Source organism: Kitasatospora sp. NPDC023120, assembly GCF_055560835.1.
Genome location: NZ_JBVHHY010000009.1, coordinates 1 through 46,449, shown reverse-complemented (window position 1 = coordinate 46,449; position 46,449 = coordinate 1). Strand labels below are relative to the sequence as shown.

Here is a 46,449-nt window from a genome sequence, read left to right as displayed (position 1 = left end):
CCCCGTTGTCCGCCCGGTAGAACAACAGCTCCCGACCGACCGGCACGATGTGCGTCCAGTGCGGGGACAGTTTTCCGTCCGCCAGGCCGGTGAAGATGCCGTTGGTGCCGAGTCTTCCTGTCGCGATCAGGCCGTCGTCGGCCCGGTAGAAGAGAAGTTCCCTGGACATGCGTCCTCCTCAGTCGCAGGGACCGGGGCCATCGCGTCCTTCGGGTGCGCGCGGCCGCCGTCGGGCCGGTCCCTCGCCGACCAGCCCCTTCCACGCTACGCGCACCAACCTCCGTGTGTCACCGGCTACTTCGGTGCCGCCCCGGCGATCACGGAGCGCATCGAGGGTGACTTCGCGTCACCGGCCCGGGCAGCCGGCCCGCACATCACGAGGTGCGGGCCGGCCGGCGCGGCGCCGTCGGTCAGGAGGAGGCCCACCAGGTCGAGGGCGTCGCGACCGTGTAACCCAGCGACTCGTACAGCGGCCTGCCGAGCTTCGAGGCGGTGAGGGTGGCGGGCAGCTCTGCCAGGTGGGCGAGGGCGCCGAGCATGACGGCCCGGCCCACGCCGCGCGAGCGGAACGCCGAGGACGTGCTGATCCAGTAGTGGCTGCCGACGCCGTCGGCCAGGACGCTGACGCCGGCGCCAGCGGTCTCGCCGTCGATCGAGGCGATGAAGACGTCCACGCCCGGCTGTTCGATCAGCGCCGGAGGGAAGAGCTCGCCGGGGCGGTAGGGCTGGAACCCGTCCAGTTCGAAGCCCTCGATCACGACCTGCTCGGCCGTCCGCAGGTCCTCGGGCCGCCGCACCCGGATCACGTCCAGGGCCGGTTCGGCGACGGGCCCGGGCAGGCGCAGCATGATCGGCATCTGCCAGTTGCGCAGGCCCAGGTGGCCCAGGTCGGTCGAGCTGAACGGATCCTCGACGTAGGCCGTCCCCGTGGCCCCGCGGACCAGCTCGCCCACCTCGGCCAGTTCGCCCGGGGCGAGGTCGGGTTCCTGGATCAGGATCCGCAGGCCCGCGCGCTCGTCACCGTCGACGGCGACGAACCCGCGGCGCCGGATCACCTCGTGCCCCCGGCTCCGGCCGGTCGCGGTCCAGAAGGCGGCGGAGTTGCGGGCCTGGCTCGTCGGTGCTTCGGCGAGGGACATGGGCTGGTCGGTCGAAGTGGCTCCTGTTGTCATTGTGCCTACGGTAGTACGGGATTGACCGACCATAGGGGCCGATTCCCCGCGAGCGGACTGGGCCACCGCAGGGGCCGCGGACGACGGCGGGCCCGGACACTCGGGTGTCCGGGCCCGTTCGACGGCGGTCCGTCAGTGCGCGGCGGCCTCCCAGTCGGGGCCGACGCCGACCGAGACATCCAGCGGGGCGCGCAGCGGGTAGGCGCCCGCCATCTGCTCCCGGACGACGGCCTCGACCTGCTCGCGCTCCCCCGGCGTCAGCTCCAGGACGATTTCGTCGTGGACCTGGAGCAGCATCCGGGAGGTGAGGCCGGCCGCGCGCAGCGCCTCGTCCACCCGGAGCATGGCGATCTTGACGATGTCGGCGGCGGAGCCCTGGATCGGGGCGTTGAGGGCCATCCGCTCGGCCATCTCGCGGCGCTGGCGGTTGTCGCTGTTGAGGTCCGGCAGGTAGCGGCGGCGGCCGAGCAGGGTCTCGGTGTACCCCGTCGCACGGGCCTCGTCGACGACCCGGCGCAGGTAGTCCCGCACCCCGCCGAAGCGCTCGAAGTAGGTGTCCATCAGGCCCTGCGCCTCGGCGGGCTTGATGCCGAGCTGCTGCGAGAGCCCGTACGCGGACAGCCCGTACGCCAGGCCGTAGGACATCGCCTTGATCTTGCGACGCATCTCGGCGTCGACCGCGGTGCCCGGGACCTCGAAGACCTGGGAGGCGACGGTGGTGTGCAGGTCCTCGCCGGAGGCGAAGGCCTCGATCAGCGCCTCGTCCTCGGACAGGTGCGCCATGATCCGCAGCTCGATCTGGGAGTAGTCGGCGGTGAGCAGCGACTCGTAGCCCTCGCCGACGACGAAGGCGCGGCGGATGGCGCGGCCCTCCTCGGTGCGGACCGGGATGTTCTGCAGGTTCGGGTCCTGCGAGGAGAGCCGGCCGGTGGCGGCGACCATCTGGTTGAAGGTGGTGTGGATCCGGCCCTTGGGCGAGACGGTCTTGAGCAGGCCCTCGACGGTGGTGCGCAGCTTGGCCTGGTCGCGGTGGCGCAGCAGGATGACCGGCAGCTCGTTGTCGGTCTGGCCGGCGAGCCAGGTGAGCGCGTCGGCGTCGGTGGTGTAGCCGGTCTTGATCTTCTTGGTCTTGGGGAGCGCGAGCTCGCCGAAGAGGATCTCCTGGAGCTGCTTGGGCGAGCCGAGGTTGAACTCGTGCCCGGCGGCGGCGTGCGCCTCCTCGACGCAGCGCTGGATCTCGGCGGCGAACTGCGTCTCCAGCGTGGTGAGCCAGGCGCGGTCGGCGGCGATGCCGTAGCGCTCCATGCGGGCGAGCAGGGCGGCGATGGGCAGTTCCATGTCGCGCAGCAGCTCGGTGGCGCCGACCTCGGCGAGGCGGGTGTCGAAGAGCGCGGCGAGGTCGAGCACGGCGCGGGCCTGCAGCATCAGCGACTGGGCGGCGGAGGTCTCGTCCTCGTCGGGTGCGTCGAAGGCGAGTTGGCCGCTCTCGGCGGCGGGGGCCGGGGTGAGCGAGCGGGCGAGGTACTCCTCGGCGAGCACCTCCAGGGTGAAGGTGCGGCGGCCGGGCTTCTCCAGGTAGGCGGCGAGCGCGGTGTCGGCGACGACGCCCTCGATGGTCCAGCCGCGCTCGGCGAAGGCGCGCATGACCTGCTTGGCGATGTGCAGGGCCTTGGGGGCGGCCGGGTCGGCGAGCCAGCCGGCGAAGGCGCGCTCGTCCTCCTCGGCGAGCAGCGCCGGGTCGAACCAGGCGGCGTTCTCCCCTGCGGCGAGGGCGACTTCGGTGACCTCGCCGGTGCCGAGCGCCCACTGGTAGACGGCGGCGAGGGCGACCGTGGTCTTGCCGTCGGAGGCGTGCTCGCGCAGCCAGGCGGCCAGGGTGCCCGGGTCGGTGAGCAGTTCGCCATCGACCTCGACGCCGGGGGCGAGCTCGGCCTCCGCCGCGGCCTCGCCGGCGGCCGGGTCGATGCCGTAGACGCGGTCGCGGAAGTTGGCGTTGCGGAACTCCAGCGACTCCATCAGGGTGCCGACGGCGGCCTTGTCGAACGCCGCGCGGGCCAGGTCGGCGACGCCGAGCGGGAGTTCGACGTCGCGGACCAGCTCGGTGAGGACGCGGTTGCGCTTGACCGAGTCGAGGTTGTCGCGCAGCTTCTCGCCGATCTTGCCCTTCACCTCGTCGGCGCGGGAGACGAGTTCGTCGAAGGAGCCGAACTGGTTGACCCACTTGGCGGCGGTCTTCTCGCCGACGCCGGGGATGCCGGGCAGGTTGTCGGACGGGTCGCCGCGCAGCGCGGCGAGGTCCGGGTACTGGCGCGGGGTGACGCCGTACTTCTCGGTGACCTTCTCCGGGGTGAAGCGGGTGAGCTCGGAGACGCCCTTGGTCGGGTAGAGGACGGTGACGTGGTCGGTGACCAGCTGGAGCGAGTCGCGGTCGCCGGTGACGATGTCGACGTCGTAGCCGGCCGCCTCGGCGGCGGTGGCCAGGGTGGCGATGATGTCGTCGGCCTCGAAGCCCTCGACCGTCAGCCGGGGGATGTTCATGGCGTCGAGCAGCTCGCCGATCAGGCCGACCTGGCTCTTGAACTCGTCCGGCGTCTTGGCGCGGTTGGCCTTGTAGTCGGGGAACTCGACGGAGCGGAACGTCTGCCGGGAGAGGTCGAAGGCGACGGCGAGGTGGGTGGGCTGCTCGTCACGGACGGTGTTGGCGAGCATCGACGCGAAGCCGTAGACCGCGTTGGTGGGCTGCCCGGTGGAGGTGTTGAAGTTCTCCACGGGCAGGGCGTAGAAGGCCCGGTAGGCCATCGAGTGCCCGTCGAGCAGCATCAGCCGGGGCCGCGGGCCGGCCCCGCCGCCACCCGTCGCGCCCTTGTCCGTACTCTGCGTAGCCACGTCAACGTCCCGTTCCTGCCGATTCCACTACCGGCCACCGATCCTATGGCCCGGCACTGACAAAAGGGACGCCGCGCCGGTTCGACCGCAGCTGCTACGCGCGAGTAGGACGGTCGTACGATCACAGGCAGCAGCACCGATCAGCAGCACCCGTGATCCCCCGAGCGGCAGGAGTTCCCCCATGGCCGATGCGGCCCCCGGCACCGCCCCCCTCCTCAACGTCCCGCAGGAGGTGCTGGACCACTTCGCCAAGCTCGGCGTCAGCCCGGAGACCTTCTCCGGCGGCCACCTCGGCGAGAAGCTCGGCATCCGGATCGTCGAGGCCTCCGGCGACCGCGTGGTCGGCACCATGCCGGTGGAGGGCAACCAGCAGCCGTACGGGCTGCTGCACGGCGGCGCGTCGGCGGCGCTGGCCGAGACGCTGGGCTCGATCGGGGCGATGCTGCACGCCGGCCCCGGCCGGTACGCGGTCGGCGTGGACCTCAACGCGACCCACCACCGCTCGGCGACCTCCGGCCTGGTCACCGGGGTGGCGACGGCCGTCTTCAAGGGGCGCACCGCCGCCACCTACGAGATCGCGATCACCGACGACACCGGAAAGCGGGTCACCAGCTGCCGGCTGACCTGCATGCTGCGCGACCTCTGACCCCGACGAGCCGGACCGCTCCGATGACCCGATGACCCCGATGCCCCCGACGACTCCGACGACTCCGACGGGAAGCACACCGCAGCCGTAACGTCCGTACCGCTGCGGGAAGTTCAGTCAAGACGACATCAAGTCCCTTTAGCGCCACCTTGTTTGACCATCCGCCACCCTGGGCAGGCGTTGGTCTGAACAAGGGGGCGTTTCGCATGTCCGGCGGGGGGTTGCCGCGACCCTCACGCCCGTAACGCTGCGTAACAAGCAGGAAATCCGAGCACATACCGGATCCGAGACCTGCCGCCCGCCCCGGGGCAGTTCGACCGCGCCCGCTTCGTCCGAAATCCGGACACTCAAGGCCGAAACCTGGGAATCGGACTTGACTGTCCGATTATCGGGGATGCCAGCTGCAACCCCTATTTCTGGCCCTTACATCGCTTTACCAGCGTGTAAACACCGGGAAGCACCGGATCGGTCGAGTCGAAAAGACCACATGCTGAGACAACTGCTACGTGTGCTCATAACAAGAGAATCACAGCCTGCTCTGAGCACTGCCGGAGCCCGCCCAACCACATCTAGAGTCACGGCCAGTCACCGCGCCATTCGATTGGGCCCGGCCCTCCGCGCACCCGGCTCCCGCCACTCCGGCGCGGGCGCCTCCTGAACCGAAGGGGACCCTCGTGCGTCACCGTTCTGCAATTGTCGTGAGCATTGCCGTGATCGGCGCCCTCAGCCTCAGCGCCTGTGGCTCCCGCGGTTCGAAGTCCGGCGACGGCGCCGGCGGCAAGGACAACAGCGCCTCCACCACCGTCGTCATCGGCGTCGACGCCCCGCTCACCGGCGACCTCTCCGCCCTCGGCCTCGGCATCCGCAACTCCGTGGACCTCGCCGTCAAGAAGGCCAACGAGAGCAACGAGGTCCCCGGCATCAAGTTCGAGGTCAAGGCCCTCGACGACACCGGCAAGCCCGCCCCCGGCCAGCAGAACGCCACCCAGCTGGTCGGCGATTCCAAGGTCCTCGGCGTCGTCGGCCCGCTCAACTCCAGCGTGGCACAGTCGATGCAGCAGATCTTCGACGACGCGAAGCTGGTCGAGGTCTCCCCCGCCAACACCGGCGTCGCCCTCAGCCAGGGCGAGAAGTGGGCCAGCGGCGAGAAGAAGCGCCCCTTTGCGTCCTACTTCCGCACCGCCACCACCGACGCCGTCCAGGGCCCGTTCGCCGCCCAGTTCCTCTACAGCGACGCGAAGAAGACCAAGGTCTTCCTCATCGACGACCAGAAGACCTACGGCGCCGGCCTCGCCGCCACCTTCAAGGGCGAGTTCACCAAGCTCGGCGGCACCATCGCCGGCGAGGAGCACGTCAACCCCGACGACCGCGACTTCGCCGCCATCGTCACCAAGGTCAAGGCCTCCGGCGCCGAAGCCGTCTACTACGGCGGCGAGTACCCCGCCGCCGGCCCGCTCTCCCTCCAGCTCAAGGACGCCGGCGTCACCATCCCGCTGATGGGCGGCGACGGCATGCAGAGCGGCGACTACATCAAGCTGAACCCGAAGAGCCCGGGCGACTTCGCCACCGCCGTCGGCCTGCCCGTCGAGACCCTCGACACCGCCAAGAAGTACATCGCCGACTACAAGGCGGCCGGCTACAAGGACGCCTACGAGACCTACGGCGGCTACTCCTACGACAGCGCCTGGGCCATCATCCAGGGCGTCAAGCAGGCCGCGAAGGACAGCAACGGCAAGGCCCCGACCCGCCAGGCCGTCCGCGACGCCGTCCAGAAGGTCTCCTTCGACGGCGTGACCGGCAAGGTCTCCTTCGACGACTTCGGCGACACCACCAACAAGCAGCTCACCGTCTACGTCGTCAAGGACGGCAAGTGGGCCGTGGAGAAGTCCGGCACCTACAAGGGCTGACAGCCCGCCCCAAGGGCCGGCACCCCTGCACCAGGGCCGACACCCCACCCCAGGGGCTGACGCCCCACCTCAGGGACTGACGCCCCGTCAACCCCGCCCCACCGGAACCACCACAGCGCGCGGGGGCGCCACGAGTGCCCCCGCGCGCCCCCACATCCACCACCCACGCGGACACCCCCGAACGCACTACGGAGGCCCAGCGGTGCACGACCTACCGCAGCAGCTGGCCAACGGCCTGATCCTCGGCGCCCTCTACGGACTCGTCGCGATCGGCTACACGATGGTCTACGGCATCGTCCAGCTCATCAACTTCGCCCACGGCGAGATCGTCATGGTCGGCGGCTTCGGCGCCCTGACCGCCTACCTCGCCCTCCCCGGCGGCATCACCCTCTGGCTGGCCCTACCGCTGATGCTGATCACCGGCATCCTGGTCTCCACCCTCACCGCCGTCGCCGCCGAGCGCTTCGCCTACCGCCCCCTGCGCAACGCGCCCCGGCTCGCCCCCCTGATCACCGCGATCGGGCTCTCCATCCTGCTCCAGCAGCTCGTCTTCTCCTTCTACCCCGACGCCAAGAAGGCCCGGGTCTTCCCCAAGATCCCCGGCGACCCCTTCAGCCTCGGCTCCGTCACCATCCAGCGCAGCGACCTCTTCCTGATCATCGCCGCCCCCCTGTGCATGCTCGCCCTCGGCTGGTTCGTCACCCGCACCCGCTCCGGCCGCGCCATGCAGGCCACCAGCCAGGACCCGGACACCGCCAAGCTGATGGGCATCGACACCGACCGCATCATCGTCATGGCCTTCGCCATCGGCGCCGCGTTCGCCGCCGTCGCCGCCGTCGCCTACGGCCTGCGCAGCGGACAGGTCGACTTCCGGATGGGCTTCATCCTCGGCCTCAAGGCCTTCACCGCCGCCGTCCTCGGCGGCATCGGCAACATCTACGGCGCCATGCTCGGCGGCCTCGCCCTCGGCCTCGCCGAAGCCCTCGCCACCGGCTACATCCAGCACCTGCCCGGCATGCACCTCTTCGGAGGCGGCGCCTGGAAGGACGTCTGGGCCTTCGTACTCCTCATCCTCGTGCTCCTCGTCCGGCCCCAAGGCCTGCTCGGCGAGCGCGTCGCGGACAGGGCGTGACCACCATGACCACCACGACCACCGAGACCACCCCGGTCATCCCCCTGCCGACCCGCGCCGCCGCGGCCCTCTGCGGCCTCGGTGCCCTCGCCACCGCCGCCTCCGCCGCCATGGCCTGGACCTGGACCGACGAGTTCCCCGGCGACCTCACCTACTACGGCTCCCCCGCCGGCCTCCAGTGGCTCGCCCTCACCGCCGGCATCCTCACCCTCCTCCTGCTGCTCGGCGCCCAGGGCGTCCCCGGCCTGCGCTGGGCCGTCCCCGCCCGCAACAACAACGCCGTCCTGTACGCCGCCACCGGCGCCCTCGCGATCGCCGCCTACTCCGTCACCTCGATCTCCGTCGAGCTCAACCCCGGCGGCCTCGTCAACCTCGAGCCCGGCGGCTGGGTCCTCGCCGCCGGCGGCCTGCTCAGCGTCCTCGGCGCCCTCGGCCTCCCGCTCGACCGCCGCACCGCCGTCCCCCTGCGCATCATCGACAAGCGCCTCTTCCTGCTCGTCCCCGCCGCCCCCCTGGTCTGGATCGGCGCCCACGCCGTCCCCGACGACAAGCCCGTCGCGCCCGTCCTGACCGCCCTCGCCGGTGGCGTCGCCATCGCGACCGGCGCCGTCCTGCTGCTCCAGCTCGGCCACCTCGCCAACACCTGGCTGCGCCTCGGCCGCACCGAGCGCCCGCTCGACGCGCCGCGCGCCCTCCCCTCCTGGGTCGAGGTCCTGATCATCGTCGTCGCCTTCGGGCTCGGCCTGTTCACGATCACCTTCGGCATCGACACCGAGTACGGCGAACTCTTCACCGGCTTCCTGCTGTTCGCCGGCCTCGCCGCCGCCGCGCTCGCCAAGGCCGGCCTGATCGCCCGACTGCGCGCCCTGACCGTCAAGCACCGCCCGGTCACCACCGGCGCGGCCTTCGCCGCCGCCGCCAGCTTCCCCTTCACCCAGAGCAGCGACCAGTACACCTCGGTCGCCACCAACATCCTGATCTTCGCCACCGTCGCCCTCGGCCTCAACATCGTCGTCGGCCTCGCCGGCCTGCTCGACCTCGGGTACGTCGCCTTCCTCGGCGTCGGCGCCTACGCCGCCGCCCTGGTCTCCGGCTCCCCCGCCTCGCCCATCCACGTCCAGTTCCCGTTCTGGGCCGCGATGCTCACCGGCGCCGCCGTCTCCATGGTCTTCGGCGTCCTGATCGGCGCCCCCACCCTGCGGCTGCGCGGCGACTACCTCGCCATCGTCACCCTCGGCTTCGGCGAGATCTTCCGCATCACCATGCTCAACCTCAACGGCACCACCGGCCCCAAGGTCACCAACGGCTCCAACGGCATCCCGCGGATCCCCGACCTGGAGATCCTCGGCTTCGACCTCGGCAAGACCCACACCGTCGCCGGCATCGAACTCGGCCGCTTCTCCAACTACTACCTGCTGATGCTCCTGGTCACCGCCCTGGTCGTGCTCGTCTTCGCCCGGGTCGGCAACTCCCGCATCGGCCGCGCCTGGGTCGCCATCCGCGAGGACGAGACCGCCGCCGAGGCCATGGGCATCAACGGCTTCCGCCTCAAGCTCCTCGCCTTCGCCCTCGGCGCCTGCCTCGCCGGCCTCGCCGGGACCGTCCAGGCCCACGTCAGCTACACCGTCACCCCCGACCAGTACACCTTCGCCGAGGCCCTCCCGCCCAACTCCGCCTTCCTGCTCGCCGCCGTCATCCTCGGCGGCATGGGCACCATCAGCGGCCCGCTGGCCGGCGCCACCCTCCTCTTCCTCATCCCGAAGAAGCTCGAGTTCCTCGCCGACTACCAGCTCCTCGCCTTCGGCATCGCCCTCATCGTCCTGATGCGCGTCCGCCCCGAGGGCCTCATCCCCAACCGCCGCCAACAGCTGGAGTTCCACGAGGCCGCCATCCCGGCCCAGCCCACCGGCGAGCCGACCGCACTCACCAAGGCAGGGGCGTGACCGACCCGATGACCACCACCGCCGCACCCCTGCTCGAAGTCACCGGCGTCACCATGCGCTTCGGCGGCCTCACCGCCGTCAACGACGTCTCCCTCACCGTCGGCGAGGGCGAGATCATCGGCCTCATCGGCCCCAACGGCGCCGGCAAGACCACCTTCTTCAACTGCCTCACCGGCCTGTACGTCCCCACCGAAGGCGCCGTCCGCTACCGCGACGTCCTCCTGCCCCCCAAGCCCCACCTGGTCACCCAGGCCGGCATCGCCCGCACCTTCCAGAACATCCGGCTCTTCGCCAACATGACCGTCCTCGAGAACGTCCTCGTCGGCCGGCACACCCGCACCAAGGAAGGCATCTTCTCCGCCATCCTCCGCGGCCCCGGCTACCACCGCGCGGAAGCCGAGAGCCGCGAGAAGGCCATGGAACTCCTGCAGTTCACCGGCCTCGCCGACAAGGCCGACCACCTCGCCCGCAACCTCCCGTACGGCGAGCAGCGCAAGCTGGAGATCGCCCGCGCGCTCGCCTCCGACCCCGGCCTGCTGCTCCTCGACGAGCCCACCGCCGGCATGAACCCCCAGGAGACCCGCGCCGCCGAGGAACTCGTCTTCGCCATCCGCGACAAGGGCATCTCCATCCTCGTCATCGAGCACGACATGCGCTTCATCTTCAACCTCTGCGACCGCACCGCCGTGCTCGTCCAGGGCCAGAAGATCGTCGAGGGCGACCGCGAGACCGTCCAGAACGACGAGCGCGTCATCACCGCCTACCTCGGCGCCCCGCTCGAAGGGACCGCCCCCGCAGCACCGGAGGACACCAAGTGACCGCGCTCCTCGAGGTCGAGGACCTCCGCGTCGCCTACGGCAAGATCGAAGCCGTCAAGGGCATCAGCTTCACCGTCGAACAGGGCGAGGTCACCACCCTCATCGGCACCAACGGCGCCGGCAAGACCACCACCCTGCGCACCCTGTCCGGCCTCCTCAAGCCCACCGCCGGACGCATCACCTTCGACGGCCAGGACCTGTCCACCGTCCCCGCCCACAAGATCGTCTCGCTCGGCCTCGCCCACTCCCCCGAAGGCCGGCACATCTTCCCCCGCATGACCATCGAGGAGAACCTCCTCCTCGGCGCCTTCCTGCGCACCGACACCGCCGGCATCGCCGCCGACGTCGAGCGGTCGTACTCGCTGTTCCCCATCCTCGGCGAACGCCGCAAGCAGGCCGCGGGAACGCTCTCCGGCGGCGAGCAGCAGATGCTCGCCATGGGCCGGGCACTGATGTCCCAGCCCAAACTGCTCATGCTGGACGAGCCCTCCATGGGCCTCTCCCCGCTGATGATGCAGAAGATCATGGCGACCATCATCGAGCTCAAGGCCTCCGGCACGACCATCCTGCTGGTCGAGCAGAACGCCCAGGCGGCGCTGTCGCTGTCCGACCGGGGCTACGTCATGGAGACCGGCCGCATCGTCCTCTCCGGGACGGGCGCCGACCTCCTCCACGACGAGTCCGTCCGCAAGGCCTACCTCGGCGAGGACTGAGCCCGTACGCACGAAGGGCCCGGCGGAAGAATCCGCCGGGCCCTTCGTCATGTCCCTACTACTCGGACTTGCCCTCTTCCGCCTTCTTGCGGTCCTGGGCCTCGCCCTCCTCGATGACCGCCTCGGCCACCGCGGCCATCGTCATCCGCCGGTCCATCGACGTCTTCTGGATCCACCGGAACGCGGCGGGCTCGTTCAGCCCGAACTTCGTCTGCAGCACGCCCTTCGCCCGGTCCACCAGCTTCCGGGTCTCCAGCCGCTGGGTGAGATCCCCGATCTCCTTCTCCAGCGCCCGCATCTCGGTGTACCGCGACACCGCCATCTCGATCGCCGGCACCAGGTCCGACTTCGAGAACGGCTTGACGATGTACGCCATCGCGCCCGCGTCCCGCGCCCGGTCCACCAGCTCCCGCTGCGAGAACGCCGTCAGCATCAGAACCGGAGCCAGGTGCTTCTCGTGGATCTGCTCGGCGGCGGACAGCCCGTCCAGGACCGGCATCTTCACGTCGAAGATCGCCAGATCCGGCTTCAGCTCCTCCACGAGCTTCACCGCCGTCTCCCCGTCCCCCGCTTCGCCGACGACGGTGTACCCCTCCTCCTCGAGCATCTCCTTGAGGTCGAGGCGGATCAGCGCCTCGTCCTCGGCGATCACGATCCGGGTGATCTGGGGCGTATCGGTCTCAAGCGGCTGTGCCTGCTCGTCGGCGGTGCTCACTGGGCTCCTCGTTCCGGCGGGGTACTGCATGCACGAGGGTACCTAGCTGCGCCGGACAGTGCTCACAGGGTATCCTTCACGGGCGCGAACTTGCCGGGTTGGTGGAAGGGCAGACACGATCGCCTCAAAAGCGATTGCCTGAAAGGGCGTGTGGGTTCGAATCCCACACTCGGCACCGAGGCTTTCCTCATATTCCCAGGTTTCGGGAAATTCACCTCTTCCAGTGGACTGTGCCCAAAGCGTCCACGCATGCCTTGACGCGCCTCACTCTGGCGCCCATGACCACTCTTTCTGTGCGCGAACAGGCTGTCCACCTCCTCCGACGAGGCCTCAGCAATGCCGAGGTGGCCCGCCGCCTTCGCGTCCCGAAGGGCACAGTCTCATGGTGGAAGCACCAAGACCTCGCCAAGCGCAACAAGCTCCCTGGCCGCAAGCGCTCCGCGTGCCTGCACTGCTACGGCGACGAGCTGAACCGCCCTGCCTACGCCTACCTCCTTGGCCTGTACCTCGGCGACGGCCACATCCTGCTTCCTAACGAGTACCGCAGGACCCAGAGTCTCCAGATCACCTGCGACGACAAGTGGCCAGGCGTCATGGATTCCGTCGAACAGGCCATACGCCAGGTCCTCCCCAACAACAAGCCTTGCCGGGTTCGGCGCACCGGATGCCACGACATAAAGGTCTATTCGAACCATCTGACCTGCCACTTCCCACAGCACGGCCCCGGCAAGAAGCACGAGCGCGCCATAGCCCTGGAGCCCTGGCAGCAGGAGATCGTCGACGCCCACCCGTGGGAGTTCTTGCGCGGCCTGATCCACTCCGACGGCTGCCGCATCACCAACTGGGCCACCCGTACCGTCGGTGGCGTCCAGAAGCGCTACGAGTACCCGCGGTACTTCTTCACCAACACCTCGACCGACATCATCGGCCTCTTCACGGCCACCCTTGATGCCGTCGGCGTCCGATGGAAGGCTGCTTCACGCGCTACCGGCGCCACCAACATCTCCATCGCCCGCAAGGACTCGGTCGCCCTCATGGACGCCCACATCGGCCCCAAGTACTGACAGCGGCGCGACCCCTCGGAGGGGCCGCGCCGCCGATGGGACCTCAGACGTCCAACGTCCCCACGTGGTGGACGCGGACGAGGTTGGTGGAGCCGGCGAGGCCGGGGGGTGAGCCGGCGGTGATGACGACGATGTCGCCCTTCTGGCAGCGGCCCAGGGACAGCAGGGCCGCGTCGACCTGTTCGACCATCTGGTCGGTGGTCGGGGCGAACGGGCCGAGGAAGGTCTCCACGCCCCAGGTGAGGGCGAGTTGGCTGCGCACGGCCGGTTCGTAGGTGAAGGCGAGCACGGGGATGGGTGAGCGGTAGCGGGTCAGACGGCGGGCGGTGTCGCCGGACTGGGTGAAGGCGATCAGGTACTTGGCGTGCAGGAAGTCGCCGATCTCGGCGGCCGCGCGGGCGACGGCGCCGCCCTGGGTGCGCGGCTTGCTGCCGGTGGTGAGCGGGGGGAGCCCGGCGGCGAGGATGTCGTTCTCAGCCGCCTCGATGATCCGGCTCATGGTCTTGACCGTCTCGACGGGGTACTTGCCCACCGAGGTCTCGCCGGAGAGCATCACGGCGTCCGTCCCGTCGAGGACGGCGTTGGCGACGTCGGAGGCTTCGGCCCGGGTGGGCCGGGAGGCGTTGATCATCGAGTCGAGCATCTGGGTCGCGACGATGACCGGTTTGGCGTTGCGGCGGGCGAGTTTGATGGCGCGCTTCTGGACCAGCGGGACCTGTTCGAGGGGCATCTCCACGCCCAGGTCGCCGCGGGCCACCATGATGCCGTCGAAGGCGTCCACGACGGAGTCGAGGTTCTCCACCGCCTGCGGCTTCTCGATCTTGGCGATGACCGGGACGTACCGCCCCTCCTCCGCCATGATCCGGTGGACGTCCTCGATGTCGCGTCCGCTCCGCACGAAGGAGAGCGCGACCAGGTCGGCTCCGGTGCGCAGCGCCCACCGCAGGTCGGCGACGTCCTTGTCGCTGAGTGCGGGGACGGAGACGGCGACGCCGGGGAGGTTGAGGCCCTTGTGGTCGGAGACCAGGCCGCCTTCGATGACGAGGCACCGCACCCGGGGGCCGTCGACGGCGACGACTTCGAGGGTGACCCGGCCGTCGTCGACGAGGATGCGTTCGCCGCGGCTGACGTCGCCGGCGAGTCCGGCGTAGGTGGTTCCGCAGAGGTCCTTGTCTCCCACGACGCCCTTGTCGGTGGAGATGGTGAACTCGTCGCCGCGTTCGAGAAGTACCGGCCCGTGGGCGAAGGTGTCGAGGCGGATCTTCGGGCCTTGAAGGTCGGCGAGGACGCCGACGCTCCGGCCGGTCTCGTCGGCGGCCTTGCGGACGCGGCGGTAGCGTTCTTCGTGCTCGGCGTGCGAGCCGTGGCTGAGGTTGAAGCGGGCGATGTCCATCCCGGCGTCGACCAGGGATTTGATCTGGTCGTACGAGTCGGTGGCGGGCCCGAGAGTGCAGACGATTTTTGCTCGGCGCATAGTGCTGAGAGTAGGCATTACCGGCGCGTAACCACGAGGCGGGTCCGGTCTGCGGGATGGCCTTTGGCGGAAGGCGAGTTGAACAATCTGACACATCCTCGGGCGGGTGTGCGAGCGCCGTCTTCCGAGGTCTTTCGGAAGTGCCCGCGACGGGTCGGTCGATGCGATTCCGTGAAGGGGTGTTCACCCGTCGTTCATCGTCGCTTCCGTTACCGCTCCCCGCCCGGCGGGACGCTCGTCACCCCCGGGTGACGCCCCGGGGGTTCCGGGTATCCACCCGGACGACGTAGACGACGCGGACGAAGTCGCGTACGAGGGGGAGGCGTTCGGCATGAGACGCGCTCTGGGGATGGTGGCGGCCCTGGCTCTGCTGGGCGGGGTGGCCTTTGCGCTGATCCCCGACGACAGGAAGGATCCCGACCCGGTCACCGTCAGTGGCCTGATCGGGTCCGAGAAGCGCGATTTCTTCGACAACCCGGACGTCAAGGCCGAGTTGAAGAAGCAGGGCCTGGTGGTGAAAGCGGAGCCGACCGGCTCGTGGACGATGGCCGAGCAGGCGAGGAACAGCCCGGACCTGGACTTCGCGTTCCCGGCGAGCAGCGCGCCCGCGCTGGACATCCAGCGGGACTGGAAGCTGAAGGACTCGCCGCGGGTGCAGTTCTACTCCCCGCTGGTGATCGTCACCCACGAGCCGGTGGCGCAGGTGCTGAAGGACGACCAGCTCGCCGACCGGAGCGACGCGGGCGTCTGGACGTTCCGGATGGACAAGTACGTGGCCGCGCTGAAGCAGGGCGGCCAGAGGTGGAAGGACCTGCCGGGCACGGCCGGGCATCCGGAGCTGGACGGCCTGATGTACGTGTCCACCACGGATCCGGACAGCTCGTCCTCGGGCGCCCTGTACCTGGCGATCCTGTCCTACCTGGCGAACGGCAACCAGGTGGTGTCGGACGACGCGGGCGTCAGCGCCGTCCGGGACGTCCTGTACACCGCGAACCGGGTGCAGGGCCTGCAGAAGGTCAGCAGCGACGGTCCGTTCCGCGAGTTCGGCGCGGGGGTCAACACGCTGGTCTTCGCGTACGAGTCGCAGGCCGCCGCGCTGCCGCTGCAGGGCAAGCCGACCGGCGACATGGTGGTGATGTACCCGACCACCACGATCAAGACGGACCACACCCTGGTGGCCCGGACGGACAACGGCCGCAAGCTCGCCGACGCGCTGGTGAACGACCCGGAGCTGCGCAGGCTGGAGGCCCGGTTCGGCCTGCGTCCGGACGCCGAGCCGGGACTCTTCTGGGACCTGGTGAAGGACCGGCAGCAGCCGCGCTTCGTCCCCGATGTGCGCAACGCGGGCCTGGCCCTGGCCCCGGTGCCCTCGCTGGACAACATGCAGAAGCTGATCCTCGCGGCGAAGGGCGGGAGCCCGAAGTGAACCTCCGTACGAAGCGCCGCGGCCGGCTCGCCGTGGCCCTGGTGGCCGCGCTCGCGGCGGTGACGGCCTGCACCTCCGCCGGTGACGACTCCGGCCCGAAGCCCACCGACCCGCCCGCCGAGACCGCCCGCCCCGGGGTGCTGCGCGTCCTGGCGGGCAGCGAACTGCAGGATCTGGCACCGGTGTTGGAGGATGCCCGGAAGGCCACCGGGGTGACGGTGCAGTTCTCCTGGACCGGCACCTTGGACGGCGCGGACGCGGTGTCCGCGGGCCGGACGGACGGCAAGTACGACGCGGTGTGGTTCCCGTCGAACCAGTACCTGCGGCTGGATCCGGTCGGGAAGTCGAAGGTGCTCTCCGAGACGCCGGTGGCGGTCTCGCCGGTGGCGATCGGGGTGCGCTCCTCGGTGCTCGGCGAGCTGGGCTGGGGCGACGGCTCGAAGGTCACCTGGGCGCAGGTCGGCGACGCCGCCGCGGCCGGCAAGCTGACGTACGGGATGGCCGATCCCTCGCGTTCCAACTCCGGCTTCTCCACGCTGGTGGCGGTCGCCTCGGCGTTCTCCGGGGCGGACGGGGCGCTGGCCGAGGCGGACGTGCAGAAGGCGACGCCGCAGCTGAAGCAGTTCTTCACCGGCCAGAAGCTGACCTCCGGCTCCTCCGGCTGGCTGGCGCAGGCGTACACCCGGGCCGAGTCGGGCGTGGTGGGCGCGCTGGTGAACTACGAGTCGGTGCTGCTGTCGCTGAACAAGACGCTGCCGCCGCAGCAGCAGCTGACGGTGGTGCGCCCGGTGGACGGCGTGGTGTCGGCGGACTACCCGCTGTCGCTGCTGTCCTCGGCCGCTCCGGACCAGCGCGACGCCTTCCAGCGGCTGACCTCGTACCTGCTCAAGGACGAGGTGCAGAAGCGCATCTCGGAGACGACGCTGCGTCGCCCCGCGACCTCGGGCGCGACCCCGGCCGCCGGGCTGCCGACGGACCGCCGCCGGGAGCTGCCGTTCCCGGGCACCCGGGTGGTCGCGGACGGTCTGCTGACCGCGTACCAGAACGACCTGCGCCGCCCGTCCCGGACGGTGTACGTGCTGGACACCTCGGGCTCGATGGAGGGTTCGCGGATCGCGGCGCTGAAGACCGCGCTGGGCCGGCTGACCGGGGCGGACGACACCCGCGGGGTGCGCCGCTTCCGCAACCGCGAGGAGGTCACGCTGCTGTCCTTCGCCTCCTCGGTGAAGTGGTCCAGGACGCACGTGGTGCCGGCCACCGGGAGCCGACCCGGGCCGCAGGAGGAGCTGGCGGCGATCAACGCGGACGTGCAGTCGCTGGCGGCCGCGGGCGGGACGGCGGTGTACGGCTCGCTGGAGGAGGCGTACCGGGTGATCGAGCGCCAGCAGGCGGCGGCGAACGACGACCGGTTCACCTCGATCGTGCTGATGACGGACGGGGAGAGCAACTCCGGTCCGACGGACTCCGATTTCAAGCGCTTCCACGACGCGCTGCCGGCCTGGGAGAAGTCCATCCCGGTGTTCCCGATCAAGTTCGGCGAGGCGGCGGTGAGCCAGCTGCAGGGGATCGCGGACGTCAGCGGCGGCAAGCTGTTCGACGGCTCGGGCTCGCTGGACGGGGCGTTCGAGGAGATCCGTGGCTACCAGTGACGGGCCCGGCGACGGGTTCGGCCGACGGGCGCTGTGCTACCTGGAGTCGGCCAGGAACCTGGCCGGCTGCGCGGGCGGTGCCGTCGGGCTGGGGCTGCACTTCGCCGGGCTCGGCGGGAGCCTGTGGCCGGGCGTGGTCGCCGGGCTGTACGGGGCGGGCGCGCTGCTGGCGCCCGCCCGCAAGCCCGACACGACCGGGCACCCGCCACCACCCCCGGAGCCGGACCCGGCCCCGGACCTGTCGGCACCGGACCCGCTGACACCGGATCCGCTGACACCGGATCCGCCGGCACCGGGCCCCGGAACGGGCTCGCGGTCCGCTGCGGTGTCGACGTCCGGAGCGGTGTCGGCATCCTCGCGGGTGTCGGTCTCCGGGCCCCCGCCGCCGCCCCCGCCCGACCCCGAGCTGGAGGAGCTGGCCGCCTACCTGGCCTCCGTCCCCCTGCCGCCCTCCGCCGGGGTGGACGGCCTGCTGGCCGCGCTGCGCGAGGCCGGTCCGGGCCCGGCGGCGGAGCGGATCGTCCGGCACCGGCTGCCGCTCGCGGTGGCGGGCTACCTGCGGGCGCTGACCTGGCAGCCGTGGGCGGGGCCGGACGCCCCGGACCCGGCGGCCGAGCTGAGCCGAGAGGTGGTCCTGCTGACCGCCGAGCTGGCCTGACCCGAGGTCCGGCCCGGGGTCTGACGCGGGGTCCGGACCCGGGTCAGGCCCCGCCCTGAGACCGGGGGTCAGGCCGGGTCAGCCCCAGGTCAGGCCCCGGGCCGGCCCCGATCCACCCCCCTACCACCTCCGTCCCCGCCCACCGCCGTCACGAACGAGTCGCCAAGATCTCACCTCTTGGACAGGTCCGGGGGCTATCCAGCGACCCCGCCCGCACGGCAGACTTCTACGCGCGTCCCTCTACGCGCGTCGACGCGTTGACGCACACTCACGCACGTACACAAGTTGACGGCCCATCCGTCGCCGCCCCACTCGGGAGAGTCATCCATGCCCCTGAACCGCCGTGACTTCGTCACCCGGTCCGCCGCCACCGCCGCCGGCGCCGCCCTGGCCGGCGGTGCCACCGTGGCCGCCGCCCCCTCCGCCGCGGCCGCCGAGCCGGACACGGCGGCCGCCAAGGGCCCGCGCAAGCCGCGCAAGCAGGCCTTCACCGTCATGGGCACCACCGACCTGCACGGCCGGGTGCTCAACTGGGACTACTTCACCGACGCCGAGTACGTCGACAAGGCGCACAACGCGGTCGGCCTCGCCAAGATCTCCACCCTGGCCAACCAGGTGCGCGAGGAGAAGGGCTGGAACCGCTGTCTGCTGATCGACTCCGGTGACATCATCCAGGGCACCCAGCTGACCTACTACTACGCCCGGATCGAGCCGATCGCCACCGAGGGCGACGCCGTGCCGGACCACCCGATGGCCGTCGCCATGAACCTCATGCAGTACGACGCCGCCGCGCTCGGCAACCACGAGTTCAACTACGGCATCCCGACCGTGAAGGCCTTCGAGGACCAGCTGGAGTTCCCGCTGCTGGGCGCCAACGCGCTGCACGCGAAGAGCGAGAAGCCGGCCTTCCCGCCGTTCGTGATCAAGGAGCTGCACCTCGGCGAGGGCAAGCCGCTGAAGGTCGGCATCCTCGGCCTCACCAACCCGGGCATCGCGATCTGGGACAAGGCCAACGTCAGCGGCAAGATGGTCTTCCCGGGCATCGTGGAGACCGCCGCCAAGTACGTGCCCCGGATGAAGGCGGCGGGTGCCGACGTCATCGTCGTCTCCGCGCACTCCGGCATCGACGAGGCGACCACCTACGGCGACCAGCTGCCCTGGCCCGAGGACGCCTCGGGCGAGATGGCGGCGACCGTCCCGGACATCGACGCGGTGCTGGTGGGCCACACCCACAAGGAGGTCCCGCAGCGCCTGATCGTCAACAAGAAGACCGGCAAGACGGTCGTGCTCTCCGAGCCGCTCTGCTGGGGCCAGCGCCTGAGCTGCTTCGACTTCGAGGTCGAGTTCGCCGGCGGCGCCTGGAAGGTCACCTCGGTCTCCTCGCGGGTGCTGAACTCCAACACCGTGCCGGAGAACCCGGAGATCACCAACGCGATCACCGACCAGCACAAGAAGGTCGTCGCGTACGTCAACCAGAACATCGGCACCAGCAAGATCGAGCTGTCGATCGCCGAGGCCCGCTTCAAGGCCACCCCGATCGTCGACCTGATCGGCAAGGTCCAGGCCGACGCCGTCAAGGCCGCGCTGGCGGGCGGGCAGTACGCCAACCTGCCGGTGCTCGCCCAGGCCGCCCCGTTCAACCGCACCGCCCTGATCCCGTCCGGCCAGGTCAAGCTGCGCGACGCCGCGGGCCTCTACATCTACGAGAACACCCTGGAGGCCCGCATCCTGACGGGCGCCCAGCTCAAGGACTACCTGGAGTTCTCGGCGAAGTACTACAACCAGCTCGCCCCGGGCGCCCCGGTCGACAAGGACGCCCTGACCGGCGTCGAGGCCACCCCGGACTACAACTACGACTCGCTCTACGGCCTGAGCTACGACATCGACATCGCCCAGCCGAAGGGCCAGCGGATCGTCAACCTGTCCTTCCAAGGCAAGCCGATCGACCCCGCCGCCCAGTTCGTCCTGGCGGTCAACAACTACCGCGCCAACGGCGGCGGCAACTTCCCGCACGTGGCCAAGGCGAAGCTGGTCTGGTCGAACTCCGACGAGATCCGCAACACCATGATCGCCTGGGTGAAGGCCAAGGGCGTCCTGGACCCCGCCGACTTCTTCACCAACTCCTGGCGCCTGGTCCGCGCCGGCCAGCCGGTCTTCTGACCCGCACTCCCCCTCCGAGGCGCCGCCGAGCCCGTCCGCCCGGCGGCGCCTCGCCATACCTGGTGATCGACCCGCGCGCCGGCGCCATCACGCTCCGCTCCGAACCCTCCCCCACTGGCTACCACCGCCAGTGGAATGGCAAGTTCGGCGACCGAGTGCCGATCCCGGCGCCCTTCGACTTCAAGCTCGGCTCCGACGGCCCCGTCCGCTATCCGGCCTGACTCACTCATCGATCGAGACGATCGGACATCCAGCGAAGACTGGAGGATATTCATCCGCTCGCCCGCCCTTCCTATCGTTGAGGCATCGAGAACGGCCCCACGGGGGGCCTGGGTTGACCGGAGTGGGAGTGAGTGCGATGCGTGCGGTGGTGCAGCGGGAGGTCGGCGGGCCCGAGGTGCTGGAGGTCGCCGAGGTGGCGCGCCCGGAGCTGCGGAGCGGCGAGGTGCTGGTGCGGGTGAAGGCGGCCGGGGTGAACCCGGTGGACGTGGCGGTGCGGGCGGGCTGGTTCCCGCTGCTGGGCGAGCCGCCGTTCACGGTGGGCTGGGACGTCTCCGGGGTGGTCGAGGAGGCCGCTCCCGGCGCCCGGTACCGGGTGGGCGAGGAGGTGTACGGGATGCCGTTCTTCCCGCGCGCCGCGAACGCCTACGCCGAGTACGTGGCCGCGCCGTCGCGCCAGCTGGCCCGCAAGCCCGCCTCGATCGACCACGTGCAGGCGGCCGCCCTGCCGCTGGCCGCGCTGACCGCCTGGCAGGGCCTGGTGGACGCGGCGAAGGTCGGCGAGGGGCAGCGGGTGCTGGTCCACCGGGCGGCGGGCGGCGTCGGCCACTTCGCCGTGCAGATCGCCAAGGCCCGTGGCGCGTACGTGATCGCGCTGGCGAGCGAGGCCAAGCACGCCTTCCTCAAGGAGATCGGCGCGGACGAGGTCATCGACTACCGCACCACGGACTACACCCGGGCGGTCAAGGACGTCGACGTCGTCTTCGACTCCTCCTCCGAGAACACCCGCGCACTGGAGGTGTTGAAGCCGGGCGGCTACCTGGTGAGCATCATGGAGCACCACGACCAGGAGCTCGCCGCCGCGGTCGAGGCCGCCGGACGGCACTTCGCCGGCATCTCGGTCGAGCCCGACTACGCCGCGCTGGAGGCGATCGCCACCCTGGTGGACGAGGGCCGGATCCGCCCGCACGTCACACGGGCCTTCCCGCTGGCCGAGGCCGGCCGGGCGCACGAGCTGGTGGCCTCCGGTACCGTCCAGGGCAAGGTCGTCCTGACCGTCGACTGAACTCAGCACGGCAAGCGGAAACACACAAGGGGGACGGGCGTTGGACATCCTGACCGAGGCACTGGGCTCGATGCGGACGGCGTACCCGTCCTCCGTCCGCACCGAGGGCCGCGCGCCCTGGGCCCTGCGCCTGCCCCCGGCGCTCGGCGCCGGCTTCCACGTGGTGCTGTACGGCACCTGCTGGCTGCTCCCGCTGGGCACCGGGCCCGGGGCTGAGCGGCACGAGCCGGTGCCGCTCAGCCCGGGCGACATCGTCTTCCTGCGCGACGGCGGCGGGCACGTCCTCGCCGACCACCCGGACACCCCGCCGGTGGACGCGCACTCCTGCCGGGTGGACGCCGGCTCGCCGCTCGGCACCCTCACCCTGGGCGGTGACGGCGCCCGTACCAGTCTGCTGTGCGGCAACTACCACCTGGACCAGGGCCGCCCGCACCCGATGGTCCGTCAGCTGCCGGCCCTGATCCACCTGCCGACCCGGCACGGCCGCCACCCCGAACTGGCAGCTGCCGTCCAGCTGTTGGGCACCGAGCTGGAGAACCCGCGGATCGGCTCGACCGGTATCGTCCCGGCGCTGATCGACTCGCTGCTGCTGTACATCCTGCGGGCCTGGTTCGAGGACCAGCCCGACGCGACGGCCGCCGGCTGGGCGGCGGCACTGCGGGACGCCGCCGTCGCCCCGGCGCTGACGGCGATCCACGAGGCACCGGCCACCCCGTGGACGGTGGAGTCGCTGGCGGACCGGGCGGGCCTGTCCCGGGCCGCCTTCGCCCGCCGCTTCACCACGATGGTGGGCGAGCCGCCGATGGCGTACCTGACCCGCTGGCGGATGACCACGGCGGCCCGGCTGCTGCGGGAGTCGGAGGCTCCGCTGACCTCGGTCGCGGCGCAGACCGGCTACGGCTCGGAGTACGCCTTCGCGAAGGCGTTCAAGCGGGAGTTCGGCCAGGCCCCCGGCGGCTACCGCCGGGAGGCCCGCGCCGCGTAGCCGTACGGTTCCAGAACGTTCTAGAACGGGAACGCGGCCCGTCCGCGCTGCACCGAGATCCACTTCATCGTGGTGAAGGCGTCCACCGTGGACTCCCCGTTGAGCCGCCCGACGCCGGAGTTCTTCTCCCCGCCGAACGGCACCCCGGGCTCGTCCGCGATGGTCCCGCCGTTGACGTGGATCATGCCGGTGTCGATCCGCTGGGCGACCCGCACGCCGCGCTCGAGGTCCGCGGTGTGCACCGCGCCGCTGAGCCCGAACGGCGTGTCGTTGGCGATCCGTACGGCCTCGTCCTCGCCGTCGAAGGGCACCACCAGCACGACCGGGCCGAACAGTTCGCGCTGCAGGATCGGCGCGTCCTCGGCGAGGCCGGTGAGCACGGTGGGCGACATCAGGCTGCCGATGGTGGTGCCGCGCAGCAGTGCGGTGGCGCCGGCGGCGACCGCCTGATCGACCTGGGCGGAGAGGGCGTCGGCCTGGACGGGGTTGATCAGCGGGCCGATGTGGGTGGCCGGGTCCTTCGGGTCGCCGACGGTGAGCGAGGCGACCTTGGCGACGAACTTCTCGGTGAACTCGGCCTCGACCCGGCGGTCCACCAGGACGCGGTTCGCGGACATGCAGACCTGGCCCTGGTGGACGAAGCGGCTGAACACGGCCGCGTCCACGGCGTAGTCGAGGTCGGCGTCGTCCAGCACGATCAGCGCGCTGTTGCCGCCGAGTTCGAGGACGGTCCGCTTGAAGTGCGCGGCGGCGACGGTGCCGACGTGCCGGCCGACCTTGTCGGAGCCGGTGAAGGAGATCACCTTGGGCACCGGGTGCTCGATGAAGCAGTCACCGATCTCGGCGATGTCGGTGATCACCACGTTGAGCAGGCCGGGCGGCAGGCCCGCGTCCTCGAAGATCTTCGCGATCAGGCCGCCGCCGACCACCGGGGTCTCCTGGTGCGGCTTGAGGACGACGCCGTTGCCGAGGGCGAGCGCCGGGGCGACGGCCTTGAGCGCCAGGAACAGCGGGAAGTTGAACGGGCTGATCACGCCGACCACGCCGACCGGCAGCCGGTAGAGCCGGTTCTCCTTGCCCGGGGCGGGCGAGGGCAGCAGCCGACCCTCGGCGGCCACGGACAGGTGCAGGCACTCCCGCAGCACGTCCTTGACCAGGGAGAGTTCGAAGCCCGCCTTCAGCCCGGTGCCGCCGAGCTCGGTCATGATCGCCGCGACGATCTCCGGCTCGCGCTCCTCGAACAGGCGCAGCGCCCGCTCGAAGACCAGCCGCCGCTGGTAGGGGTTGGTGGCGGCCCACTCCTTCTGGACGCGTTCGGCGGCGCGGTAGGCGCGGTCGACCTCGGCGACGGTGGCGACGGTGATGGAGGCGAGCTTGTCGCCGGTGTAGGGGTCGACGTCGACGATGTCCCAGGAGCCGTTGCCGCTGCACCACTCGCCGTCGATGTACTGCAGCGCCAACTCGGAGAAGTACGACATCTGTTCCCTCTCATACACCGACCTGATGGAACATCATCGTACTGACGGATTACAGCTCCTGGCGTATCCCGTACAACAAGTCCCGTGTGCGCGCGGGGTCCAGGCTGTCCGCGACCAGGTCCTCCATCGCCTGCCGGTACTCGGCGACCTCGGCGGGCTTGTCCAGGTAGAGCGCGGTGGTGAACTGCTCCAGGTAGACGACGTCGGAGAGCTCCCGCTCGGCGAAGCCCAGCACCGTGAAGGCACCGCTCTCGGCGGACAGCCCGGCGTTGCCGAAGGGCAGCACCTGCAGCCGGACGTTGGGCAGCTCGCCGAGCTCCAGCAGTCGGTCCAGCTGGCCGCGCATGAGCGCGGGCCCGCCCCAGGGCCGGCGCAGCGCGGCCTCGTCCAGCACGGCGACCAGCTGCGGCGCGCGCTCGCCGGTGAGCACCGCCTGGCGCTTGAGCCGTACGTCGACCCGGCGCTCGATCTCCTCGGCCCCGTGGTCCTTGCAGCCGGCGGTGACGACGGCGCGGGCGTAGTCGGCGGTCTGCAGCAGCCCGTGGACGAACTGGACCTCGTAGCTGCGGATCGTGGCGGCGGCCTCCTCCAGCCCGAGGTAGTTCTGGAACCAGCCGGGCAGCACGTCGCCGTACTCGTGCCACCAGGAGTTGGCGTTGGCGTCGCGGACCAGCCCGAGGACGGTGGCGCGCTCCTGCTCCGCCTCGACGCCGTAGAGGGTCAGCAGGTCGGCGACGTCCCGCTCCTTGAAGCCGACCCGGCCGAGTTCCATCCGGCTGATCTTGGACTCCGAGGCGCGGATCGAGTACCCGGCTTCCTCCCGGCTGACGCCTCTGGCCTCGCGGAGCTTGCGCAGCTGGGTGCCGAGCAGCAGACGCCGTACAGTCGCGCCTCCACCTGCCTGAGTCGTGCCCATCGAAGTCAACCTCCGCACTCGCGCAGCCCCCCGGCCGTCGGCGGCAGTCTGCCACCTGGCACCGACGAACAACAGCCCGTCCCGGGGCGGTTTCCGGCCGCTGTGAGAAGCCTGTGGTTCCGCTGTGAACCAACCCTCCGCATGCGGACGAACATCGGGCACCCGAGCGCGACACCCGCGCCGGACTCCACCCCCGAGAAAACGCGACGGCGCCCGCCCTCCAACTGGTCGGGGAAGAGGGCAGGCGCCAGGAGACCGCGTTGGCCCGGCGACGCTGGCGGGGGCAGCGGGTTGAGCTCCCGGCGATGCGGCGCCGGGGGTTCGGGGGGCCGGTCGGACCGTCAGACCACCAGGGGGCGGTCCGTGGGTCGGATCGGGGCGGGAAGCGGGGTCTTGCCGCCCAGGTACTTGTCCACCGCGGCAGCGGCCGAACGGCCTTCCGCGATGGCCCAGACGATCAGCGACTGGCCTCGGCCGGCGTCTCCGCAGACGTACACGCCATCGACATTGGTGGCGAACCGGCCGTCGCGGGCAATGTTACCCCGCGCGTCGAGGTCGACTCCCAACTGCTCGACCAGCCCGTTCTTCACGTCCGTCCCGGTGAAGCCCATCGCGAGGGTGACCAGCTGCGCCGGGATGGCCCGCTCGGTGCCCGGGACGGGCTCGAACCGGCCGTCCTTGAACTCCACCTCGACGAGGTGCAGTTCCTGGACGTTGCCGTCCTCGTCGCCGGTGAAGCGGGTGGTGTTGACGGAGTAGATCCGCTCACCGCCCTCCTCGTGGGCGGAGGTGACCTTGTACGTCATCGGCATGGTCGGCCACGGCTGGTGACCGGGCCGCTCCTCGCCGGGCCGCGGCATGATCTCCAGCTGGGTGACGGAGGCCGCCCCCTGCCGGTGGGCGGTGCCGACGCAGTCCGCGCCGGTGTCGCCGCCGCCGATGACCACGACGTGCTTGCCCTTGGCGCTGACCGGCGACTCGACGAAGTCGCCCTCCTGCACCTTGTTGGCCAGCGGCAGGTACTCCATGGCCTGGTAGACGCCCTTGAGCTCGCGCCCGGGCACCGGCAGGTCGCGGGCCGTCGTGGCGCCGGCCGCGACGACCACGGCGTCGAAGCGCTCGCGCAGCTGCTGCCCGGTGATGTCCTCGCCGACGTGCACGCCAGTGCGGAACCGGGTGCCCTCCGCGCGCATCTGCTCGATGCGGCGGTTGATGTGGCGCTTCTCCATCTTGAACTCGGGGATGCCGTAGCGCAGCAGTCCGCCGATGCGGTCGGCCCGCTCGTACACCACGACGGTGTGCCCGGCGCGGGTGAGCTGCTGGGCGGCGGCCAGGCCGGCCGGGCCGGAGCCCACCACCGCGACCGTCTTGCCGGACAGCCGCTCCGGGATCTGCGGGGTGACGCCGCCGCGGTCCCAGGCCTTGTCGATGATGGTGACCTCGACGTTCTTGATGGTCACCGCGTCCTGGTTGATGCCGAGGACGCACGCGGACTCGCACGGAGCCGGGCACAGGCGGCCCGTGAACTCCGGGAAGTTGTTGGTGGCGTGCAGCCGCTCGATCGCGCCGACGAAGTCGTCCCGGTAGGCGAGGTCGTTCCACTCGGGGATGAGGTTCCCGAGCGGGCAGCCGTTGTGGCAGAACGGGATGCCGCAGTCCATGCAGCGGCCGGCCTGCTTGGTGATGATCGGCAGGAGGCTGCGCTCGACGTAGACCTCGTTCCAGTCCCGGATCCGGACGTCCACGGGCCGGCGCTCGGCCAGCTGCTTGCCGGTGGTCAGGAAGCCCTTGGGGTCAGCCATTTGCCGCCTCCATCATCTTGCGAGTGGTCTCGGCCTCGGAGAGGCCATCGCGCTCAGCGGCGTCCTTGGCGGCGAGCACTGCCTTGTAGTCGGTCGGCATGATCTTGGAGAAGCGGGAGACCTCGCTGCCCCAGTCGGCCAGGAGCTCGGCGGCGACGGTGGAGCCGGTCTCCTCGTAGTGCTGCTGCACGGTCTCGCGCAGCCAGTCGCGGTCGGCGGCGGTGGGGGCCTCGATGCCCACCATCCCGTCGTTGACGTTGGCGGGGCGCAGGTCGAGGACGTACGCGATGCCGCCGGACATGCCCGCCGCGAGGTTGCGCCCGGTCTCGCCGAGGATGACGACCCGGCCGCCGGTCATGTACTCCAGGCCGTGGTCGCCGACGCCCTCGACGACGAGGGTGGCGCCGGAGTTGCGGACGGCGAAGCGCTCGCCGGCCTTGCCGCGCAGGTGGATCCGGCCCGAGGTGGCGCCGTAGCCGATGGTGTTGCCGGCGATGACGTGGTTCTGCGCGTCGTTGCCGATGGCCGCGGCCTCGCGGGCCGGGCGGACGATCACCACGCCGCCGGAGAGGCCCTTGCCGACGTAGTCGTTCGCGTCGCCCTCCAGCCGCAGTGTCACGCCGCGGGGCACGAAGGCGCCGAAGGACTGCCCGGCGGAGCCGGTGAAGGTGACGTCGATGGTCCCCTCCGGCAGGCCCTCGCCGCGGTACCGCTTGGTCACCTCGTGGCCGAGCATGGTGCCGACCGTGCGGTTGACGTTGCGGATCGGCAGCTGGATCCGCACCGTCTCGCCGTGCTCCAGGGCGTCCTGGGCCAGCTCGATCAGCTGGTTGTCCAGGGCCTTGTCGAGCGCGTGGTCCTGGGAGGTGGTGCGGTGGCGGGCCGCGCCCTCGGGCAGCTCGGGCACGTGGAAGAGCGGGGCCAGGTCGAGGCCGGCGGCCTTCCAGTGGTCGATCGCGGCCTGGGCGTTGATGTGCTCGGCGTGGCCGACCGCCTCCTCGATCGAGCGGAAGCCCAGCGAGGCCAGGATCTCCCGGACCTCCTCGGCGATGAACTCGAAGAAGTTGACGACGAATTCGGGCTTGCCGGTGAACCGCTCGCGCAGCACCGGGTTCTGGGTGGCGACGCCGACCGGGCAGGTGTCCAGGTGGCAGACGCGCATCATGATGCAGCCGGAGACGACCAGCGGGGCGGTCGCGAAGCCGAACTCCTCGGCGCCGAGCAGCGCGGCGATGACGACGTCGCGGCCGGTCTTCAGCTGGCCGTCCGTCTGGACGACGATCCGGTCGCGCAGCCCGTTGAGCAGCAGGGTCTGCTGGGTCTCGGCGAGGCCGAGCTCCCAGGGCCCGCCGGCGTGCTTCAGCGAGGTGAGCGGCGAGGCACCGGTACCACCGTCGTGCCCCGACACCAGGACCACGTCCGCGTGCGCCTTGGACACGCCCGCCGCGACCGTCCCGACGCCGACCTCGGAGACCAGCTTCACGTGGATGCGGGCCGCCGGGTTGGCGTTCTTGAGGTCGTGGATCAGCTGGGCCAGGTCCTCGATCGAGTAGATGTCGTGGTGCGGCGGCGGCGAGATCAGGCCGACGCCCGGGGTGGAGTGCCGGGTCTTGGCGACCCACGGGTACACCTTGTGGCCGGGCAGCTGGCCGCCCTCGCCGGGCTTGGCGCCCTGGGCCATCTTGATCTGGATGTCGTCCGCGTTGACCAGGTACTCGGAGGTGACGCCGAAGCGGCCGGAGGCGACCTGCTTGATCGCCGAGCGGCGCTCCGGGTCGTACAGGCGCTCCGGGTCCTCGCCGCCCTCACCGGTGTTGGACTTGCCGCCGAGGCGGTTCATCGCGATGGCGAGGGTCTCGTGCGCCTCGAGCGAGATGGAGCCGTACGACATGGCGCCGGTGGAGAAGCGCTTGACGATCTCGGAGACCGGCTCGACCTCCTCGACCGGGATCGGCTCGCGGCCGAGGCCGTCCAGCTGGAAGAGGCCGCGCAGCGTCATCAGGCGGGCGGACTGCTCGTTCACCCGGTCCGTGTACTGCTTGAAGATGTCGTACCGGCGGTTGCGGGTGGAGTGCTGCAGCCGGAAGACGGTGTCCGGGTCGAACAGGTGCGGCTCGCCCTCGCGGCGCCACTGGTACTCGCCGCCGATCTCCAGCGCGCGGTGCGCGGCGGGGATGCCGGAGGCCGGGTACGCCTTGGCGTGCCGGGCGGCGGTCTCCTTGGCGATCTCGTCCAGGCCGATGCCGCCGAGCTTGCTGGTGGTGCCGGCGAAGTAGCCGTCGACCAGCGTCTGGGAGAGGCCGATGGCCTCGAAGACCTGGGCGCCGCGGTAGGAGGCGACGGTGGAGATGCCCATCTTGGACATGACCTTGAGCACGCCCTTGCCGAGCGCCTTGATCAGGTTCTTGATGGCCTTCTCGGGCTCGACGCCCTGGATGAAGACCCCCTGCGCGACGAGGTCCTCGACGGACTCCATGGCCAGGTACGGGTTGACCGCGCCGGCGCCGTAGCCGATCAGCAGCGCGACGTGGTGCACCTCGCGGACGTCGCCCGCCTCGACCAGCAGCGACACCTGGGTGCGCTGCTTGGTGCGGATGAGGTGGTGGTGGACCGCGGAGGTGAGCAGCAGCGAGGGGATCGGGGCGTGCTCGGCGTCGGAGTGCCGGTCGGAGAGCACGATGATCCGGGCGCCGTCGGCGATCGCGGCGTCCGTCTCGGCGGCGATCTCCGCGAGCCGGGAGGCCAGGCCCTCGCCGCCGGAGGCGACCTTGTACAGGCCGGAGAGGGTGACGGCCTTCAGCCCGGGCTGGTCGCCGTCGGCGTTGATGTGGACCAGCTTGGCCAGTTCGTCGTTGTCGATCACCGGGAAGGTGATGCCGACCGAGCGGCAGGAGGCGGCCTCGGCGGTCAGCAGGTTGCCCTCGGGGCCGAGGTTGGACAGCAGCGAGGTGACGAGCTCCTCGCGGATGGCGTCCAGCGGCGGGTTGGTGACCTGCGCGAAGAGCTGCACGAAGTAGTCGAACAGCAGGCGCGGCTTCTCGCTGAGCGCGGCGATCGGCGAGTCGGTGCCCATCGAGCCGAGCGCTTCGGCGCCGGTGCGCGCCATCGGCGCGAGGATGACCCGCAGCTCCTCCTCGGTGTAGCCGAAGGTCTGCTGGCGGCGGGTGACGGAGGCGTGGGTGTGCGCGATGTGCTCGCGCTCGGGCAGCTTGGCGAGCTGGATCTGTCCGGCGCCGACCCACTCCTCGTAGGGGTGCTCGGCGGCGAGGGTGGACTTGATCTCCTCGTCCTCGACGATGCGGCCCTCGGCGGTGTCGATCAGGAACATCCGGCCGGGCTGCAGGCGGCCCTTCTTGGCGATCTTCTCCTGGTCGATGTCGAGCACGCCGACCTCGGAGGAGAGGACGACCAGGCCGTCCTCGGTGACCCAGTACCGGGCCGGGCGCAGGCCGTTGCGGTCGAGCACGGCGCCGACCAGGGTGCCGTCGCTGAAGGCGATGCAGGCCGGGCCGTCCCAGGGCTCCATCAGGTTGGAGTGGTACTGGTAGAACGCGCGGCGGGCCGGGTCCATGGTGGCGTGGTTCTCCCACGCCTCCGGGATCATCATCAGCACCGAGTGCGGCAGCGAGCGGCCGCCGAGGTGGAGCAGCTCCAGCACCTCGTCGAACGAGGCCGAGTCGGAGTGGTCCGGGGTGCAGATCGGGAAGATCCGCGACAGGTCGCCCGGAATCAGGTCGGTGGCGAGCTGGGACTCGCGGGCCCGCATCCAGTTCCGGTTGCCCTGGACGGTGTTGATCTCGCCGTTGTGCGCGACGAAGCGGTACGGGTGGGCGAGCGGCCAGCTCGGGAAGGTGTTGGTGGAGAACCGCGAGTGCACCAGGCCGACCACGGACGCGTAGCTGCGGTCCGACAGGTCGGGGAAGAAGGGCTCCAGCTGGCCGGTGGTCAGCATGCCCTTGTAGACGATGGTGCGCGCGGACAGCGACGGGAAGTAGACCCCGGCCTCGCGCTCGGCCCGCTTGCGGACCACGAAGGCGACCCGGTCCAGCTCGATGCCGGCCTTCTCGCCACCGCTCAGGAAGAGCTGCCGGAACCGCGGCATCACCGAACGCGCCGTGGCGCCGAGCAGGTCCGGGGTGACCGGGACGTCGCGCCAGCCGAGGACCGTCAGGCCCTCCTCGGCGGCGATCGCCTCGACCTGCGCGACGGCGGCGGCGTCAGCGCCGTCCTCGTCCGGCAGGAAGGCGATGCCGACCGCGTAGGAGCCGACCGCCGGGAGCTCGAACCCGACCTTCCCGCGCAGGAAGGCGTCCGGGATCTGGGTCAGGATGCCCGCGCCGTCACCGGTGTCCGGCTCGGCGCCGGTGGCGCCGCGGTGCTCCAGGTTGCGCAGGACGCTCAGCGCCTGCTCGACGATGGTGTGGTCAGCGATGCCAGTCAGCGTGGCGACGAAGCCGACGCCACAGGCGTCGTGCTCGTTTCGCGGGTCGTACAGGCCCTGAGCAGCAGGTCGTGCATCCGGCACGAGCGCGTACGGCCGGCGGGCGGCCTGCGGCTCGTTGGCGGAGTGCATGGATGCAGACAGCATCGGCTCTCCCGTCGTCGTCTTTCGGCAAGTTGGTGCAAGTAGGGACGACGTTGGCCCTGATGCGATGGTGCGGTGTCGTGCAAGTTACATGATGCCCAGGATCCCGAGAAGCGGAATATCCCGTCCACATGGCGGGACGAGTCGCAGGTCAGGGGGCGTGAGAAGAAGGACGCGCCACAGTGCACGTCCCGACGATTGTGCCCAACGCTCTGCCGCCTGAAACAGGGGCGAAACCGGATCGCCACAGAAGCCGATCACGGCCGCCTGCGAATCCATCCCGGGAGCCCGCCGACGGATGGGAATCCGCGGCTTCGGGGCCCGGATGATGAGACTAGGCCAGGCACTACGCGACGCCCATGTGTGAAACGTCACGCACTGCCCGGCATAATCATGCAAAGGTCTGGGTCATCCCACATGCCCGCCGATGAGCCAGCCGAGCAGGTACGTGACCCCGGCCGCGGTCCCGCCGAGCACCAGCTGCCGCAGCCCGCTGAACCACCAGCTGCGCGCCGTCACCCGGGACACCACCGCGCCGCACAGGAACAGCCCGGCCGCCGCCAGCACCAGCGCGGGCAGCAGCGACGTCGCGCCCAGCAGGTACGGCAGCAGCGGCAGCAGCGCGCCGAGCGCGAAGCACAGGAACGACGACCCGGCCGCCACCAGCGGCGAGGGCAGGTCGGTGGGGTCGACGCCCAACTCCTCGCGGGCGTGCACCTCCAGGGCCAGCTCCGGGTCCGCGGACAGCTGCCGGGCCACCTCGTGCGCGAGCTCCGGGTCCACCCCCCGCGAGACGTACAGCTGGGCCAGCTCGGCCAGCTCGCCGTGCGGGTTGCGGCTCAGCTCCAGCCGCTCGGCCTCGATCTCGGCCTGCACCAGCTCCCGCTGCGAGGCCACCGAGGTGTACTCCCCCGCCGCCATCGAGCAGGCCCCGGCCGCCAGGCCCGCCAGCCCGGTCAGGATCACCGTGCCGTTGGACACCGCACCGCCGACCACACCGGTCATCAGCGCGAAGTTGGACACCAGCCCGTCCACCGCGCCGAACACGGCGGGGCGCAGCCAGCCGCCGTTGACGTCCCGGTGGTGGCCAGCCGCGGGTATCCGGGGCTGGTGTCCGGCCTCGGGCTCCAAGGTGGTCGCGCTCATCGTCTCTTCCCCTCCGTCGTCGTTCGTCCGCCTTGAACGTAGCCCGCGTGACCTGGGCATTTCCAGCAAAGTAAGGCTGTCCGAACACCACTGAGGCCACCCTTCGCAAGCCTCGCGAAGGGTGGCCTCAGCCAGGGAAAGCCCCAGGTCAGATCGGGTTCTCGGCGTCCCCGCCGCTCTTGTCGGCGGCCACGGCGGCCGGTTCAGCGGCCGGCTTCGCGTCCACGGACCGGGACGGCTTCTTCCCGTCCGAGCCCTTGTCGCCCTCGCCGTCCACCTTCTTCTCGGCCTTGGCGTCGGCCTTGGCATCGACCTTGGAACCGGTCTTGGCGTCGGTCCTGGCGGCAGCCTTCGCGTCCGCCTTGCCCTCGCCGTCGGCCTCCAGGTGCGCGGCCGGGTCGATGCTCGCCGGGTCCTCCCGGCCGGGGCGCGTCTTGCCGACGATCACCAGGTACGCCACCGCGCCCAGGAACACCGCGATCGACACCCAGTCGTTCAGGCGCAGCCCGAAGTAGACGTGCGCCTCGTCGATCCGCAGCCACTCGGTCCAGAACCGGCCCACCGTGTACGCGGCGACGTACAGCGCGAACGCCCGCCCGTGGCCCAGCGTGAACCGGCGGTCCGCCCAGATCACCAGCAGCGCGACGCCGACGCACCAGAGCGACTCGTACAGGAAGGTCGGGTGGTAGACGCCGTCCACGACGGTGCCGTCCGGCAGCACCTTGTGGATCTTCAGGCCCCACGGCAGCGTGGTCTCCCGGCCGTACAGCTCCTGGTTGAAGTAGTTGCCCCAGCGGCCCAGCGCCTGCGCCAGCGCAATGCCCGGCGCGATGGCGTCGGCGTAGGCGGGCAGCGGCACGCCCCGGCGGCGGGCGCCGATCCAGGCGCCGACCGCGCCCAGCGCGATCGCGCCCCAGATACCGAGGCCGCCCTCCCAGATCTTGAGGGCGTTCCAGGGGTTCTTCCCCTCGGCGAAGTACAGTCGGCCGCCGTCGGTGATCACGTGGTAGAGGCGGCCGCCGACCAGGCCGAACGGCACCGCCCAGACGGCGATGTCACCGACCGTGTGCTTGGCACCGCCCCGGGCGACCCAGCGCTTGCTGCCGAGCCAGACGGCGACGACGACACCGAGGATGATGCAGAAGGCGTAGGCGCGCAGCGGGACCGGTCCGAGGTACAGGACGCCCCGCGACGGGCTGGGAATGTAGGCGATATCCATGGCAGCTCCGACGCTACAGGGTCGACGGGCCCGGTCGGACACCCCAGGGGTCACAGAAACCGAACAACAGCGGCCGCCGCCCCCTCCGGACGGAGAAGGGGCGGCGGCCGGGTACGGGGCTCAGCCGGCGTTCGGCGACGGGTTGTTCGCCTCCGAAGCTGCGCTGGTCGGCGCAGGCGTCTGCCCGTGCGAGCCCGCCGTGCCGAGCTGCTTGCCCTGGTTCGCGGCGTCCACCCACTTCACCAGGTTCTCCGGGGTGATCTCGTCGTTGCCGTTCTTCGGGTAGATCGGCTGGCCGTTGAGCAGCACGGTCGGGGTGGACTTGTAGCTGGACTTGTCGAAGTCCTGCTGCACCGAGGACACCCATCCGCCGTACTTGTTGTCGTTGACGCAGGCCTGGAACTCGGGCGTGTCCAGCCCGTCGACCTGCTTCGCCAGGTTGAGCAGCACGGCCTTGTTGCCGAAGGCGTCGTTGGTCTCCTCCGGCTGGTTGCGGTACAGCACGTCGTGGAAGTCCCGGAAGTGCCCGGCGTCCTGGGCGCAGGCCAGCGCGTTGGCGCCGGTCTTGGAGCCCTTGCCCGGCACGGCCCGGTCGATGAACGACACGAGGTGGTAGTTGGTGTAGATCTTCCCGGCGTCTTCCAGCTGGTCGACGGTCGCGGAGAACTCCCGCTCGAAGGTGCCGCAGGCAGGGCAGCGCGGGTCCTCGTAGACGGTCAGGACGGAGGGCGCGTTGCCCGCGCCGACCGGGATGACCAGGTTCTTGTCGCCGATCGTCCCGGCCGGGGCGGCGGTCGGGGTCTCCGGCTTGGAGCGCTCGTTCTGCACCACGACGCCGGTGACCACGGCGGCGGCGATCACCGCGAGCACGGCGCCGCCCACGATCAGCTTCTTCCTGCGCCGGGAGGAGGCCTCCTCGGCCGCCCGCTGCTCCCGCATCCGCTCGCGGGCGGTGCGCTTGCCTTCTCGGTTCTTCTCGCTCATTGCCTTGACATCCACGGTCGGGGAGCCTTCGTCGGGGTGCGGGGACGGGGGTGCGGCGGGGCCGGGGGCCGGCGGGCCGGAGGGTCAGCTCGCCAGCCAGCGGTCCACCGAGAGCCGGGTACGGGGCCGCCACAGCAGCCACCCGGCGAGCAGCAGGAATCCGGTGTCGCGCAGGATCTCCTGCAGGTACTTCGTCTGGGACTCGTCGACGTGCCCGCCGCCGCCGAAGCAGCCGCAGTCGATCGAGATCCCGCGCGCCCAGGCGGAGGCGATCCCGGCGATGAAGACGAGCAGCAGCAGTGCGGAGACCCCGGCGACCAGCCGGACGCCGAGGCCGATCACCAGCAACAGCGCGAGCGCCAGCTCCAGGAAGGGCAAGCCGTAGCCGATCGGCTTGACCAGGCCCTCGGGCAGGATCTCGTAGGCACGCACGGCCTGGGCGGCCTCCGCCGGATCGGCGACCTTGGCCAGCCCGGCCCAGCCCCACACCACCGCGAGGCCGAGCCGCACGACCGTACCGACCCACTCGCTCCAGGCCGGCACCGACGGCGTCGAGCCGCGGGGCCGCACTGCCGGGCCGGCCATCAGGGAACCCCCCTCGGGAAACACGTTCACTCCCTGACGAACCGTAAGGGATGAGGGGTGGTTCCTCCGTATTCAGGAATTAAGCCGGAAGAGTGGCGCTCTGTCCGAACAGTCCGAACGCCCGTGCGTCAGCGGCACCCCGGCATCCGCCCCGGATCGAACAGCTCCGGATACCCGTGCCCCGCCCGCTCGGCGGCGTCCCACCGCGCCGCCTCGGCACACGCGACCGCCTCCCGCTCCGCCCGCTCCGCACCCCGTTTGGCCAGGGCCTGCCCCACCTCCGCATGCGCCCCGACCGCGGCACCGAGCGCCAGCGCGGCAGCCGCCGCCCGCAGCAGAACCGCCCGATGGATACCTCGCACCGCCTCACCCCTCAGCTCGCTCGGCAACCCCCGTGCACGTCGTTCGTGCACTCGTCCCTCCACTCAACGCCGGTCAACCCCGGCTGATGCGTGTCGCCACCACGGTTCACTCGTTCGGGGCCGCCCCCCGGGTCGACACCCCCACGCCACTCCCGAAGACCGACGACCCGCCGCTCCGCGAGGAGCGACGGGCCGTCGTACGGATCAACAGCGGGTCAGCGCCTCCGGACCCCCGCCGCCAGCTCTCCGGCGAGCGCCCGCACGGCGTCCAGCGCCGCCGCCTCGTCCTCGCCCGCGGCGAGGATCCGCTTCACGAACGCCGAGCCCACGATCACCCCGTCCGCGAACCGGGCGACCTCCGCCGCCTGCTCGGCGTCGGAGACCCCGAGCCCGACGCAGACCGGCAGGTCCGTGGTGGCCCGGGTCCGGGCGACCAGGTCCTCGGCCAGCGAACCGACCGCCGACCGGGTCCCGGTCACGCCCATCACCGCGGCCGCGTACACGAAGCCGCTGCCCGCCGCCGTGACCTCGGCCAGCCGCGCGTCCTTGCTGCTGGGGGCGACCACGAACACGGTGTCCAGCCCGTGCTCGTCCGCCGCCTTGCGCCACTCCTCGGACTCCTCCACCGGCAGGTCCGGCAGGATGCAGCCCGCCCCGCCCGCGGCCGCCAGGTCGGCGGCGAAGCGCGCCACGCCGTAGCGGTCGACCGGGTTCCAGTACGTCATGACCAGCACCGCCGCCTCGGGGTGCGCCGAGGCGACCTCCTGGACGGTGCGCAGCACGTCCTTGATCCGCACCCCGCCGCGCAGCGCGATGTCGTCGGCGGTCTGGATGACGGCGCCGTCCAGCACCGGGTCGGAGTGCGGCAGGCCGACCTCGACCACGTCGCAGCCGCCCTCGATCAGCGCGTTGATCGCCCGCACCCCGCCGTCGACGGACGGGAACCCGGCCGGCAGGTAGCCGATCAGCGCGGCACGGTCCTCCGCCTTGGCGGCGGCCAGACTGGCACTCAGCTTGCCGGCACTCAGCTTCGAAGCCATGATCACTTGCCCCCGTTCCCGGCGCCGCCCGCAGAGCCGGCCCCCGGCTCGTCGTACAACCCGAAGTACTCCGCCGCGGTGTGCATGTCCTTGTCCCCGCGCCCCGACAGCGACACCAGGATGGTCGCCTCCGGCCCGAGCTCGCGCCCCAGTTCCAGGGCGCCCGCGAGCGCGTGGGCGCTCTCGATGGCCGGGATGATGCCCTCGGTACGGGACAGCAGCCGCAGCGCCTGCATCGCCGCGTCGTCCGTCACCGGCCGGTACTCGGCCCGACCGGTGTCCTTCAGCCAGGCGTGCTCCGGCCCGACGCCGGGGTAGTCCAGGCCCGCCGAGATCGAGTGCGACTCGATGGTCTGCCCGTCCTCGTCCTGCAGGACGTACGTCCGGGAGCCGTGCAGCACTCCCGGGTCGCCCTTGGTCAGGGTGGCCGCGTGCTTGGGCGTCTCGGCGCCCTCGCCGGCCGCCTCGCAGCCGATCAGCCGCACCCCGGCGTCCGGGATGAACTCGTGGAAGATCCCCATCGCGTTGGAGCCGCCGCCCACGCACGCCACGACGGCGTCGGGCAGCCGCCCGGTCCGGTCCAGCACCTGCTGCCGCGCCTCGACGCCGATGATCCGGTGGAAGTCGCGGACCATCATCGGGAAGGGGTGCGGCCCGGCGACGGTGCCGAACAGGTAGTGGGTGGAGTCCACGTTGGCGACCCAGTCGCGGAACGCCTCGTTGATGGCGTCCTTGAGGGTCCGGCTGCCGGACGTGACGGCGACCACCTCGGCGCCGAGCATCCGCATCCGGGCGACGTTCAGCGCCTGCCGCTGGGTGTCGACCTCGCCCATGTAGATGGTGCAGTCGAACCCGAACAGCGCGCACGCCGTCGCGGTGGCGACGCCGTGCTGCCCGGCCCCGGTCTCGGCGATGATCCGGGTCTTGCCCATCCGCTTGGTGAGCAGGGCCTGGCCCAGCACGTTGTTGATCTTGTGCGAGCCGGTGTGGTTGAGGTCCTCGCGCTTGAGCAGGATGCGTGCGCCGCCCGCCTCGGCGGAGAAGCGGTGCACGTCGGTCAGCGGGCTCGGGCGCCCGGTGTAGTCCTTGAGCAGCGCGTCGAGCTCTGCGGTGAAGGCCGGGTCGGTCTTGGCCTTCTCGTACTCCTCGGCGACCTGCTCGACCGCGGCGACCAGCGCCTCGGGGATGAAGCGGCCGCCGTACGCGCCGAAGTATCCGCGCGCGTCCGGCACCTGGGCACCGGGCAGGTAGTCCTTCTCGGACATGTGTTTCCCTCGGGGGGTTGTGACGACAGTGACGACGGTGACGTCCGATCGACGTCCGGTCGGCCGGGCCCGAAAACGGGCCTAGCCGCGCGTCACCCGCCATCGCCGCCCCGGCACCTGCCCGGGCTCGCAGCCGATCACGTACCGCACGCGACGCCCCAGCACCCGGCGTGCGGGTGCGCGGCAGCCGCGCGGGCGGCAACCGGGGGCGAGTCGGGCGGCGATCTTCATCGGTCTGCGTCAGTCCTTGTGCCGGACGGCGGGGTGGGCCCCGGCGGCGACCAGGTCGGCGACCGCGGCACGCGGGTCCTTGCCGGTCACCAGGGACTCGCCGACCAGTACCGCGTCGGCGCCGAGGTTGGCGTAGTTGATCACGTCCAGCGGGCCGCGCACCCCGGACTCGGCGACCTTGACGATGCCGTCCGGAATGGCGTGGGCCACGTTCTCGAAGGTGTTGCGGTCCACCTCGAGGGTCTTCAGGTTGCGGGCGTTGACGCCGATGATCCGCGCCCCCGCGTCCACCGCGCGCCTGATCTCCTCTTCGTCGTGCACCTCGACCAGCGGGGTGAGGCCGATCGACTCGGCACGCTCGATCAGCGACTCCAGGGCCGGCTGCTCGAGGGCGGCGACGATCAGCAGCGCGAGGTCGGCGCCGTGGGCGCGGGCCTCCCACAGCTGGTACGAGGTGACGATGAAGTCCTTGCGCAGCAGCGGGGTGTCCACCGCGGCGCGGACGGTGTCCAGATCGGCCAGCGATCCGCCGAAGCGGCGCTGCTCGGTCAGCACGCTGATCGCGGCGGCACCGCCGGCCGCGTAGTCGCGCGCCAGGGCGGCCGGGTCGGCGATCGCTGCCAGGGCACCCTTGGAGGGGCTGGAGCGCTTCACCTCGCAGATCACCCGGACTCCGTCGCCCTTGAGGGCGGCGACGCCGTCCTTGGCCTCCGGGGCCTTGGCGGCGCGTTCCTTCAGTTCGTCCAGGGAGACCCGGGCCTGCCGCTCGGCGAGGTCCTCGCGGACCCCTTCGATGATCGAGTCGAGCACACTCACTCAGGAGCCCCCATCTTTGTCTGCCACTTTGGACCTGCCAGTCGGCTGGATCTGCCAGCTGGCCGGCGAGAGCCGGACGGGCGACAGCCCGCCGACTCTTCGATGGTATCGGCACCCGCAGGCGCGGGGCGCATCAGCCCGGCGCGCGTCTCGCGGACCGGACGCCCCCTCCAGCGCCCCTCAGCTGCGGTTTCACCCCACCTCCACCCGATCCGGGCGCCACCTGTCGATCAGACCAGCGGCGGTGCCAACCCCGCTCCGACCGGCGAATTTCGCGCCAGGGTAAACACCACGACGAACAACGCGATCAACGCCCAACGCCGCCCCCCGACGGCGGTCGCGGGCGGCGGCCCGCCGGTCAGCGCGGCCCAGAGCCAGCGCAGCCAGAGCACCCCCAGCACGGCGAACAGCAGGACGGCGGCGGCGTTGTCGTGCAGGGCGCCGGTGAAGTCCCCGTGGGTCAGCGCGTGGACGCAGCGCAGACCTCCGCAGCCGGGGCACCACCAGCCGGTGGCGGTCAGGAACGGGCAGTCGGGGTAGTGCCCGGGGCTTTCGGGGTCCACCACCGAGACGTACGCGGTGGGGACGGCCACCGCCGCCAGCGCGGCCAGCGGCGGGCCCAGCCGGCGCAGCACGGGCGGCGGGGCGGAGGCGGTGGGGGCGGCGTTCACGCCCCGATTCTGCCCGCGCCCGGGCCCGGAGACGACGAAACGGCGGGCGCGACGCGCCCGCCGTCCGTTTGTGCGAAAGGCGTGAGGTACGGAACCGTTGTCAGGCAGCGGCACCGGCGACGGCGACGCGGGCCTCACGGGCCGCGGTCTGCTCCTCGACCGACTTGTAGACGTTGGTGCTCGCCTGCTTGCCCATGCCGGCCATCGACATGGCCTTGCCGACCACGCCACCGGCCACGACGACCGCCAGGCCCGCCCAGACGAGCAGCACCGACGGCAGGATCATCGCGACGCCCGCGATGGCGAAGCCGACGAAGGAGATGACGACGCCGGTCCAGGCGGCGGGGGTGTGGCCGTGTGCTGCTGCTGCCATCTGAGTGGTGCTCCTTGGCTCTCGGGGCCCGGCCGGGCCTGCGGGGCCGCCGGCGGGTTGACGGGTTCCATTGTGCCGGGCCACACACCGGCTCCCCAAAGCGGGTGGCGGGTCTATCGCGTCACATGTGCACGTCGGGCGGCAGCGGGGCGCTGCGAGGGCCGTCCGGCACGTGCCGCCGGGATCAGACCGCGGTGGGGTCCTCGCCGCGGTCCAGCGCCTTCCACAGGTCACCCGGTGTGTCGGCCTTCGCCGGGGCCTTGCGGGTCGGCGCCTCGTACCGGCTGCCCATGGCCGGCCAGCCACGGCCGTAGCGCAGGGTGAGCAGCCCGGCGAGGGCCAGCAGCACGCCGCCGACCAGCGCGACCCAGGGCCAGCCGGTGTGCGAGACCTCGGTGGCCGCCGAGCCGGTCAGCGCGAGCTTGCGGGCGGCCTCGGCGTCCAGGGCGGCGGTGTCGCCCGCCCCGGAGACCGCGGCGGCGGCCGCGCCGATCCCGGCGAGCAGGGTCAGCGCGCCGACCGCCAGCCGTCCGGCGCCGCGCACCGCGAACACCGCGACGGCCGCGGCGAGGCCCACCAGGGCCAGCCCGCCGGGCAGTTCGGAGATCCGGCCGCCGGTGACGGACACGTCCAGGGTGCCGGCCCGGCCCTCGGCCCAGGTCCGCCCGGCCGCGGTCAGCACCAGCACGGCGCTCAGCACGGTCAGCAGCAGCATCACGCCGAGCGTGCGCCGGCTGGAGGAGGCGGGGGCGGGGGTCTGGTCAGCGCTCACCCGTCCACTATCCCCCGACCGACGCCTCAGTCCGCACTCGGGGTCGGGAACGGCGCGGGGGACGGCGTCGGGAACGGGTCCGTCCGCAGCACCACCGTGCGCCCGCCCAGCGGCAGGAACAGGTCGTTGCCGAACGGCACCCGCTCGGCCTCCCGGTACACCCCCTCGGGGGCGGGCGCGGTGTGCACGGTGCAGACCGCCGCCGCCGGGTCGACCACCACGTACAGCGGCACGCCGCTCTGCGCGTACACCCGCCCGGCCGCCGCCAGCCCGGGCCGGGCCACCTCCAGCACCGCCTCGACCGCGGCCGCGCCGAACCGGCCGCGCTCGCCCCGCGCCGCGTCCCGGGCGAGCACCGCCAGGTCCGGGGCGAGGCCGCCGGGCGCCGCCGGGAAGTCGACCGCGACCCCGGACAGCACCCGGCCGTGGCCAGCCGGCTGCTCGCCGAGCTGCCCCGCCGCGCTCAGCACGACCTCCCAGCGCAGCTCGTCGTACGGCACCTCGGGCATCCCGGCCGCCTCCCTCACGCCTCAGGACGGTCCCGGTCAGGACAGTTCCGGCCTCCGCAGCGTATTGGCGGTGGCGACGGCGCGCAGCACGGCGGCCGCCTTGTTGCGGCACTCGGTGTCCTCGCCGTGCGGGTCCGAGTCGGCGACCACGCCCGCGCCGGCCTGCACGTACGCCGTGCCGTCGCGCAGCACCGCGGTACGGATCGCGATCGCGGTGTCGGAGTCCCCGGCGAAGTCCAGGTAGCCGACGCAACCGCCGTACAGGCCGCGGCGGGTGGGCTCCAGCTCCTCGATGATCCGCATCGCCCGCGGCTTGGGCGCGCCGGAGAGGGTGCCCGCGGGGAAGCAGGCGGTCAGCACGTCGAAGGCGGTCCGCCCGGGGGCGACCTTGCCGGTGACGGTGGAGACGATGTGCATCACGTGGCTGTAGCGCTCGATCTGCATGAAGTCGACCACCTCGACGCTGCCCGGCTCGCAGACCCGCCCGAGGTCGTTGCGGCCGAGGTCCACCAGCATCAGGTGCTCGGCGCGCTCCTTGGGGTCGGCGAGCAGCTCGGCGGCCAGCGCCGCGTCCTCCTGCGGGGTGGCGCCACGGTGCCGGGTGCCGGCGATCGGGTGCAGCATCGCCCCGCCGTCGGCGACCTTGACCAGCGCCTCCGGGCTGGAGCCGACCACGTCGAAGCCGCCCTCGGCGGTGCCGTCCGGGCCGGGGAAGCGGAACAGGTACATGTACGGGCTGGGGTTGGTGGTGCGCAGAACGCGGTAGACGTCCAGCGCGGAGGCCGGACAGGGCGCCTCGAAGCGCTGCGAGGGCACCACCTGGAACGCCTCGCCGGCCCGGATCCGCTCCTTGATCTCCTCCACCGCCGCGCGGTACGGCTCGCCGCCGAACGGCGAGTGCACCTCGCCGGGACCGGCCGGGGTGAAGGTCGCCAGGCCCGGGTCCACCGGCTTGAACAGCTCGGCCTCCATCGCGTCCAGGCGGCCCACCGCGTCCGCGTAGGCCTCGTCCACGCCGCTGGCCAGGTCGTTGTGGTTGACGGCGTTGGCGATCAGCAGCACCGTGCCGTCCGCGTGGTCGAGCACCGCGAGGTCGGTGGCCAGCAGCATGGTCAGCTCAGGGAGCTTGAGGTCGTCCGGGTTGAGGTCGGGCAGCTTCTCCAGCCGGCGGACGATGTCGTAGCCGAGGTAGCCGACCAGGCCGCCGGTGAGCGGGGGCAGGCCGTCGTCGCCGTCCCGCGGGGTGTGCAGCGCCTCCAAGGCGGCGCGCAGCACCTGCAGCGGGTCCCCGGTGGTGGGGATGCCGACCGGCGGGGTGCCGAGCCAGCGGGCGTTTCCGTCCGCGTCGGCGGTGAGCGTGGCGGCGCTGCGCACGCCGACGAAGGAGTAGCGCGACCAGCTGCGGCCCTGCTCGGCGGACTCCAGCAGGAAGGTGCCGGGCCGCTCCTCGGCGAGGCTGCGGTAGAGGCCGATCGGGGTGAGGCCGTCCGCGAGGAGCCTGCGGGTGACCGGGATGACCCGGGTGTCGACGGCGAGCTTGCGGAAGGCTTCGAGATCCATGCGCGGCGGCACCTTCTTGAGTTCTGGCCTTGGGTTCTGGCGTGGACTTGGGGGAGGTGGATCAGTGGATCGAATGCATCGGTGATCAGGAGAGCGGGAGCACGTCGGCGTCGAAGCAGGTGCGCTCGCCGGTGTGGCAGGCCGCCCCGGTCTGGTCGACCTTGACCAGCAGGGTGTCGCCGTCGCAGTCCAGGGCCACCGACTTGACCGCCTGGACGTGACCGGAGGTGTCGCCCTTCACCCAGTACTCCCGGCGGCTGCGGCTCCAGTAGGTGCAGCGGCCGGTGGTGAGCGTGCGGTGCAGGGCCTCGTCGTCCATCCAGCCGAGCATCAGCACCTCGCCGGTGTCGTACTGCTGCGCGATGGCCGGGAGCAGGCCGTCCTCGGTGCGCTTGAGGCGGGCGGCGATCTCGGGAGCCAGGGCGGTGGTGCCGGGAGTGGCGGGTGTGGTGGACATGGGGCCATTGTGTCAGCCCTCCCGCCCGTCCCGGCGGGGTCCGCCCGAACCTCCGGTCCAGGACCGTCCGCCCGTACGGGGCGAGTTCGGCCAACCGCCTGCCGGGCAGGCCATTCGTGGGCCATCCTCGTGGCCATGACCCCCGAGCAGCCGCCCGCAGCCGCCGCCCGCCCGTCCCGCGGCCTGGTCCTCACCGTCGTCGCCGTGCTGGCCGCCCTGCTCGCGGTGGTCGCCACCGCGGCGCTCTGGCCGGACGACAGGAAGCCCGCCGCCGCCCCGCCGCCGCCCACCCCCACGGCGACCCCAACGCCCACCCCGACCCCCACCCCCACCCCGACCAAGCCGCAGCCGCCGTACGCGTTCTTCCCGGTCGGCGCCTGCTTCGACCACCCCCAGCTGAGCCCGGTGATCACCCGCGCCGAGGAACGCCCCTGCACCGCCGACCACGACGGCGAGGTGATCGCCGACCTCAGACTCCCCGACAACCTCACCGGCGAGATCCCCATCGCCCTCGCCATGCGGGACGGCTGCAAGGAGGCCGAAGCCGCCGCCAAGGCCCGGCAGGCCGACGGAAAGCCCTACTACGGACGCCAGTTCGGCCCCGCCCTGGTCAACTACCAACAGGGCTGGCGGGACTACACCTGCACCCTCACCGGCAGCAACAAACAGGGCGGCCCCAAGCTCACCGGCCGGCTGCACCCCTAGGCTTGCCGGCATGTCGAACCACGCCCTCGCCGAACGCCACCGACTCGCCGAACTCCTCACCGCCGCAGGGCCGGACGCCCCCACCCTCTGCGCCGGGTGGACCACCCGGGACCTCGCCGCCCACCTGGTGATCCGGGAGCGCCGCCCCGACGCGGCGGCCGGCATCCGGATCGCCGCCCTCGCCGCCCGGACGAAGCGGGTGCAGGACGGCTACGCCGAGCGGCCGTACGAGGAACTGGTGCGACTCTTCCGGGCCGGTCCGCCGGTCTACTCCCCCTTCGCCCTGCCCGGCGCGGACGAGGCGGCCAACACCGTCGAGTACTTCGTCCACGCCGAGGACGTCCTGCGCGCGACCGACGACTGGACCGCCCAGCCCGTCCCGCCCGGCCGCGCCGAAGCCCTCTGGCGCCGCCTCCCCCTCATCGCCCGCCTCGAGGCCGGCCGCCGCTCCCCCGTCCGCCTCACCCTCACCCGCCCCGACGGCCAGTCCCTCACCGTGGGCCCCGCGGGCGCCCCCACCGTCCGCCTCACCGGCGACCCGGGCGAACTGATCCTCTTCGTCTACGGCCGTGGCGCCCGCACGCTCCTGGACGTGGACGGCGCCCCGGACGCCGTCGAGGCCCTCCGGCACGTCCTCCCGCTGCCGTAGGCCCTCTCTTTCGGATCCTTGCCGGAACCGGAATCAGCAGATCGGCGATGCCCCCTCGGCCGAGGGGGCATCGCCGGCGGGCTCGCCGTGTGGGCTCCGCTACCGGATCAGCGCTGTCCGGCTTCCGGCCTACCAGCCGCCGGAGCCGATCTCGGTGCGGGAGCTGAGGCCGCTGCCGGTGCCCTTGTAGAGGTAGAGCTTCCCGGTCTGGCCCGGGTCGGAGTCCACTGCGGCGAGGTCGCCGATGCCGTCACCGGTGAAGTCGGCGCCCGCGTAGTCGGAGATCCCGTTCCAGCCGCCGGTGCCGATTTCCACCCGGTTGCCGAGGCCGCTGCCCGTGCCCGGGTAGAGCCACAGCTTGCCGGTGGACTTCTCGGTCGCCACGATGTCGTCGCGACCGTCCTTGTTCATGTCGCCGGGGCTGACGATCTTGTTCATGCCGTTCCAGCCGCCGGTGCCGATCTCCACCCGCTTGCCGAGGGCGCCGCCGAGGCCGGGGTAGAGGAAGAGCTTGCCGGTCGAGTTCTCGCTCGCCACGACGTCGGCGACGCCGTCGCCGTTGAAGTCGCCCACCGCGGTGTTGTTCATGCCGTTCCAGCCGCCGCTGCCGAGCTCGATCCGGCCCTCGACGCCGTGGCCGTTGCCCGGGTATACCCAGAGCTTGCCGGTGGACTTCTCGGTGGCGACGATGTCGTCCCCGCCGTCGCCGTTCAGGTCGCCGACCGCCAGGTTGCTCATGCCGTTCCAGCCGCCGGTGCCGATCAGCACCCGGCTCCCCAGCTTCCCCGTCCCGGTGCCCGGGTAGGAGAACAGCTTGCCGGTCGACACCTCGACCGCCACCAGGTCCTTCTTGCCGTCGCCGTTGAAGTCACCGGCCGTCAGGTTGGTCATCCCCGGGTCGGACGGGCCCGCCGGGTACGGGTCCGCGTGGTCGGTCGAGAGCCCGGTGCCGGGGCTGCAGGTCCAGGCGCCGGCCCCCTGGTCGGCGAGGATCTTCTCGGCGATCAGGATCTGTTCCTTCTTGGTCGCCTGGTGCGGGTAGGCCGCGTACTGGGTACCGCCGTAGTGCCGCCAGTTGTACTCGGAGATCTGCAGGCCGCCGTAGTAGCCGTTGCCGGTGTTGATGGACCAGTTGCCGGTGCTCTCGCAGGCGGCCACCTTGTCCCAGGTGCTGACTGACGCGGCGTCGGCCGGGCCGGCGAGGCCGAGCGGCGCGAGCGGCACGAGGCCCAGTGCGAGGACGGCCAGGCTCTTGCGCATACGGGTCTGTCCGGACATGGGTGTTCTCCCCCTGGAGTCGGTGCGGGTGTACGTGGATTCGGGACGGTGCCGGTGTGCTTCGCGGCTCACCAGCCGCCGGAGCCGATCTCGGTGCGGGAGCTCAGGCCGCTGCCGGTGCCCTTGTAGAGGTAGAGCTTCCCGGTCTGACCCGGGTCGGAGTCCACCGCGGCCAGGTCGCCGATGCCGTCACCGGTGAAGTCCGCGCCCGCATAGTCGGAGATCCCGTTCCAGCCGCCCGTGCCGATCTCCACCCGGCCGCCCAGACCGCTGCCCGTGCCCGGGTACAGCCACAGCTTTCCGGTGGAGGTCTCCGTCGCCACGATGTCGTCGCGACCGTCCTTGTTCATGTCACCGGGGCTGACGAGCTTGTTCATCCCGTTCCAGCCACCGGTACCGATCTCCACCCGGCT

General features: G+C 71.4%; 41 protein-coding genes and 1 tRNA gene. 17 read left to right on the top strand and 25 right to left on the bottom strand.

The window, feature by feature from the left end; all coding sequences use genetic code 11:
- Positions 1-410: 410 nt before the first annotated feature.
- Both ACZ3TI_RS15000 and polA read right to left on the bottom strand, forming a co-directional pair.
- Positions 411-1,172: a GNAT family N-acetyltransferase gene (locus ACZ3TI_RS15000; RefSeq protein WP_465726613.1), complete on the bottom strand. Its 762-nt coding sequence runs from the start codon at positions 1,170-1,172 to the stop codon at positions 411-413.
- A gap of 132 nt (positions 1,173-1,304) precedes the next feature.
- Entirely contained in the window at positions 1,305-3,992 is a 2,688-nt protein-coding gene (gene polA / locus ACZ3TI_RS14995) for a DNA polymerase I (protein ID WP_465726833.1), read from the bottom strand.
- Positions 3,993-4,239: 247 nt separating this feature from the next.
- On the opposite strand from polA, the gene ACZ3TI_RS14990 reads away from it, so the two are divergent.
- The 6 genes from ACZ3TI_RS14990 to ACZ3TI_RS14965 all read left to right on the top strand — a co-directional run bounded on the left by ACZ3TI_RS14990 (position 4,240) and on the right by ACZ3TI_RS14965 (position 11,217).
- Positions 4,240-4,704, top strand: coding sequence for a PaaI family thioesterase (locus ACZ3TI_RS14990; RefSeq protein WP_465726612.1), 465 nt, complete (start codon positions 4,240-4,242; stop codon positions 4,702-4,704).
- Positions 4,705-5,378: 674 nt separating this feature from the next.
- Entirely contained in the window at positions 5,379-6,611 is a 1,233-nt protein-coding gene (locus tag ACZ3TI_RS14985; RefSeq protein WP_465726611.1) for a branched-chain amino acid ABC transporter substrate-binding protein, read from the top strand.
- A 202-nt stretch (positions 6,612-6,813) separates the two neighbouring features.
- The gene (locus ACZ3TI_RS14980) at positions 6,814-7,743 is read left to right on the top strand and encodes a branched-chain amino acid ABC transporter permease (protein ID WP_465726610.1); all 930 of its coding nucleotides are present in this window, start codon (positions 6,814-6,816) and stop codon (positions 7,741-7,743) included.
- A gap of 5 nt (positions 7,744-7,748) precedes the next feature.
- On the top strand, positions 7,749-9,686 hold the full coding sequence (locus ACZ3TI_RS14975) for a branched-chain amino acid ABC transporter permease (protein WP_465726609.1): 1,938 nt from the start codon (positions 7,749-7,751) through the stop codon (positions 9,684-9,686).
- A gap of 8 nt (positions 9,687-9,694) precedes the next feature.
- Positions 9,695-10,504 carry an ABC transporter ATP-binding protein gene (locus tag ACZ3TI_RS14970; RefSeq protein ID WP_465726832.1) on the top strand — a complete coding sequence of 270 codons (810 nt, stop codon included), beginning with the start codon at positions 9,695-9,697 and terminating at the stop codon, positions 10,502-10,504.
- Positions 10,501-11,217, top strand: a complete 717-nt coding sequence (locus ACZ3TI_RS14965; protein ID WP_465726608.1) for an ABC transporter ATP-binding protein — start codon at positions 10,501-10,503, stop codon at positions 11,215-11,217. Before ACZ3TI_RS14970 ends, ACZ3TI_RS14965 begins: the two co-directional genes overlap by 4 nt.
- A gap of 58 nt (positions 11,218-11,275) precedes the next feature.
- On the opposite strand, the gene ACZ3TI_RS14960 is transcribed toward ACZ3TI_RS14965, so the two are convergent.
- Complete coding sequence (locus ACZ3TI_RS14960; protein ID WP_465726607.1) at positions 11,276-11,932, bottom strand: ANTAR domain-containing response regulator; 657 nt, start codon at positions 11,930-11,932, stop codon at positions 11,276-11,278.
- A gap of 92 nt (positions 11,933-12,024) precedes the next feature.
- On the opposite strand from ACZ3TI_RS14960, the gene ACZ3TI_RS14955 reads away from it, so the two are divergent.
- A tRNA-Leu gene (locus ACZ3TI_RS14955) sits at positions 12,025-12,107 on the top strand.
- A gap of 103 nt (positions 12,108-12,210) precedes the next feature.
- Positions 12,211-12,996: a helix-turn-helix domain-containing protein gene (locus ACZ3TI_RS14950; protein WP_465726606.1), complete on the top strand. Its 786-nt coding sequence runs from the start codon at positions 12,211-12,213 to the stop codon at positions 12,994-12,996.
- A gap of 43 nt (positions 12,997-13,039) precedes the next feature.
- Here the strand turns inward: ACZ3TI_RS14950 and pyk are convergent, their stop codons facing one another.
- On the bottom strand, positions 13,040-14,470 hold the full coding sequence (gene pyk / locus ACZ3TI_RS14945) for a pyruvate kinase (RefSeq protein ID WP_465726605.1): 1,431 nt from the start codon (positions 14,468-14,470) through the stop codon (positions 13,040-13,042).
- 331 nt (positions 14,471-14,801) lie between these two features.
- On the opposite strand from pyk, the gene ACZ3TI_RS14940 reads away from it, so the two are divergent.
- The 7 genes from ACZ3TI_RS14940 to ACZ3TI_RS14910 all read left to right on the top strand — a co-directional run bounded on the left by ACZ3TI_RS14940 (position 14,802) and on the right by ACZ3TI_RS14910 (position 22,633).
- Positions 14,802-15,896: a substrate-binding domain-containing protein gene (locus ACZ3TI_RS14940; RefSeq protein ID WP_465726604.1), complete on the top strand. Its 1,095-nt coding sequence runs from the start codon at positions 14,802-14,804 to the stop codon at positions 15,894-15,896.
- Positions 15,893-17,545, top strand: a complete 1,653-nt coding sequence (locus ACZ3TI_RS14935; protein WP_465726603.1) for an extracellular solute-binding protein — start codon at positions 15,893-15,895, stop codon at positions 17,543-17,545. The genes ACZ3TI_RS14940 and ACZ3TI_RS14935 overlap by 4 nt, the downstream gene beginning before the upstream one ends.
- Positions 17,532-18,203, top strand: a complete 672-nt coding sequence (locus ACZ3TI_RS14930) for a hypothetical protein (protein WP_465726602.1) — start codon at positions 17,532-17,534, stop codon at positions 18,201-18,203. The genes ACZ3TI_RS14935 and ACZ3TI_RS14930 overlap by 14 nt, the downstream gene beginning before the upstream one ends.
- A gap of 327 nt (positions 18,204-18,530) precedes the next feature.
- Positions 18,531-20,363 (top strand): bifunctional metallophosphatase/5'-nucleotidase, encoded by a 1,833-nt coding sequence (locus ACZ3TI_RS14925; protein WP_465726601.1) that lies wholly within the window; start codon positions 18,531-18,533, stop codon positions 20,361-20,363.
- A 62-nt stretch (positions 20,364-20,425) separates the two neighbouring features.
- Positions 20,426-20,584, top strand: a complete 159-nt coding sequence (locus ACZ3TI_RS14920; RefSeq protein WP_465726600.1) for a hypothetical protein — start codon at positions 20,426-20,428, stop codon at positions 20,582-20,584.
- Between the two features lie 137 nt (positions 20,585-20,721).
- Positions 20,722-21,648 (top strand): NADP-dependent oxidoreductase, encoded by a 927-nt coding sequence (locus ACZ3TI_RS14915; protein ID WP_465726831.1) that lies wholly within the window; start codon positions 20,722-20,724, stop codon positions 21,646-21,648.
- Between the two features lie 40 nt (positions 21,649-21,688).
- Positions 21,689-22,633 carry an AraC family transcriptional regulator gene (locus ACZ3TI_RS14910; RefSeq protein WP_465726599.1) on the top strand — a complete coding sequence of 315 codons (945 nt, stop codon included), beginning with the start codon at positions 21,689-21,691 and terminating at the stop codon, positions 22,631-22,633.
- Between the two features lie 20 nt (positions 22,634-22,653).
- On the opposite strand, the gene ACZ3TI_RS14905 is transcribed toward ACZ3TI_RS14910, so the two are convergent.
- The 19 genes from ACZ3TI_RS14905 to hisI all read right to left on the bottom strand — a co-directional run bounded on the left by ACZ3TI_RS14905 (position 22,654) and on the right by hisI (position 43,404).
- Positions 22,654-24,111, bottom strand: coding sequence for an aldehyde dehydrogenase family protein (locus tag ACZ3TI_RS14905; protein WP_465726830.1), 1,458 nt, complete (start codon positions 24,109-24,111; stop codon positions 22,654-22,656).
- Between the two features lie 49 nt (positions 24,112-24,160).
- Complete coding sequence (locus ACZ3TI_RS14900; protein ID WP_465726598.1) at positions 24,161-25,027, bottom strand: helix-turn-helix domain-containing protein; 867 nt, start codon at positions 25,025-25,027, stop codon at positions 24,161-24,163.
- 341 nt (positions 25,028-25,368) lie between these two features.
- Complete coding sequence (locus ACZ3TI_RS14895; RefSeq protein WP_465726597.1) at positions 25,369-26,829, bottom strand: glutamate synthase subunit beta; 1,461 nt, start codon at positions 26,827-26,829, stop codon at positions 25,369-25,371.
- Positions 26,822-31,402: a glutamate synthase large subunit gene (gltB, locus tag ACZ3TI_RS14890; protein ID WP_465726829.1), complete on the bottom strand. Its 4,581-nt coding sequence runs from the start codon at positions 31,400-31,402 to the stop codon at positions 26,822-26,824. The genes ACZ3TI_RS14895 and gltB overlap by 8 nt, the downstream gene beginning before the upstream one ends.
- 420 nt (positions 31,403-31,822) lie before the next feature.
- A complete protein-coding gene (locus tag ACZ3TI_RS14885) occupies positions 31,823-32,560 on the bottom strand; it encodes a VIT1/CCC1 transporter family protein (RefSeq protein WP_465726596.1) in 738 nt (245 codons plus the stop codon).
- A 148-nt stretch (positions 32,561-32,708) separates the two neighbouring features.
- On the bottom strand, positions 32,709-33,779 hold the full coding sequence (gene lgt / locus ACZ3TI_RS14880) for a prolipoprotein diacylglyceryl transferase (protein WP_465726595.1): 1,071 nt from the start codon (positions 33,777-33,779) through the stop codon (positions 32,709-32,711).
- 120 nt (positions 33,780-33,899) lie between these two features.
- On the bottom strand, positions 33,900-34,763 hold the full coding sequence (locus tag ACZ3TI_RS14875) for a DsbA family protein (protein ID WP_465726594.1): 864 nt from the start codon (positions 34,761-34,763) through the stop codon (positions 33,900-33,902).
- Between the two features lie 84 nt (positions 34,764-34,847).
- A complete protein-coding gene (locus ACZ3TI_RS14870; protein ID WP_465726593.1) occupies positions 34,848-35,348 on the bottom strand; it encodes a MauE/DoxX family redox-associated membrane protein in 501 nt (166 codons plus the stop codon).
- A 128-nt stretch (positions 35,349-35,476) separates the two neighbouring features.
- Positions 35,477-35,710, bottom strand: coding sequence for a hypothetical protein (locus ACZ3TI_RS14865; protein ID WP_465726592.1), 234 nt, complete (start codon positions 35,708-35,710; stop codon positions 35,477-35,479).
- A gap of 215 nt (positions 35,711-35,925) precedes the next feature.
- Positions 35,926-36,750 carry a tryptophan synthase subunit alpha gene (gene trpA / locus ACZ3TI_RS14860; RefSeq protein WP_465726591.1) on the bottom strand — a complete coding sequence of 275 codons (825 nt, stop codon included), beginning with the start codon at positions 36,748-36,750 and terminating at the stop codon, positions 35,926-35,928.
- Between the two features lie 2 nt (positions 36,751-36,752).
- Entirely contained in the window at positions 36,753-38,015 is a 1,263-nt protein-coding gene (gene trpB, locus ACZ3TI_RS14855; RefSeq protein WP_465726590.1) for a tryptophan synthase subunit beta, read from the bottom strand.
- Between the two features lie 81 nt (positions 38,016-38,096).
- Positions 38,097-38,246 carry a tryptophan biosynthesis modulator TrpM gene (gene trpM, locus ACZ3TI_RS14850; RefSeq protein WP_396547533.1) on the bottom strand — a complete coding sequence of 50 codons (150 nt, stop codon included), beginning with the start codon at positions 38,244-38,246 and terminating at the stop codon, positions 38,097-38,099.
- A gap of 9 nt (positions 38,247-38,255) precedes the next feature.
- Positions 38,256-39,062, bottom strand: a complete 807-nt coding sequence (gene trpC / locus ACZ3TI_RS14845) for an indole-3-glycerol phosphate synthase TrpC (RefSeq protein ID WP_465726589.1) — start codon at positions 39,060-39,062, stop codon at positions 38,256-38,258.
- A 230-nt stretch (positions 39,063-39,292) separates the two neighbouring features.
- Positions 39,293-39,733, bottom strand: a complete 441-nt coding sequence (locus tag ACZ3TI_RS14840) for a DUF2752 domain-containing protein (protein ID WP_465726588.1) — start codon at positions 39,731-39,733, stop codon at positions 39,293-39,295.
- Between the two features lie 100 nt (positions 39,734-39,833).
- Positions 39,834-40,106, bottom strand: coding sequence for an HGxxPAAW family protein (locus tag ACZ3TI_RS14835; protein ID WP_465726587.1), 273 nt, complete (start codon positions 40,104-40,106; stop codon positions 39,834-39,836).
- 184 nt (positions 40,107-40,290) lie between these two features.
- Positions 40,291-40,878, bottom strand: a complete 588-nt coding sequence (locus ACZ3TI_RS14830; protein ID WP_465726586.1) for a TIGR02234 family membrane protein — start codon at positions 40,876-40,878, stop codon at positions 40,291-40,293.
- A 26-nt stretch (positions 40,879-40,904) separates the two neighbouring features.
- A complete protein-coding gene (locus ACZ3TI_RS14825) occupies positions 40,905-41,387 on the bottom strand; it encodes a Uma2 family endonuclease (RefSeq protein WP_465726585.1) in 483 nt (160 codons plus the stop codon).
- A gap of 36 nt (positions 41,388-41,423) precedes the next feature.
- Complete coding sequence (locus ACZ3TI_RS14820; protein ID WP_465726584.1) at positions 41,424-42,947, bottom strand: anthranilate synthase component I; 1,524 nt, start codon at positions 42,945-42,947, stop codon at positions 41,424-41,426.
- Positions 42,948-43,032: 85 nt separating this feature from the next.
- The gene (gene hisI, locus ACZ3TI_RS14815) at positions 43,033-43,404 is read right to left on the bottom strand and encodes a phosphoribosyl-AMP cyclohydrolase (protein WP_465726583.1); all 372 of its coding nucleotides are present in this window, start codon (positions 43,402-43,404) and stop codon (positions 43,033-43,035) included.
- 135 nt (positions 43,405-43,539) lie between these two features.
- Between hisI and ACZ3TI_RS14810 the strand changes: the two genes are divergently transcribed.
- Entirely contained in the window at positions 43,540-44,109 is a 570-nt protein-coding gene (locus ACZ3TI_RS14810; protein WP_465726582.1) for a hypothetical protein, read from the top strand.
- A 10-nt stretch (positions 44,110-44,119) separates the two neighbouring features.
- Positions 44,120-44,758, top strand: a complete 639-nt coding sequence (locus ACZ3TI_RS14805; RefSeq protein ID WP_465726581.1) for a TIGR03085 family metal-binding protein — start codon at positions 44,120-44,122, stop codon at positions 44,756-44,758.
- A 129-nt stretch (positions 44,759-44,887) separates the two neighbouring features.
- Here ACZ3TI_RS14805 and ACZ3TI_RS14800 read toward each other — a convergent pair whose 3' ends face one another.
- Positions 44,888-46,036 (bottom strand): FG-GAP-like repeat-containing protein, encoded by a 1,149-nt coding sequence (locus ACZ3TI_RS14800; protein WP_465726580.1) that lies wholly within the window; start codon positions 46,034-46,036, stop codon positions 44,888-44,890.
- A 68-nt stretch (positions 46,037-46,104) separates the two neighbouring features.
- Positions 46,105-46,449, bottom strand: a 345-nt coding sequence (locus ACZ3TI_RS14795) for an FG-GAP repeat domain-containing protein (RefSeq protein WP_465726579.1), incomplete at its 5' end; no start/stop codon positions are given.

Excerpts from the sequence above, each read along its gene's own strand:
- trpM (WP_396547533.1), bottom strand. The coding sequence starts at position 38,246 with ATGAAGATCGCCGCCCGACTCGCCCCCGGTTGCCGCCCGCGCGGCTGC.
- ACZ3TI_RS14990 (WP_465726612.1), top strand. The coding sequence starts at position 4,240 with ATGGCCGATGCGGCCCCCGGCACCGCCCCCCTCCTCAACGTCCCGCAG.
- ACZ3TI_RS14805 (WP_465726581.1), top strand. The coding sequence starts at position 44,120 with ATGTCGAACCACGCCCTCGCCGAACGCCACCGACTCGCCGAACTCCTC.
- ACZ3TI_RS14975 (WP_465726609.1), top strand. The coding sequence starts at position 7,749 with ATGACCACCACGACCACCGAGACCACCCCGGTCATCCCCCTGCCGACC.
- ACZ3TI_RS14895 (WP_465726597.1), bottom strand. The coding sequence starts at position 26,829 with ATGGCTGACCCCAAGGGCTTCCTGACCACCGGCAAGCAGCTGGCCGAG.
- lgt (WP_465726595.1), bottom strand. The coding sequence starts at position 33,779 with ATGGATATCGCCTACATTCCCAGCCCGTCGCGGGGCGTCCTGTACCTC.
- trpA (WP_465726591.1), bottom strand. The coding sequence starts at position 36,750 with ATGGCTTCGAAGCTGAGTGCCGGCAAGCTGAGTGCCAGTCTGGCCGCC.
- ACZ3TI_RS14870 (WP_465726593.1), bottom strand. The coding sequence starts at position 35,348 with ATGGCCGGCCCGGCAGTGCGGCCCCGCGGCTCGACGCCGTCGGTGCCG.
- pyk (WP_465726605.1), bottom strand. The coding sequence starts at position 14,470 with ATGCGCCGAGCAAAAATCGTCTGCACTCTCGGGCCCGCCACCGACTCG.
- ACZ3TI_RS14820 (WP_465726584.1), bottom strand. The coding sequence starts at position 42,947 with ATGGATCTCGAAGCCTTCCGCAAGCTCGCCGTCGACACCCGGGTCATC.
- ACZ3TI_RS14825 (WP_465726585.1), bottom strand. The coding sequence starts at position 41,387 with ATGCCCGAGGTGCCGTACGACGAGCTGCGCTGGGAGGTCGTGCTGAGC.
- ACZ3TI_RS14925 (WP_465726601.1), top strand. The coding sequence starts at position 18,531 with ATGCCCCTGAACCGCCGTGACTTCGTCACCCGGTCCGCCGCCACCGCC.
- hisI (WP_465726583.1), bottom strand. The coding sequence starts at position 43,404 with ATGTCCACCACACCCGCCACTCCCGGCACCACCGCCCTGGCTCCCGAG.
- trpB (WP_465726590.1), bottom strand. The coding sequence starts at position 38,015 with ATGTCCGAGAAGGACTACCTGCCCGGTGCCCAGGTGCCGGACGCGCGC.
- polA (WP_465726833.1), bottom strand. The coding sequence starts at position 3,992 with ATGCTGCTCGACGGGCACTCGATGGCCTACCGGGCCTTCTACGCCCTG.
- ACZ3TI_RS14800 (WP_465726580.1), bottom strand. The coding sequence starts at position 46,036 with ATGTCCGGACAGACCCGTATGCGCAAGAGCCTGGCCGTCCTCGCACTG.
- ACZ3TI_RS14900 (WP_465726598.1), bottom strand. The coding sequence starts at position 25,027 with ATGGGCACGACTCAGGCAGGTGGAGGCGCGACTGTACGGCGTCTGCTG.
- ACZ3TI_RS14950 (WP_465726606.1), top strand. The coding sequence starts at position 12,211 with ATGACCACTCTTTCTGTGCGCGAACAGGCTGTCCACCTCCTCCGACGA.
- ACZ3TI_RS14835 (WP_465726587.1), bottom strand. The coding sequence starts at position 40,106 with ATGGCAGCAGCAGCACACGGCCACACCCCCGCCGCCTGGACCGGCGTC.
- ACZ3TI_RS14875 (WP_465726594.1), bottom strand. The coding sequence starts at position 34,763 with ATGAGCGAGAAGAACCGAGAAGGCAAGCGCACCGCCCGCGAGCGGATG.
- ACZ3TI_RS14915 (WP_465726831.1), top strand. The coding sequence starts at position 20,722 with ATGCGTGCGGTGGTGCAGCGGGAGGTCGGCGGGCCCGAGGTGCTGGAG.
- ACZ3TI_RS14905 (WP_465726830.1), bottom strand. The coding sequence starts at position 24,111 with ATGTCGTACTTCTCCGAGTTGGCGCTGCAGTACATCGACGGCGAGTGG.
- ACZ3TI_RS14940 (WP_465726604.1), top strand. The coding sequence starts at position 14,802 with ATGAGACGCGCTCTGGGGATGGTGGCGGCCCTGGCTCTGCTGGGCGGG.
- ACZ3TI_RS14885 (WP_465726596.1), bottom strand. The coding sequence starts at position 32,560 with ATGAGCGCGACCACCTTGGAGCCCGAGGCCGGACACCAGCCCCGGATA.
- ACZ3TI_RS14970 (WP_465726832.1), top strand. The coding sequence starts at position 9,695 with ATGACCACCACCGCCGCACCCCTGCTCGAAGTCACCGGCGTCACCATG.
- ACZ3TI_RS15000 (WP_465726613.1), bottom strand. The coding sequence starts at position 1,172 with ATGACAACAGGAGCCACTTCGACCGACCAGCCCATGTCCCTCGCCGAA.
- ACZ3TI_RS14810 (WP_465726582.1), top strand. The coding sequence starts at position 43,540 with ATGACCCCCGAGCAGCCGCCCGCAGCCGCCGCCCGCCCGTCCCGCGGC.
- gltB (WP_465726829.1), bottom strand. The coding sequence starts at position 31,402 with ATGCACTCCGCCAACGAGCCGCAGGCCGCCCGCCGGCCGTACGCGCTC.